The 57671-nt window shown below is 39.4% G+C and carries 41 protein-coding genes (1 of these 41 cut by a window edge); 22 read left to right on the top strand and 19 right to left on the bottom strand.

The window, feature by feature from the left end; translation table 11 throughout:
* From MTBBW1_RS07910 to MTBBW1_RS07840, 14 genes are all read right to left on the bottom strand, one after another.
* Positions 1 to 497, bottom strand: partial view of a gamma-glutamyl-gamma-aminobutyrate hydrolase family protein gene (locus MTBBW1_RS07910; protein WP_080801663.1) — the 5' portion only. It extends 223 nt beyond the left edge of the window; 497 of the gene's 720 nt are visible here — the first part of the coding sequence; its start codon is at positions 495 to 497; its stop codon lies beyond the left edge, outside the window.
* Entirely contained in the window at positions 494 to 1681 is a 1188-nt protein-coding gene (locus MTBBW1_RS07905; protein WP_245809300.1) for an ABC transporter ATP-binding protein, read from the bottom strand. The genes MTBBW1_RS07910 and MTBBW1_RS07905 overlap by 4 nt, the downstream gene beginning before the upstream one ends.
* Positions 1682 to 1729: 48 nt before the next feature.
* Positions 1730 to 2848, bottom strand: a complete 1119-nt coding sequence (locus tag MTBBW1_RS07900; RefSeq protein WP_080801661.1) for an ABC transporter ATP-binding protein — start codon at positions 2846 to 2848, stop codon at positions 1730 to 1732.
* Positions 2820 to 3848, bottom strand: a complete 1029-nt coding sequence (locus MTBBW1_RS07895; RefSeq protein ID WP_080801659.1) for an ABC transporter permease — start codon at positions 3846 to 3848, stop codon at positions 2820 to 2822. The genes MTBBW1_RS07900 and MTBBW1_RS07895 overlap by 29 nt, the downstream gene beginning before the upstream one ends.
* The gene (locus tag MTBBW1_RS07890) at positions 3841 to 4779 is read right to left on the bottom strand and encodes an ABC transporter permease (RefSeq protein WP_080801656.1); all 939 of its coding nucleotides are present in this window, start codon (positions 4777 to 4779) and stop codon (positions 3841 to 3843) included. Before MTBBW1_RS07890 ends, MTBBW1_RS07895 begins: the two co-directional genes overlap by 8 nt.
* 224 nt (positions 4780 to 5003) lie before the next feature.
* Positions 5004 to 6554 carry an ABC transporter substrate-binding protein gene (locus tag MTBBW1_RS07885; RefSeq protein WP_080801653.1) on the bottom strand — a complete coding sequence of 517 codons (1551 nt, stop codon included), beginning with the start codon at positions 6552 to 6554 and terminating at the stop codon, positions 5004 to 5006.
* Positions 6555 to 6633: 79 nt separating this feature from the next.
* The gene (locus tag MTBBW1_RS07880) at positions 6634 to 7428 is read right to left on the bottom strand and encodes a sporulation protein (protein ID WP_080801651.1); all 795 of its coding nucleotides are present in this window, start codon (positions 7426 to 7428) and stop codon (positions 6634 to 6636) included.
* 8 nt (positions 7429 to 7436) lie between these two features.
* Entirely contained in the window at positions 7437 to 7730 is a 294-nt protein-coding gene (locus tag MTBBW1_RS07875; protein ID WP_080802068.1) for a MoaD/ThiS family protein, read from the bottom strand.
* A 301-nt stretch (positions 7731 to 8031) separates the two neighbouring features.
* Positions 8032 to 9123 carry an elongator complex protein 3 gene (locus MTBBW1_RS07870; protein ID WP_080801648.1) on the bottom strand — a complete coding sequence of 364 codons (1092 nt, stop codon included), beginning with the start codon at positions 9121 to 9123 and terminating at the stop codon, positions 8032 to 8034.
* Entirely contained in the window at positions 9120 to 10844 is a 1725-nt protein-coding gene (rnc, locus tag MTBBW1_RS29450) for a ribonuclease III (protein WP_245809299.1), read from the bottom strand. Before rnc ends, MTBBW1_RS07870 begins: the two co-directional genes overlap by 4 nt.
* Before the next feature lie 419 nt (positions 10845 to 11263).
* On the bottom strand, positions 11264 to 11626 hold the full coding sequence (gene dksA / locus MTBBW1_RS07855) for an RNA polymerase-binding protein DksA (RefSeq protein ID WP_080801645.1): 363 nt from the start codon (positions 11624 to 11626) through the stop codon (positions 11264 to 11266).
* A 314-nt stretch (positions 11627 to 11940) separates the two neighbouring features.
* On the bottom strand, positions 11941 to 13293 hold the full coding sequence (gene hemA / locus MTBBW1_RS07850) for a glutamyl-tRNA reductase (RefSeq protein ID WP_080801642.1): 1353 nt from the start codon (positions 13291 to 13293) through the stop codon (positions 11941 to 11943).
* Between the two features lie 312 nt (positions 13294 to 13605).
* Positions 13606 to 13998 carry a cytochrome c biogenesis protein CcsA gene (ccsA, locus tag MTBBW1_RS29445; RefSeq protein ID WP_245809298.1) on the bottom strand — a complete coding sequence of 131 codons (393 nt, stop codon included), beginning with the start codon at positions 13996 to 13998 and terminating at the stop codon, positions 13606 to 13608.
* Between the two features lie 439 nt (positions 13999 to 14437).
* Entirely contained in the window at positions 14438 to 15166 is a 729-nt protein-coding gene (locus MTBBW1_RS07840; protein WP_080801640.1) for a precorrin-2 dehydrogenase/sirohydrochlorin ferrochelatase family protein, read from the bottom strand.
* A gap of 141 nt (positions 15167 to 15307) precedes the next feature.
* Here MTBBW1_RS07840 and MTBBW1_RS07835 point away from each other — a divergent pair, with 141 nt between their 5' ends.
* Positions 15308 to 16150: an amidohydrolase family protein gene (locus tag MTBBW1_RS07835; RefSeq protein ID WP_080802063.1), complete on the top strand. Its 843-nt coding sequence runs from the start codon at positions 15308 to 15310 to the stop codon at positions 16148 to 16150.
* 116 nt (positions 16151 to 16266) lie between these two features.
* On the opposite strand, the gene MTBBW1_RS07830 is transcribed toward MTBBW1_RS07835, so the two are convergent.
* Together MTBBW1_RS07830 and MTBBW1_RS28255 are read right to left on the bottom strand one after the other, a co-directional pair.
* Positions 16267 to 17535 (bottom strand): tRNA dihydrouridine synthase, encoded by a 1269-nt coding sequence (locus MTBBW1_RS07830; protein ID WP_080801636.1) that lies wholly within the window; start codon positions 17533 to 17535, stop codon positions 16267 to 16269.
* Between the two features lie 430 nt (positions 17536 to 17965).
* The gene (locus MTBBW1_RS28255) at positions 17966 to 18109 is read right to left on the bottom strand and encodes a hypothetical protein (protein WP_186441156.1); all 144 of its coding nucleotides are present in this window, start codon (positions 18107 to 18109) and stop codon (positions 17966 to 17968) included.
* Positions 18110 to 18618: 509 nt separating this feature from the next.
* Here MTBBW1_RS28255 and MTBBW1_RS07825 point away from each other — a divergent pair.
* Both MTBBW1_RS07825 and MTBBW1_RS07820 read left to right on the top strand, forming a co-directional pair.
* Complete coding sequence (locus tag MTBBW1_RS07825) at positions 18619 to 19119, top strand: SH3 domain-containing protein (RefSeq protein WP_245809297.1); 501 nt, start codon at positions 18619 to 18621, stop codon at positions 19117 to 19119.
* A 28-nt stretch (positions 19120 to 19147) separates the two neighbouring features.
* Positions 19148 to 19840: a tetratricopeptide repeat protein gene (locus MTBBW1_RS07820; RefSeq protein WP_080801628.1), complete on the top strand. Its 693-nt coding sequence runs from the start codon at positions 19148 to 19150 to the stop codon at positions 19838 to 19840.
* 466 nt (positions 19841 to 20306) lie between these two features.
* On the opposite strand, the gene MTBBW1_RS07815 is transcribed toward MTBBW1_RS07820, so the two are convergent.
* Positions 20307 to 21671, bottom strand: a complete 1365-nt coding sequence (locus MTBBW1_RS07815; RefSeq protein WP_080801625.1) for a sigma-54-dependent transcriptional regulator — start codon at positions 21669 to 21671, stop codon at positions 20307 to 20309.
* On the bottom strand, positions 21668 to 23104 hold the full coding sequence (locus tag MTBBW1_RS07810; RefSeq protein WP_080801622.1) for a two-component system sensor histidine kinase NtrB: 1437 nt from the start codon (positions 23102 to 23104) through the stop codon (positions 21668 to 21670). The genes MTBBW1_RS07815 and MTBBW1_RS07810 overlap by 4 nt, the downstream gene beginning before the upstream one ends.
* Positions 23105 to 23831: 727 nt before the next feature.
* Between MTBBW1_RS07810 and pilM the strand changes: the two genes are divergently transcribed.
* The 14 genes from pilM to MTBBW1_RS07735 all read left to right on the top strand — a co-directional run bounded on the left by pilM (position 23832) and on the right by MTBBW1_RS07735 (position 50845).
* Positions 23832 to 24890: a type IV pilus assembly protein PilM gene (gene pilM / locus MTBBW1_RS07805; RefSeq protein ID WP_080801619.1), complete on the top strand. Its 1059-nt coding sequence runs from the start codon at positions 23832 to 23834 to the stop codon at positions 24888 to 24890.
* A complete protein-coding gene (locus MTBBW1_RS07800) occupies positions 24887 to 25450 on the top strand; it encodes a PilN domain-containing protein (RefSeq protein ID WP_080801614.1) in 564 nt (187 codons plus the stop codon). The genes pilM and MTBBW1_RS07800 overlap by 4 nt, the downstream gene beginning before the upstream one ends.
* A 366-nt stretch (positions 25451 to 25816) precedes the next feature.
* Positions 25817 to 26491 carry a type IV pilus inner membrane component PilO gene (locus MTBBW1_RS07795; protein ID WP_080801611.1) on the top strand — a complete coding sequence of 225 codons (675 nt, stop codon included), beginning with the start codon at positions 25817 to 25819 and terminating at the stop codon, positions 26489 to 26491.
* Positions 26488 to 27351 carry a pilus assembly protein PilP gene (locus MTBBW1_RS07790; protein WP_080801608.1) on the top strand — a complete coding sequence of 288 codons (864 nt, stop codon included), beginning with the start codon at positions 26488 to 26490 and terminating at the stop codon, positions 27349 to 27351. The genes MTBBW1_RS07795 and MTBBW1_RS07790 overlap by 4 nt, the downstream gene beginning before the upstream one ends.
* 57 nt (positions 27352 to 27408) lie before the next feature.
* Positions 27409 to 30021 carry a type IV pilus secretin PilQ gene (locus MTBBW1_RS07785; RefSeq protein WP_186441155.1) on the top strand — a complete coding sequence of 871 codons (2613 nt, stop codon included), beginning with the start codon at positions 27409 to 27411 and terminating at the stop codon, positions 30019 to 30021.
* A 39-nt stretch (positions 30022 to 30060) separates the two neighbouring features.
* On the top strand, positions 30061 to 33177 hold the full coding sequence (locus MTBBW1_RS07780) for an Ig-like domain-containing protein (RefSeq protein WP_080801601.1): 3117 nt from the start codon (positions 30061 to 30063) through the stop codon (positions 33175 to 33177).
* A gap of 324 nt (positions 33178 to 33501) precedes the next feature.
* Entirely contained in the window at positions 33502 to 39192 is a 5691-nt protein-coding gene (locus MTBBW1_RS07775; protein WP_080801600.1) for an Ig-like domain-containing protein, read from the top strand.
* 1536 nt (positions 39193 to 40728) lie between these two features.
* Positions 40729 to 41298, top strand: coding sequence for a GspH/FimT family pseudopilin (locus tag MTBBW1_RS07770; protein ID WP_080801597.1), 570 nt, complete (start codon positions 40729 to 40731; stop codon positions 41296 to 41298).
* Between the two features lie 10 nt (positions 41299 to 41308).
* Positions 41309 to 42253, top strand: a complete 945-nt coding sequence (locus tag MTBBW1_RS07765; protein WP_080801595.1) for a PilW family protein — start codon at positions 41309 to 41311, stop codon at positions 42251 to 42253.
* Positions 42254 to 42317: 64 nt separating this feature from the next.
* Positions 42318 to 42749 carry a type IV pilus modification PilV family protein gene (locus MTBBW1_RS07760; RefSeq protein ID WP_080801592.1) on the top strand — a complete coding sequence of 144 codons (432 nt, stop codon included), beginning with the start codon at positions 42318 to 42320 and terminating at the stop codon, positions 42747 to 42749.
* Between the two features lie 5 nt (positions 42750 to 42754).
* Positions 42755 to 43444, top strand: coding sequence for a pilus assembly PilX family protein (locus MTBBW1_RS07755; protein WP_080801590.1), 690 nt, complete (start codon positions 42755 to 42757; stop codon positions 43442 to 43444).
* A gap of 97 nt (positions 43445 to 43541) precedes the next feature.
* Positions 43542 to 43928 carry a hypothetical protein gene (locus MTBBW1_RS07750; RefSeq protein WP_080801587.1) on the top strand — a complete coding sequence of 129 codons (387 nt, stop codon included), beginning with the start codon at positions 43542 to 43544 and terminating at the stop codon, positions 43926 to 43928.
* 13 nt (positions 43929 to 43941) lie between these two features.
* Positions 43942 to 49815 (top strand): PA14 domain-containing protein, encoded by a 5874-nt coding sequence (locus MTBBW1_RS07745; RefSeq protein WP_080801585.1) that lies wholly within the window; start codon positions 43942 to 43944, stop codon positions 49813 to 49815.
* A 505-nt stretch (positions 49816 to 50320) separates the two neighbouring features.
* On the top strand, positions 50321 to 50845 hold the full coding sequence (locus tag MTBBW1_RS07735) for a DUF4124 domain-containing protein (RefSeq protein ID WP_080801577.1): 525 nt from the start codon (positions 50321 to 50323) through the stop codon (positions 50843 to 50845).
* Positions 50846 to 51121: 276 nt separating this feature from the next.
* On the opposite strand, the gene MTBBW1_RS07730 is transcribed toward MTBBW1_RS07735, so the two are convergent.
* Positions 51122 to 53533: a fused MFS/spermidine synthase gene (locus MTBBW1_RS07730; protein ID WP_080801573.1), complete on the bottom strand. Its 2412-nt coding sequence runs from the start codon at positions 53531 to 53533 to the stop codon at positions 51122 to 51124.
* A 419-nt stretch (positions 53534 to 53952) separates the two neighbouring features.
* On the opposite strand from MTBBW1_RS07730, the gene MTBBW1_RS07725 reads away from it, so the two are divergent.
* The 5 genes from MTBBW1_RS07725 to MTBBW1_RS07700 all read left to right on the top strand — a co-directional run bounded on the left by MTBBW1_RS07725 (position 53953) and on the right by MTBBW1_RS07700 (position 57397).
* Positions 53953 to 54984 carry an IS91 family transposase gene (locus MTBBW1_RS07725; protein WP_139786699.1) on the top strand — a complete coding sequence of 344 codons (1032 nt, stop codon included), beginning with the start codon at positions 53953 to 53955 and terminating at the stop codon, positions 54982 to 54984.
* Between the two features lie 27 nt (positions 54985 to 55011).
* Positions 55012 to 55344 (top strand): 50S ribosome-binding protein YggL, encoded by a 333-nt coding sequence (locus MTBBW1_RS07720; RefSeq protein ID WP_186441154.1) that lies wholly within the window; start codon positions 55012 to 55014, stop codon positions 55342 to 55344.
* A gap of 399 nt (positions 55345 to 55743) precedes the next feature.
* On the top strand, positions 55744 to 56115 hold the full coding sequence (locus MTBBW1_RS07715; protein ID WP_222424010.1) for a hypothetical protein: 372 nt from the start codon (positions 55744 to 55746) through the stop codon (positions 56113 to 56115).
* On the top strand, positions 56093 to 56371 hold the full coding sequence (locus tag MTBBW1_RS07710) for a CopG family antitoxin (RefSeq protein ID WP_080801554.1): 279 nt from the start codon (positions 56093 to 56095) through the stop codon (positions 56369 to 56371). The genes MTBBW1_RS07715 and MTBBW1_RS07710 overlap by 23 nt, the downstream gene beginning before the upstream one ends.
* A 747-nt stretch (positions 56372 to 57118) precedes the next feature.
* Entirely contained in the window at positions 57119 to 57397 is a 279-nt protein-coding gene (locus tag MTBBW1_RS07700; protein ID WP_080801551.1) for an addiction module antidote protein, read from the top strand.
* Positions 57398 to 57671: the final 274 nt, after the last annotated feature.

Genomic DNA, 57671 nt, shown 5'->3' with positions numbered 1-57671 from the left:
TTGCCGAAAATATCAAAGAGTATGGAATCCTCTTTGATGCTTATTGTGTGGTAGAGAGTATCAACAGGAAGTCGTCTTGGCAGGTGCCCAAGGATATTTTTGCACTGGGTGAAGATATCCTGATATAAAGTCCCGCCAAGTGCTGTATTCATAACCTGAAGTCCCCTACATATTCCAAGTACCGGCATGTTCTGTTCAATTGCCGCAGCAAAAAGATTTATTTCAAAGCTGTCCCGCTGGGGGCAGAACATCTCAACCTCTTTTATGGGGTTCTCTCCATAGACCATTGTGCATACATCTTCTCCACCTGACAGAAGCAGTCCGTCAATAACAGAAAGGTATTCTGCTGCCATATCCTGATCTTCAACCACAGGGAGCATTACAGGAATCCCACCTGCCATTAAAATTGATTGAACATAACTGTTGCTGACAGCAGCATATATCTTTTGGGGGCGGCTGTTATCAAGATGGGTTGTAATACCGATTACAGGTTTCATGGAGCAATGTTTCCAGCTTTTTTGTCTATATTGAAGTGCAGATTGTCTATATTGAAGGGCAGAGATCGCCAGTTGTGGCATGCAACAAGATGGGTTAATTCAGAGGCTGGTATATTTCCCTGTAAATGTTTATTTCTGTTTGGCATGGTTGAAACTGAATTGTGTGATTGCACCGGTGGTAGGTTTGATGCTCCCAGTGGTGATTTTTGCGCGCTGGAGATTGAAGATGAGTTGATCGGTTCAAGTTCCGGTTTCACCTTTTCGCATATGGAAGTTTTATATTGACATCTTGTCTGGAATTTACAGCCCGGCGGAGCATTCATGGGAGAGGGAATTTCTCCTTGAAGAATAATCTCTTCGCGTTTTTGTCCAGGAGTCGAAGATGGTATGCTTGAAATCAGTGCCCTGGTGTAAGGGTGAACTGTTTTATTTTTAAGATCTTTTGAATTGAAAATTTCCACAATACTCCCAAGATACATAACAGCAATTTGATGGGAAATGTGCTTTACAACTGAAAGATCGTGGGTGATAAAAAGATATGAAAGATCAAGGCGTTGCTGAAGGTTCTTCATAAGATTCAACGCCTTTGCCTGAACAGAGACATCAAGGGCATAGACCGGTTCATCTGCAACCACAATAGAAGGCTCTGTTGCAAGTGCCCTTGCAATACCAATTCTTTGGCGCTGCCCGCCGGAGAATTCATGGGGATAACGCTTATAATACTCTCCCCTAAGTCCTGTGATCTCCATATAATTCAGTACCAGTTTTTCCGTATCTTCATCTGGTCTGTGAAATTTTACAGCTTCTCCTATAATATTGCCCACAGTCATTTTAGGATCAAGGGATGAGAACGGATCCTGAAATATCATCTGGATATGCTTTCTAAGCTCCCTGAGCTTTGACGGTTTAGCTGTTAATAGGTCTGTCCCCTTGCATATCACTTCACCTTCATGGGCATGGACAAGTTTTACAATTGCCTTGGCAACAGTTGTTTTGCCGCAGCCGGATTCGCCCACAAGCCCCAGAGTTTTTCCTCTGTAGATATCAAAAGAGACACCATCAACAGCTTTGACATGGCCGACTGTTTTTTTGAAGATTCCTTTTTTTACGGGAAAATAGACTTTAAGACCCCTTACAGAAAGTACTTTTTCAGTGTTATTTTGGGAGTTCATGTTTTTTGTCATTACTTTTCATTTATTGATGGTCTCTGACATTGCCAATTACAGCCTTTTTTATGCATGGAGCCAGCAGCAGGCATAATGTACATTGCCAAAGAAAAAGGGTTCAGGGCGCTGTTTTGTGCATATATCCATTTTTTCAGGGCATCTTGGTTCAAAGGGGCAACCTTCAGGAAGGTTAAGTGGATCTGGAATGTTGCCTTCAATTATGTAGAGATCATCTTCCTCATTATCAATATTAAGAACAGAGCGAAGAAGTCCCTTAAGATATGGATGTCTTGGGCTGAAAAAAATATCGTGGCTGGTTCCATACTCCACAATCCTGCCGCAGTACATGACTGCAACCATATCTGCTGTTTCAGCAACCACACCCATGTCATGGGTAATAAGGATGACTGCCATACCGAACTGTTTTTGCAGTTTTTTTATAAGACGCAGGATCTGTGCCTGTATTGTTACATCAAGTGCGCTTGTTGGTTCATCAGCAATAAGTAGATCCGGACGGCAGGCAAGGGCAATTGCTATCATCACCCTCTGGCGCATTCCACCGCTCAACTGGTGTGGATACTCCCCGGCACGGGTTTCCGGAGCCGGAATGCCAACAAGTGATAGAAGCTCAACAGCATTTGACATAGCCTCTTTTTTGTTAAAGCCCCGATGAAGAATGAGGCTTTCACTTATCTGTTCTCCGGCAGTCATGACAGGGTTAAGGGATGTCATTGGCTCCTGAAATATCATGGCAATTTCATTGCCTCTGATTTTGCGCATCTCATCAGGAGTAAAGGAGAGAAGATCATTTCCCTTGAAAAGTATTCTGCCACCTGCAATTTTACCTGGCGGATCGGGTATGAGTTTCAGTATTGACATGGCAGTAACTGATTTGCCGGAACCTGATTCTCCCACCACAGCAAGGGTCTGACCTTTTTTGACGCTGTAGCTTACACCATCACAACCGCGGATTAATCCGTCTTCTGTGTGGAAAAAGGTTTTAAGATTCTCTATCTGAAGCAGTAGATCATCATTATCTGTACATTTTGTTGGAAAATCTTTGTAAATCTTTGTTTTTAAAGGATTTTTAAGATTTGTTGTGTCAGCTGGTCTGACATGGCCGTTATTCGGAGCACCACTCTCATTTGTTATTTTTTTATGATTCAAGCCGACTGTCAAGGGCATCCCTTACTCCATCTCCAAAAAGGTTGAATGATAGCACGATAAGAAGAATGGTCACTCCTGGAACAATGGACATAAGAAGATTTTCATGGAGAAACTGCTGGCCGTTGGATAGCATTCCTCCAAGGCTTGGCATTGGTGGCTGAATCCCAAGCCCGAGAAAGGAAAGTCCTGCAATTACAAGAATGGTTTCTCCTATGCTGAGACTTGCAAGCACAAGTATGGGGGATATGCAGTTGGGAATTATATGGCGGATAATGATATGAAAATCCTTTATGCCGATTACTTTTGCGGCAGCAACATAGTCAAATTCCCGAACAGTCATCACCGATCCTCTTATGATTCTTGCAAATGCCATGAGGTTGGAGAGGCTTACAATCAGTATAAGTTTGCCGATTCCTGTTCCAAGGGCAGCCATGACTGCAATGGCAAGGAGGATAAATGGTATGGCATTCCATATCTCAAGCAGCCGCATGATCACATTATCGGTTTTACCGCCATAATAGCCTGCCAGAAGCCCGAGCAATGTGCCGATGAGTGTGTTCAGAACTACGGCAGTTACACCTATCCCCATTGCAACCCTGATTCCAAAGAGATTTCTTGCAAAGATATCGCGTCCCATATCATCTGTCCCAAGCCAGTGGCTTGATGATATGCCCTGTGAGAGTGCTCCCCAGTCAGTTTCAAGTGGATCATGGGGTGTTATGAATGGAGCAAGTATTGCAAGGAATGAAAGCAGAATGAGAATAATCATGGATGCTGTTGCTGTGCGGTTCTTTGCCAGGCGACGCCATACAAGTTCCCCTGTCCCTTTTATTATTGTGGTGGCATTGATCTTTTTGTGTCGGTAAATGGCAAGGGATATCAGGAGGATAATAAGCGTAAGAAGTGCAAAGATTCCATAGGATATATAGTCGATCTCTGCTTTTGGGGAAATTACTGCAAGCAAAAGTGCGGATATTATGAAAAGGTAAAATGTTTTTATTTTCAAGATATTATTCATATCGTATCCGGGGGTTTATGATTCCATAAAAGAGATCAACCATAAGATTTACAACCACATATATTACCGAGAGAATCAGAACACATCCGAAAACAAGTGGCTCATCCCTCCTGAAGATTGCATTGACAGCAAGTCGTCCGACACCTGGCCAGGCAAATACAGTTTCCGTTAAAACTGCACCTGCAAACAATCTTGCAATCTGGTTGCCCACATTGGTTGCAATTGGCATAAGAGCATTTTTAAAGGCGTGTTTTAAAATAACTTGGTTCTCTTTGACACCTTTAGCTCTTGCTGTTCTTATATAGTCTTCCTGAAGAAGATCAAGCATGGATGAACGGGTAATGCGGGTTGTGGATGCCATCATTGTAAAAGAGAGTACAAAAGCAGGCATGACAAGATGTCGCAATCCTTCAATTGTAAACATACTTCCACCATATCCGGATGCAGGCAGCACCTTAAGTTTTACTGCAAAGAGATAAATGAGCAAAATCCCTGTAAAAAATACAGGGATTGATATTCCAAAAAGTGCAGTTGTCATGGATGTATAATCAAAAATGGAATTTCTCTTCACAGATGAAATGATCCCTGCTGGAATGGAAACGGCGATTGCAAGCATCAATGCTGTTAATCCAAGTTCCAGTGTCGGGATCATTTTTTTAAGCACCACCATTATGACATTTTCTTTGTAATAGATGGATTTAAGCTCACCTGTGAAAAAGTTGCCCATCATTTTGACATACTGAACGTAAAAGGGGCTGTTTAATGCATATTTTTCCCTCGTAAGCTCCAGTGCCTCTTCAGTTGCTCTCTCTCCAAGAAGCACAACAGCCGGATCTCCGGGCGTCAGTTTTAAAATACCGAAAATCATGACTGAAATAAAAAACAGGAGCGGTATCAGCAGCAGAAGCCTCCTGATTGTGTAGTTCAGCATTGTCTCTCCATGAGCTTAGTGCATTGTCAAAGCTAAAAATTAGGGGGTGGTGTCCCAAATATGTTGATGAACTCTTCACAAACCTTGATTCAGTAGGGCTTTCACAAAAAGATATCAACACTTTTATGACACTACCAATTAGGGTTCGTTTAATTGTAGAGACAAGGCATGCCTTGTCTCTACGTTGCAGATAATCCTAAATTAAGTCTTGACAGTGCATTATTTTAATTTACAGTTACATTGCGTTTTTCGGTTACAAGGTGAAAATAATCCTGTGGAGACGGTGTGAATCCTTCAATATTTTTGCCAGTTACCACAGTAACGCTTTTAAATACCAGGGGAATATGGATGTAATCTTCTCCAAGTGCCTTTCTCATAACCTTTATGTACTGTTCACCCCTCTGTTTGCTGCTGACAAGGCTTCGTCCAAGGTCAAGTGCCTCATCTATTTCAGGCAGCTCATATTTTGAAAAATTCATTGTGGAGCCGCTGTGAAAAATTTTGTATGTCCAGCGATCAGGATCAGGTACAGATCCCCAGCCCATAATATAGCAGCCCGAGTCATTTTTGAGGATAGGAAACAGAGTTCCCCATTCCAGGGATTCCACCTTTGCTTTAAGGCCATATTTTCTAAGTTCAGTTGCAACGACTGTTGCTATTTTTACACGATGGGGATTCTGGGATGTATAGATAGAAAATTCAAATCCATCTTGTAAAATTCCCTCTTTTTTAAGCTCATTGAAATACTCTTCAGCCTTTTCCTTGTCATGGGGCAGTGCCCTTGATTTCATGTATTCAGTATCAAATGGGAAGACGCCATCTGGAATCCATGAGTAGCTTCGTTCTCCTACCCCCTTCCATATGCCTTTTATGGCAGCATCAAAAGGAACTGCATGATATACAGCCTTTCGGAAACGGGGATCTGAAAAGGGTGCCTTTTTATAGGAAAAGCCAAGGTATGAGTTGCCAAGGCCCGCAATGGTCATGACATTGAGGTTCCCCTCTTTTTCAAGGCGGCTGATATCCTGTGGCAAAAGATTCTGGGCAATGTCGATCCCGCCTGATTCAATTTCTGCTGCCATGACTTCAGGTTTTGGAATTGGCCGAAAAATGACCTTGTCAATGGCCGGTTCTGCAAGAAAATAGCCTGGGTTTTTTTTAAGAACAATTCGTTCATCAGGAAGCCACTCAACAAAGATAAAAGGGCCTGTTCCAACAGGGTGGCTGTCAAAAGCATCCATGCCGACTTGTTTTACATGATCTGCCGGCATAATGCCTGCTGTGTGGCTTCCCAGAGCCAGCATCAATGGGGCATATGGATTTTTAAGATGGAGCTTTATGATGAAATCACCATCTGTTTCAATGCGTTCCACAGGTTCAAAAAACTCTTTGCTTGGGGATGCATTGGCAGTATCCATGATGGCTTCAAGGGTGAACTTTACATCTTTTGCTGTTAATTTTTCGTTGTTGTGGAATTTTACATCTTCCCTTAAATGGAAAGTGTACTCTTTTCCATCTTCGGATATTTCCCATTTTGAAGCAAGCAGTGGAGTTGGCATTGAAGCATTTTCTTTGTAGGATACCAATGTGTCAAAAATATTGCCAGCCACAGCTTCTCCGTAAATCCCCGGGATAAAAACCGGATTGAGTTTTGCAGGCTCCTTTGCCATGCCGATTCTTAGAACTTTCTCTTTTGCCTCGGCACACGGGATATGGTGAATGATTCCCATGGACAGAAATATTGCAAGCCCTGCCACAATAAATACATTTTTCATAAAATTTAATTCTCCAATAGTGTTAAGGAATTTATATTTAGTAACTCACCCGTTTATAACTATGATTACATTGTTTGCTTTAGCAATGTTCTTCTATCAGATCATTTAATTTCAGGATTATAGTGTCAAGATCACTTTGGTGGAGAGTAAAGCGGAGCATACTTTCATCTGTGCCCATCATTTCGGAAAGGCTTCCTAAGAGACCTCTGGCTTTTCTGTCCACTTCCATGAATATTTCGACTCTATCTTTCTCTGGTCTGAAAACAAGTTCAATTTCGTCAAGTCTTGTTTTAAAATGACCCTCAACAGGCTTTAATTCAAATTCCTGTATAAATGGGAGCCTCATCTGCATGAATGGAGGGGCAGGCTCACAAACAACCTCTGATATTTCAAAACCCATATCCATGGTACTTGTGAGGACAGCGTCCACCATAGGGTGGGGAAGTACGTGTATATAATCCTTGTCTGAAGGATCAAGAGCCATTTTGATATCAAGTCCAGTTTCAACCCAGGTACGGGTTTTACCCACTGTGACCGGAGTATCTTCAGGAAGGATAAAATCAAGATCAAATGAAATAGACTCATTTTTACCAATAGTAAATGGCTCAGATATCTTATATTCAGCAACAAGGGCATTTCTTGTTATATTGATCTCGTTCTCTTCTCCATCCTCGTTCTCCACCTCAATCTCATCTTCAAATGTGCTTTTGATTTTTAGATAGATTGCATCAATCTGCTGTTCAACACTTCCTCCCTTAATGTTTATTATGCCCGTAAGCGACTCTCCGGGGGTATAGGATTCATTGAATAATTCTGTATTAACCGTTGCTGCTCCAATTCCTACGCTGGAGAGCATTTTTTTGAACAAAGACATTTGTGCTCCTATGAATATTCATTCTTTTTTTTTACAATTCCCAGCAAAACTCTGTAAGGACCTGGGGTTCCGGGTGGTACAAAACCTACCCTGTCTCCATCCTGAATTACAGTGTCAAAGGGAACAACAGAACCATTTACAAAAACACCTTCAACATCTTCCCTGAGAAGTTTTAACCTTGAAATAAGCTGTGTAACTGTTGTATTTTGAGGAATTTCCAGGGTGACATTAGAAAATGGTATATTGTGTCTGGATAGTTTTTTCTGCAAAAAGGAAAATGCGTTGAATGTTATTGTTATCATTCGATAATTTGCCTTATCTTTGCCTGATGGGCAATTCCACAGAGGATATGAAGAGATCATGTGGAATTTTTATATCATCCAGGACGTGTTTGTGTCTATGAGTTTATGGTCATTATGTAGTGTAATACCACTCTTTTTTAGCACTATTATTTATGGTGGTCAAACAGAAGATTTGGAAATGCCTTTGGAATATGCAAGGTAAGATGTTTGGGATTGGAAGATGTTAAGATGTTGCCTGGAATATTTTTAATCTGTTCAACTAAAAAATTGTAAAGCCGTAGATGAAACATGCCTTTAATGGTCAAAAAAAATTAACATTTATTCCGTGCCTGCTTCTATCAAGGGCTTTATCAGTTATTATCTGAAAGGTTGTTGAAGGAAACATTGTCTCTAATCTTTTTATATTCTCTTTTCTGTTTCCCTGAAGACGTGAAATTGAAGATGGGTGAACAGCTAATTTAAGGTGGGTTGCATCAGAAAAGCTGGTACTCAATTTTTTCTGGATTATTTCAACGACATGATCAAAAAATAGTTCAGAGTGGACAAGATGCCCGAATGCAGGATGCCAAGGCCCTGCAATCATCATACTTTCATCCTGCATGATATCTGAAGACTGAAGGCCCATTCGTATGACATCTATGTCATTTTGCTCAAATATGAGAAATATTTTTTTAACAAGGTTCACACTCTCTTTTAGTGACATGGGATAATACTTACCCTGACGAAACCATCTGGCAATCATGCTGCCCTCAAGTACTACTAATGGATAGATCCTTATGAAATCCGGCTCAAGACCAGCAATTCTTTCTGCTGTATTAATGGCTGTTGCATCATTGTCCCCGGGAAGCCCTACCATCATCTGCATTCCCATTGAGATATTAGGGGTATAGTCTTTTAAAAGCTCTGCTGCCCTGACTGTATTTTCAGAAGAGTGGCCACGTTGGGATTTTCTGAGAACATGGTTATCCATTGATTGAACCCCTATCTCAATTGTGGAGACAGGGTACCCTGTTATTAAATCAAGGGTTCTTTTTGTGATTGTGTCAGGCCTTGTGGAGAAGCGTATCCCATCTATTTTGCCTTCATTGAAAAGTTTTTGCCCTGTCTGCAGAATGGATTTAATTTCAGGTTCATTAAGGCCAAGAAAGTTCCCCCCGAAAAAAGCAAGTTCAACTTTTTGCCTTGACCCTCTATATGCAAGAAATTCTTTAACAGTTCTGTTAATATCTTCTGAACTGCATGTTGCAGTTATTCCGGAGTTTTGTGATTTGTTTGTAATTATAGACTGGTTGCAAAAAGCACATTGGTGGGGGCATCCTGCATGGGGAATAAAAAAAGGAATAATAAGCGGGGGTGAGGATTTGGACCCAGATGAATCAGGAGTAGAGGTCATTTGTCAATGGCAGTTTCATTGGTGTTGCTGTCATGTCTGAGGAGATCTATGGCCATTGCAGCCGCGCTCTGTTCTGCAGTTTTTTTATTTTTGCCTTGTCCCCGTGTCTCAATGCCACATACTTTGAGGGTTACCTCAAAGGTCTTATCATGATCAGGACCACTTTCTCCAGAAACAGAATAAAATGGTGTGAAATCACCCATCTCCTGAACAATTTCCTGAAGCATGCTTTTGTAATCCTCAGTTTCGTTGTTAAGTGAGAGCTGGACAATTTGGGGTTCAAAGTAGTTTTCAACAAGCTGATATGTGTTCTTGAATCCGGTTTCAAGATAGATGGCAGCAATTATTGCCTCAAATGTATCAGCAAGAATTGAGTTTTTTTCACCACCCCTTGAGAGACGCTCACCTTTGCCAAGGTATATAAATCGCCCCAGATCCATCTTTCTTGCCATGGATGCCAAGGCAGGTTCGCTTACAAGGGAAGCTCGAAGTTTTGATAGATCTCCCTCTTTCATATCTGGAAATTTCTCCATTAGAATATGACCGACAGCCAGTCCCAGAACTGCATCTCCAAGAAATTCAAGGCGCTGGTTATCAATAATATCAGGATTTTGCATCTCATTTACATAGGAGCTGTGGTAGAGGGCATTGTGAAACAGGGATTTTGACTTGAAAGTGTGATTAAGATTGATTTCAAGTTTTTCAGTTGCTGGGTTTTCCTGTTTTTGGCGATCAACCGAGATATAGAGGTTTCTGTAAAGCTCATGATCAATGTTAAGTGAACCGTTTCCTTTGCCCATGGATATTTCCGGTTTTATATCACCATGAAAATCAGAACCACCACTCATGACAAGTGCTTTTTTTGTTGCTATTTTTTCAAACATCTGTGTCTGTGCGGCAGTGTGGTCTGTATGATGTACTTCAATGCCTGCCAATCCCAGGGCTGAGAGGCGCGATATAAGGTTTTCTATGCGTGGTAGGCAATTTTGACGGCAGAGATCACTATTGTTCGGGGGTAATGAGCTGTCTCTTTTTCCAGGTTTATTATCTTGGGAAACGGGTTTGTCTCTTTTTTCAAAGGTATTATTCAGGGATAAAGTTTTGTCATTATGTTCCTGGTAATAATGTTCAATAATACCGGGGTGGGCAAGTACAGGAAGTCCACCAGCGCCAAGGATCAAATCAATGGCCTCTTTTGCCGACAGTCTGAATTTGTCAACATAAGCTGCTTTATCCTTGCCAAGGTAGAGATCAAATGCTTCGTCAAAAGTGGATACGTAACCTTTTTTCAGCATTGCCCTTGCAATGTGTGGACGTCCTATCTGGCCCGGCCCACAGATATTTTCCACCTCTTGAATTGAAAGGGAAAAGCCAAGATCGTTCAGCTTTTCAATTATCCGGGGATTTCGATGGAGACGTGCACTCTTCAGTTTCCGTAGGGTTTTTATCATATTGCGGTCATAAATGCTAAACCCGTAGCCAAGAATGTGAAGGGTTCCCATATCAGAATATTCTGCCGGAGGATGAGCACTTATCTCCACACCTGTAATAAATTCAAGCTGGTGAGGAATTCCATACTCAATGGCTTCTCTGACACCATCTGTGGTATCATGGTCTGTAATTGAAATGGCTGTCAGGCCAGATTTTACAGCCATCTGTAGAATTTCCGGTGGTGAATATGAGCCATCTGAAGCAGTTGAATGAATGTGCAGATCAATCACGCTGAAAGAGTTTCCTTAAAAAAATAATATGGAACCGCAAAGTTACGCAGTTAAGGGGTGAGCACGAAATAACTATTGCTTCTTCAAGTTTAAACTGTCGGGTGACTTTTAAGGCTTTTCAAAGGTTCAAGGCATTTTATACCCGACAATCAAACCTTGAAAGAACGCTATTTATATTTTGATTTAAACGAAGCGGGCTGGACGCCCGCATTCCAGGATTAAAAAGGGCCACGTTAATAAAAAAATTCTAAGTTTCCGTAACGGCCTGTTTTTAAAACGACTTCCTATATTGCCATTGCAGTGGGTATCCATTGTTGCCATTGCAGTGGATATCCATTGTTGCCATTGCAGGGGTATCCATTGTTGCCATTGCAGTGGGTATCCATTATTACCATTGCAGTGAGTATCCGCCATGGCTGTTATATGCCAAGAGCTTTTTCCATCATCTCTTCCCGTGTTTTGCATTCAATGCATTGGGTAGTGACAGGTCTTGCTTTCAGCCTTGGCGTGGAAATATCCTCACCACAGGTCTCGCATATTCCAAAGGTGTTGTTTTCAATACGCATCAAAGCCTGTTTTACTTTTTTGATCAACTTATGCTCCCTGTCCCTGATCCGCAGTTCAAAATTTCTTTCCGCTTCGTGGGAAGCTCTGTCCGTTGGATCTGCAAAATTATCTTTGGGAGCGGTCATGCCGGTCACAGTGGAATCCGCATGAGAAAGGAGATCGCTGAGTCTTTCAGTTAAGAGTGCTTTAAAAAAATCCAGATCTTTTTGTTCCATTTTTTTGTCCTTCACTTTAATTGACAGCCCATTGGTGTTGAGCCTGTTTGGAAAAAAATTTTCTGATTTTACACGTCGAAAGTGTAAATGTAAAGATTAAATTCGATTGTATGCCAAAAGTCTAAACCCTCATGGTTGATCCATTTGAATGCAGCAGGTATCCGTCATGTATGTTGTGTTTTAGAGTACACCAATTTTAGAGTAAACCAATTGATGAAATGTTTAAACGGGCATGATTGATTACGTATCAAGCACCCCCAAATATAAAAATGATAGTCATTTTCACGGTAAAGATAGGGTATCTATCATATATGTTATATTTCAGTTTTGGTTGTATCCGGAAGGGCAAGGCCATTGTCTAAGTTGAATAACTGCCTTGCTGCATTAATGTAAAATGAGTCATCCCGATGGCAGCCGGTGTTTTTCAGAAAACGTATGGGGTCATGCATTATTTTGCTGCTTACAGCCTGGAGCATCCGCTCAATGGCCTCCTTTTGCCAATCATTAAGGTCAAGGGAAGCAAGGGTTTTTTCTGCTTCTGATTTAGCAATCGTATCAATTTTGTTTTTTATGTCAACAATGGTGGGAACCACATCAAGGCTGTCAATCCATTTCTGAAATTTTATAACAGCCTCTTCAACCAGTCTTTCACCTTTGACAGCCTCCTTTTTTCTTTCATCCATATTGTCGTCAACAATATTTTGAAGATCATCAATATCATAAAGATAGACATTGTCTATTTTATTGATTCCGGGATCAATGTCCCTTGGTACTGCAATGTCAATCAAAAAAAGAGGACGATGTTTTCTAAGCTGCATGGCTTTTTTAAGATGTGCTTTTGTGAGAACATAGTCAGTTGCGCCGGTTGAGCTTACTATTATGTCAACATCCTTTAGTGCATCAAGACGCTCGTCAAAGGTTATTGCCTTTCCATTGAACTTTTCTGCAACAGCAACTCCATTTTTAAAAGTCCTGTTTGCTACAATTATGCTTTCGACTCCGTGGGAAATCAGATGTTCAATTGCAATTTCGGCCATCTCACCTGCACCAAGTAGCATGACAGAGCGCTGACTGAGATCACTGAAAATTTTGCTGGCAAGTTCAACTGCTGCATAACTTATGGAAACAGCGTTATCACCAATACCTGTCTCCCGTCTTATTTTTTTTGCAATGCTGAATGCCTTGTGCATAAGGCGGTTTATGATAACACCTGATGCATTGGCTTCAACAGTGTCTCGATATGCGGATTTGACCTGTCCAAGTATCTGAGGTTCACCGACAATCATGGAGTCCAGACTTGATGCGACCCTGAAAATGTGTTTTACAGCCTCACTGTTGCTGTAAATATAAAGTGAACTCCTGAATTTTTCTGGTGATATCTTTTTGGTCTCACCAAGAAAACTTATCATTGAGTCTGTATCAGTTATGCTTCTGGCATCTCTGTCACTATCCATATTGCATGAGCATTCTGGATTGCAGGATTGTTCCGGAATAAACAGTATTTCCATGCGGTTGCATGTGGAAAAAATCAGTGCCTCTTTTACTCTGTTGTTCTGTTTGAGTGTTTGCAAGGTTGCAATGATCTCTTCCCTTGTAAATGCAAGGGCTTCCCGAAGCTCTACTGACGCTGTGTTGTGGTTAATTCCAATAAGTATTATGTTAGACATTGTTAGCCATTAATGCTGAATATTGATTTTTTTTGTATGCTCAAGAGGTTACAGGTGTCGATTCAATAAAAAATTACGGCATCCTTCATATGAACCCAAAAGTACTTTACACTTTGTTGTGAGAGATTCCCACCACTAACATCTTTCTCTCAGAAAAGTGTAAACTGGTAAATTAAGCATGTAATCGGACATGGCTGTGACTCAGCCACCCCCGAATATGAAAATTTGTATCCGTTTTCACGGTAAACCGTCATGACCGGAGTCCGGCCACCCCCGACTATGGAAACAATGTATCTATTTCCACGGTAAAAATTACCTTGTAAAATTCTGATGATGGCCGCCAATGAGCATGTTGACACCAAAAAAAGTGAAAAGCATAACAGCAAAGCCAATAATTGTCATCATTGCAGATTTTTTCCCTCTCCATCCGGATGTAAGGCGTCCGTGGAGCAGTGCTGCATAGACAAGCCATGTGACCGCTGACCATATCTCCTTGGGATCCCAGCGCCAGAATGTTCCCCATACTGTTTTTGCATAGATAAGTCCTGTGATAAGACCCATTGTAAGCATTGTAAATCCTGTAATAACGCTTGTGTAGCTTGTGTTGTCAAGAAGATCAAGGGAAGGAAGCCTCTTGTAAAAAAAGCCCCTCTTTTTTCTTTTATGGCTTTTTCCTGTACAAGGTATAGAATCCCTGCACCACATGCAAGGGCAAGGGCTGCCTCTCCTGCAAAAATCAATACTATGTGAGCAACAAGCCAGAATCCCTTTAAAAATGATTCCTGGGCAGGTGGTGTGTCAGGCAGAAGCATAGCCCATATCATCATTAAAAGTATCAAAGGAGAAGCAAAAAGCCCTAATATTTTCAGGTTAAATTTTTGTTTAAGAAGAATAAAAACCCATGACAGAGCAAGGGATGCTGTGTAAAGGGTCTGTTGAAGATTGTGGGAAGGCAGGGTTCCCATGCTGAAAGCAGTGGAGGCAATTGCCATAAAGTGAAGCAGTGAACCAATGCATAGCATAATATACGCATGGCTCTCCAGTTTGTTCTGTTGTTTTAAAAAAAATAACAGATATGCTGTCATTGAAGCAGCATACAGTAAAGTTGCTCCGGAAAAGAGCAGTGTGGTGCTTTGTTCCAGTGTCATGAGCAATCCTCCGAAAATGAAAATATGTTTCCAGAGTCAGGATTAAGGTATATTTCCTCTGGAAACCCATTTAATATCTCTTTAAGAATAGTGTAAACAGCAGATTCATCATTCTCAGCAATTCTGTTCAGAATATCGGAATTTACAAGCTTTCTGAAAATTGCTGCATGCTGTTTCTGGGTAAGCTCAGATTGCATGCCCTCTTTTGTTTTTGAAAAATTCAAAAGCCTTTTTCTTATTAATCCCATCAAATCCAGAAAAAATTCGTACTCTTTTCCAAATTTTTGTTCCAGTTCATTTTTGATCTTTTTGGCAAAAGCTGGACTGCTGCCGGATGTTGATACTGTTATCATAAGATCTCCTCTGTTTATTATGGCAGGGAGGATAAAGTGACTTGATTCAGGATTGTCAGCAATATTGCAAAGGATACCTTTTGTATTTGCATCAGCAGTAACTTTGATGTTGGTGCTTTCATGATTTGTGGCACAAATCACAAGGAACATTGTATCTAAATCCGAGGTTTGATAGCTTCTTTCAATTTTTTTTATGTTGCCATAGCTGTTAAGCGGATGTCTGTAAAATGAGTTTGAGAAGTCAGGACTTACAACTGTCACAACTCCACCTGCTTCTGCAAGTGTGGCAGCTTTTCTTGCCCCTACTTTTCCCCCACCCACTACAAGGCAGTTTTTCATGTTGATGTCAAGCAGAACAGGATAATATTTCATATTTGGCCTGGATAAATTTAAAACTTGAGAATGAAGTGTTCCAAAAAATATATGACAATCTTCTTGTTTAACAAAATCATATATTATAAAATAAAAAATTGGATTTTTTCAATGTTTTATTTGTTTTCCGGAGATTCAATTATGATTGTAGATTTTCACACACACATTTTTCCTGACAAGATAAAAAAGGATCGGGAAAATTTTTTTGACAATGAACCAGCTTTTAAAATGCTTTACAGTTCACCCAATGCCAGAATATCGGGGGTTGATGAGCTTATCAGCACAATGGATGAAAATGAAGTTGCGTTTTCCATGGTATTTGGATTTCCATGGAAAAACGGAGAGACTGCTAAGAGAAACAATGATTATATAATGGCGTCAGTTGCAAAATTTCCAGGCCGCCTTAAGGGTTTTGCCTGTTTTGACATGGAGTGGTCTGGAGCACCATATGAGGTGGAGCGCTGCATTGCAGGCGGGCTGTGCGGTGTTGGAGAGCTTGCCTTTTATCTTTCAGGTATTGACGATGAGGCTCTCTTAAAGCTTGCACCTGTGATGGAGGTATGTTTTGGGGCAGGAAACCTTCCGGTTATGATACATACCAATGAGCCTGTTGGTCACATATATCCTGGTAAGACACCTAATACTTTGGAGCAGATTTATAAACTTGCAGCAACTTTTCCTGACAACAGAATAGTTCTTGCGCATTGGGGAGGGGGGATTCTGTTTTATAATCTTCTTAAAAAAGAGGCAGGCGATGTGCTTAAAAATGTATGGTACGATACAGCAGCATCACCTTTTCTTTACAGATCTTCAATCTACAGGGTGGCATATGAGGCAGGTGTGATTGACAAGGTGCTGTTCGGAAGTGACTATCCTCTTCTTAAACCCTCAAGATACTATAAAGATTTGAATGAGTCTAATGTGTCAAAGGAGAACAAGCGGAAAATTCTTGGGGAAAATGCATGTTTGCTTATGGATTTGTGATTCATGATGAAACTGTAAAAAAAGTCCGATTGCAGGATTGTTTCAGTTGTGGATAGCTGAAATTATTTATATTGTTTTTGCCCTTTTCGACATTTTGCAAGACTATCAATCCAGTATCACGAAAAAAGGTTAAGGTTGGGTCTTGAAATTGTTTCTGGAAGGGGAATAAAAAGAGAGTCAATATTTTGACGAATCTCGTCAGTATTCTCACATTTAAGCAATTTTTGAGAGAGTTTGTGGCCAAATTTAAATCCTGCTGCAAAATAAGGTACAAACTTTTTAAAAAATTTGATAGATGTTTTTTCATCATGATGTTTCAGAAGCAGTGTAATAAATCTTGATAGCGTGTAGTGGTAAATATTGGGGCTGTCTATGTTGGGGGCTTGAAAAGCTGTGAAATTTTCAGGTTGGTGAGAAATTGCTATATTATTGTTTGTCTTGAAAACAGTCATATCATTTTCATGGTCAGAGAGAGCCGGAGTCCGGCTATGAAGGTTTAGATGTGCAAATATCCATGGTTTTGCAACAGCCATTCTGCCAATTGATACGCCATCGCATCCGCTTATGTGCAGCATTTTTTTACAATCATTTTCATCAAAAATATTTCCGTTCCCAAATACAGGTATGGAAACAGCATTCTTGATATATTTTATGTGCTCCCATTTCGGGGGGCGTGCTCTTCTGTCAGGGGCAACACGAGGGTGAAACACAAGTGCATCTGCTCCACTTTTCTGGAACATTGCAGCCATTTGGGCTGACTGGTCAGGGTTGTTTTCCCAACCTGTCCTGAATTTTACAAAAAGCGGAATTGAAACTGCATCCCTGACTCTGGATACTATTTCCATTGATAGTGTCTGGTTTCTGAGCAGGGCTGCTCCGCTGCCTTTTTTGCATATTGCTGCTGCACAGCATCCAAAATTGAGATCAACTCCAAAAAAACCTTCCCTCTGGATTCTTTTTGCAGCATTGACCATGCTTTTGGGTTCTGAACCAAATAATTGACAGACAAGCCATGGAAGCTCCTCTTCTCTCCATTTAAAAACAGTGGAGTGGTCAGGATTTTCGGTTGGAACTGCCTTTGCACTGCACATACCGGTAAAAAGGAGCCCGAAACCTCCGAATTCTGCCAAAAGCTCCCTGAATGCCACATGGCCAAGTCCTGCCATGGGGGCAAGAAACATTCTGTTGTTAACGTGTTTACCGCCTATGATGATGCTATTATGTAGTTTTGTATTGGCATCACAGGCTTGGTTTGAATAATCAATATTTTTTTTAGTATCTGGAAAGTTTTTTGGATCTGTATTCTTTTTTTCAATATATGAGTTCTGTTTTTCAATATATGAAAATCTTTTTGGGTGGGTGTCTTGTATTGCTCTTGAATCCATTATTTCTGCCTCTTAAAAAAGTTTACTTTTTTTGGCATGTTTCATTTGTAGGGTTATGCTTTTTTTAACCATGATTTTATAGATTAAGGGATTTGCCTGATTTTTTACCGTGGAAATGACTATCATTTTTATATTTGGGGGTGATTGATACGCAATCATGCCCGTTTACTCAAAAACGATATCTTATTGCTTTTTCAGAAGTTATTGCAGTTGTCTGAACCAGGATAACCAGGATGTATAGGATGCTCAGGATAGATAATCCTGCCTTATCTTGTTAATCTTGGGAATCCTGATTCAGACAGTGTTGACAATGCTTAAAAGATCATAGTAGTCAACAAGGCTTTTACAAGATCATAGTAGTCAACAAGGCTTTTACAAGATCATAGTAGTCAACAAGGCTTTTACAAGATCATAGTAGTCAACAAGGCTTTTACAAGATCATAGTAGTCAACAAGGCTTTTACAAGATCATAGTAGTCAACAAGGCTTACAAGATCATAGTAGTCAACTTTGAGTTTTTTACCGTGAAAATGGATACAAATTTTCATATTCGGGGGTGGCTGAGTCGCAGCCATGTCCGTTTATCATGTTAATCCTTAAATTCCTTAACATGGTTCAAAATTTTCAAAAAAGTGTAAACTACTTTTAGTTTGATATGAAAGATGCCAAAGATTTCAGGATTTTTATCAGATTCCTGGTAAAATGAAAATGTATATTTTGGGGATTGCCACAGAGCTTTCATATGCTTTGGCTATATTGCTTTTATTGACATTGTTTTCTGTCTGTAATAGGTTATCATAAAATTGACTTGATGGGGTGGAAATAGTGATATTTCAACATTAGCCGTGATATCTCAAATCCTTGATGTCTCAATAACGTACATGGCGGATGCCCCTCATCATTGAGGGTATGAAAGTCTTCATAAAAACAAGAGCTTATAGATACTTTTTTTATGTAGTGTGCATGGTTAATGACCGCCACAATTGAAGAGATGAAAGTCCTAAAGAACCCTAAAACACAGGGGCTTTCGCATAAACCATTAACAAATGTTTTAACAAGGAGGAATATAGGAAGAATGTGCTTTGTGAATTTAAACAGATCAGGATGTGAAGGTAAATGTGAACTGTCAGGCATATTCTTCAGGGTGCACTTTTTAAAAATCCTTGGGTTGCTTTTGCTTGCATTTATTTTTTTTCAGACCCCAGCATTTTGTGAAGAACGCCTCTCTGTAACATCAAAGCTTGCCAATGTGAGATCAGGGCCGGCACTTGACAATGATGTCCTTTGGCAGGTCGAAAAGTACCATCCCATTTTGGTGCTGGAAAAAAAGTCTGGATGGATTAAATTTAAGGATTTTGAAAATGATGTTGCATGGATACACTCATCTCTGGCGGACAAGACCAATTCTGTAATAAGTATTAAGGATAACTGTAATGTCCGAAAAGGACCTGGTACTGATTATGATGTTGCCTTTACTGTGGAGAGGGGAGTACCTTTCAAAGTTCTTGAAAAAAAAGGCAGATGGCTTAATATTGAGCATGGAGACGGGGATGTCGGCTGGATTTATGACTCCCTTGTCTGGTGAACGATGGATAGTTTTAAGGAACAGTTAAATGAATAAAGTACAAATATCAAAAGATCGTAGAAAAGAACTTGAACAGCCTGACCCCTTCCTTGAGTCATTATATAGGGGGATGGATGTTATGAAAAACTATAAAAAGCAACTGCTAATAGCCTCTGCTATTGTGGCATCAATCATATGTGTTGCATCTGTAACTCTCTACTCAATACACTCTTCAGATATAAAGGCATCTGAACTTCTGGCAAGTTCCATTGAGAGTTATGAAGCAGTTGAACCTTCAGAAGGGTATGATGCTGTAAGTGAAAATTTCATGATGCTTCTTGATGAGTATCCCAATACATCTTCCGGCAGGATTGGAAGGGTTATTTTTGCAGATATCTGCTATAATGCAGGGCTGTATGACAAGGCATTTGATCTTTATAAAACTGCCCTTGAGGATTTCAGTAAAGGTACTGTTCATGATGTTATTTTGCTGGGTCTTGGACATACTTGCCAGGCTCAGAAAAAAAGCGCTGATGCAGAAAAATATTTTGCTGCTCTTGCAGAACAGGAATCATCATTAATGAAAGAAGATGCTCTTTTTCATCTTGGCATGATTGCCATAAATAGTGGGGAACAATCAAAGGGTGTTGAGTTCATGAAAAAAATTGCAGGGGAAGAGCAATCCATGTATAAGGAGATGGCAGAGACCATTGTGGCATCCACAGACTCTGCGGATATATAGGCTTTTACTGCATCCTCCATTTTTACGTTTACATTTTCCGAAACACCATCTTGCTTGTTTGGAAATCTCAATTAGGGAAGTGTAAAATACTACTATACTCAAAATCGACATTTTATTGCTTTTTCAGAAGTTATTGCAGTTGTCTGAACCAGGATAACCAGGATGGATAGGATGTTCAGGATAGATAATCCTGCCTTATCTTTGTTAATCTTGGGAATCCTGATTCAGACAGTGTTGACAAGGGTTGCAATATCATAGGTATCGACTTTGAAAATTTATAAGAAAGTCCCCGTCTTTTAAGGTTCTAAGGACTTTCATGCTTCTTTGTGGCAGGTGTGTCTGCCATGGCCGTTATATAGCATTCCAGATTAATATATTTCCCGGTATGAATGTTAGGAGTACGGCGCTCCTTGACCTTACAAGAAAGTTATTTATCTGGAAATCTATAGGTAGATATGAAGGACGTCTAAAGTCCATATTTTTTCAATTTCTGGTTTAATCCGCTTTTGCCTATTCCGAGTATTTCAGCAGCTTTTGTCTGCACATTATCCGACATGGACATTGCCCTCTGAATCATGCGTTTTTCAACCGCTGCAAGTGTTTCATAAAGCCCTGCGTTATCGGGAATCCCATCTAACTGAAGCTGGTTTACGTTATGTTTTCTCATTTTAAGGGGAAGGTCAGAGGGCATAATTTGGCTCCCTGTGGATAGAATGACACTTCTTTCAATTACATTTTCAAGCTCCCTGACATTTCCAGGCCACGGATAATCAAATAGAAGGCGTGCTGCATCCGGACTTATCTCTTTATGGTTGCTTTTTCCGTCTATTTCCCCAGCATATTTTTCTATAAAGTGGTTGATGAGAAGGGGAATATCCTCCTGCCTTTCCCTTAAAGGCGGCATAACTGTTCTTACCACATTTAACCTGTAATAAAGATCTTCTCGGAAATTACCCCTCTTTACCTCATCTTCAAGGTTACGATTGGTGGCCGCAATTAAACGGAAATCAACCTTGACAGGTGTTGTACCTCCGACTCTCTCAATGGTCTTCTCCTGGAGAACTCTCAATAGTTTTACCTGCATGCTCATGGGAAGTTCTCCTACTTCATCAAGGAAAAGGCTTCCGTTATGGGCAATTTCAAATCTTCCTTTTTTCAAAGAAACAGCTCCTGTAAATGCCCCCTTTTCGTGTCCAAAAAGCTCGCTTTCAAGAAGGCTTTCTGAAAGTGCTGTGCAATTGACGGATATTAAAGGCTCATTTTTCCTAAGGCTGTTGTAGTGGATGGATTTTGCAACAAGCTCTTTTCCTGTTCCGCTTTCTCCTTCAATAAGAATGGTTGCATTGGTTGGAGCAGCTTTTCTTATTATGCTGTATAGCTCTTGCATTGGCTGGCTTTTTCCGATAATATTGCAAAAATTATATTGAGATGTAATGGCTTCCCGAAGAATGCAGTTCTCTTTTACAATGTCATGTATGGAGATGGCTTTGCCGATATGTGCTATAAGGGTGTCGTTGTCAAATGGTTTCAGTATATAGGTGTATGCACCTTTCTGCATTGCCTCTACTGCTTTTTCAACGCTGCCGTGGGCTGTCATTACAAGCACCGGAAGGTCAGGGCTCTCTTTTTTGATCTCCTCCATAAGTTCAATGCCGTTCATACCCGGCATCATTACATCTGTAAGGATAAGATCCACGCTTTCTGACCTGAATGTTTCTATTGCCTCAAGGGCGCTTGAGGCAGTTATGGCTAGGAAACCTTCTTCTTTGATCACCTCTGCCAGGATTCTTGGGTAGTTTTTTTCATCATCAACAATGAGGATGGTTTTCATGTCTGTTGCATCTCCCTGGATGGTAGCGTGATTTCTACTTTTGCACCGGCATTCTTACTGCTGGAAATTTGAATCTCTCCATGGTGCGACTCAATGATGTTTTTGACAATACCAAGTCCAAGACCTGTACCTTTTTCCTTGGTTGTAAAAAATGGATTCCATATTTTTTTTATGGTTTCTTCGGGAATACCTGAACCATTGTCTTCAAAAATAATTGTTACAAACGTGTGTTGGTCAGTTTTTTTTAAATAAACAGATACAGTTATTGTTCCGCCGTTTTGCATTGCCTGGCATGAATTTAGCATAATATTCAGGAATGCCTGATATATTTTTTCAGGGTCCAACATAATTTCTGGAATTTCATCTGTTATTATCTTTTTTATGATGATATTGTTGTCATTAAGCTGTTGGGATATATAGTGGGTGTTTTTGTCAATTATAGCTTCAATACTACAGGGTTTTAGCACAAGATTCATTGGTTTTGCAAAGTCAAGGAAATCGGTGATGATGTTATTTAAACGGACAGACTCTTCTACTATTATGTCAACAATGTTTGTGGGTTGATTCAGACGCCCCATTTTCTTTTTGAGAAGTTCTGCAGAGCTTTTGATAATCCCAAGGGGGTTGCGTATTTCATGTGAAACGCCGGCTGTCATCTCTCCAATTGCAGAAAGATGTTCTGCCTGCTGGAGTTTCTCTTCAAGTTTGAGTCTCTCCTCTGCCCTTGCTTCAATAATGCGTTCACCCTGTCGTACCACAAAAATAAGAATAGCGAACAGAATTCCCATAACAAGAAAACATGTAATGATGGTCAGAAGTTGCAGTTGGAATATTTTAAGGTAATCTTCAGAAATGTCTTGAACTATCTCCACTACACCAAGAACAGGTCCGGAGATAGAAGAAAGTGGCTTTTCTGCTCTGAGTGGAGCGAACGTAGCGATTTTTGTTGTGTGTGGAAAACCCATAAGGATCTCAAAAGGGTTTCCTTTTTGAATCAGCCTGCTTGTTGACACGTTTTGAATCGCCTGGGCATATCCCTTGCTGTTTTCGTCTTTGCTTCCGATTTTATCTTTATCAAAGCTGTATGAAATTGTGTTTTTCATGTCGTAAATATTTACCATCTCAACATTAAAGCTGTGAAGGGTGGTTCTTACAACACGCTCCATTCTTTCATATTGCTGCTGTTCCCTTAATTTGATTTTACCGTATTTCAGGACTGTTGGTATTATAAACTGCAAAAATACCTGATGATTGAGATTTTCAACTAACAGATGTGCATACTCTTCACTTTTTTGCTGTAAAATGCTTTTGACCCAGTGAGCATTCATTGCAGACATTACAATGGTTGCTGCAAACATTACTATTAAACTTGAAAATGTAAAAAATTTTACAAATCTAAAGGGTTTTTTTTCCCCAATTGATTGATTTGTCATACTTTTGTATTCCATTTGTGTTTTTGTTGTAATATATTAATTTTTTTATATAACGGCCATTGTGAAAGAGGTATTTGCAATGGGGTTGTATTAAACAGTCTGTCAAAGTGAATTTTTTTTGCTTAATTGTATTAAAATACTTGACTTGATGACGATAACAGTACTTATATAAGCATGCTGTCAGTATAGTTATAACGGGTTTGCATGGCAATGAAAATGCAGAATGTTTTTTTACCGTGGAAATGGATACAAATTTCCATATTCGGGGGTGGCTGGATGGCAGTCATGACCGTTTACCGTGAAAATAGGGCATCCTTCATATGAACCCAACAGTACTTTACACTTTTTTGTGAGAGATCCCCACCACTCAGAGCTTTCTCTCAGGAAAGTGTAAACTGGAAAATGAAGCATGCCGAAAATAGATACAAATTTCCATATCCGTGGGTGGCTGAATGTCGACCATGACCGTTTATTTGGAAAAGGATACAGATTTTCATCTTTGGGTGTGACTGCATCGCAGCTATCTCCGTCTATCTTTTGATTGTACATAATACTTGATGGTATGGTAAATAGCCCCATATCTGTAGGTTTTGTGTTAATAATTCGAGCTTTTATGCTTTGAAAAAATTGAATTTGAAGATTCATCAATATGTGGTGCCATTTTTAGAGGGCTTATTACTGGCGACTCCTTAAAATCTCTGTTAAAAGGAAGGTATCGTAAATAGCTATGTTACTCAGCAAAAAAGGTCACCTTGTGGGACTGGACATCGGTTCATCTGTGATTAAGGTGGCAGAACTCAAAACAAGCGGCAAGGATATTTCTCTGGTTAAGTTCGGAATGACTCCCATACCGCCTGGCCTGATTGAAGATGGCGAGATTATTGAGATTGAACAACTGGCCGGGATCATAAAAAACCTTTTTAAAACCCATAAAATAAAGACAAAGAATGTTGCTATAGCCACAGGTGGCTCGTCGGTTGTTGTTAAAACTATTACCGTTCCCGCTGTTTCTGAAAGTGCTCTTGTGGATTCAATACGCTTTGAGGCTGAACAGTACATTCCATATGATATTGATGATATGAATATTGATTTTCAGATCATGGATGATAGTGATGTTGCTGCAGATCAAATGAATGTCCTTCTTGTTGCTGCCAAAAAAGACCTTGTGGCAGAATACATTGATCTGATTGATCTTGCCGGCCTGAATCCAAGCATTATTGATGTTGACAGCTTTGCATTTCAGAATATTTATGAGGTTTTCTGCAGGAAAAAAACTGACACCCTTGACATGATCATTGATGTGGGAGTCACCAAGACAACCATGAATATAGTCAAAGGATTTAACTCTCTGATGATGAGAGACTCTTCTTCAGGAATCGGTCAGGTAAGGGAGATGATCTCTTCCGAACAGGAGTGTACCCTTGAGGAAGCAGAAAGAATTATGTCAAAAATTGATACTGCATCAATGAGTGCTGCTGATTTAAAAGAGATCTCCGAAGGTTTTTCCCAGAGATGGAGTGTGGAAATCCAGAATGTTGTTAAAACATTTCAGGCCAAATCAGTACATGGTAATGTTCAGAACATTTACCTTGGTGGTGGCGGTTCACTGATGGATGGTTTTACTGAAAAACTCTCCACTGATCTTGGAATTCCTGTTTCAATATTGAATCCATTTGATGTGATAAAGGTTAATCCTAAGGATTTTTCTGACGCTTTTATTCAGCGGGCAGTGCCATTTGCATCAATTGCTCTTGGACTGGCATTAAGGAGGGTTGACGACAAATGATAAGAATCAATTTACTCCCCTTCAGGGCAGCCCGAGCAAAAGAAAATATTCGAAGGCAGGTCTCAATTTTTTCTTTGATGGCTCTTTTATTGTTATTTGTTTTTTGGTATGTGATTCTCCATTATGATGATAAGATCAAAGAGCATGAAAGTAAGATTGCAAGTGTAAAGCAGGAGATATCAATATATAAGGCAAAAGCAGACAGGGTTACTAAAATTGAGAAAGAGCTTGCTCTCCTTCAGCAGAAACTTGATGCCATCGATTCTCTCAATAACATTCGAAAAGAACCTGTGGTGCTTATGGATAACCTTACACAGCTTGTTATTCCAGAGAGGATGTGGATAACCTACCTTAAGTCAGCAGGCAACTCAGTAACATTAAAAGGAGTTGCTTTTGATCAGCAGACCGTGGCTGATTTTATGACAAATGTGAAAAGTTCTGAGTTGTTTAATTCTGAAGGAGTTGATTTGAAAACAATTCAGTTAAAAAGCATTAAAGATGCCAAGGTCAGGGAATTTGAGCTTGTTTGCGCAAAGTCAAATGTTGCACCTAAAAAGTGATGAACTTTTTTGATTTGTAGTTTTATATGAAAGTCTCCGTAACAGCCTGTTTTAAAAACGACTTTCATCCCTTCGATTGTGGCGGTAATCCGCCATGTACGTTATATCAAAAAGTTTGCATTTGCTTGAGAGATTGATTTGAAAATTTTCAATGGTGCCCAAAAAAAATTTAGAGCGTTGTAGATGCTTACAATCAGGCTTCTGACTCTTTTTAAGAGCTTATAAGTCGGTGGACTTAAATTTTTTCCATTATCCACTAAGGTTTAACCGGAAGAAATATTAGTCTAACTACTTAAAATTATAGATTGTTTTAAGAGAGTTTGTATGTGATTTGTTACTGACAATGCAACAGCCGGATGATATAAAATGAGCAAAGAAAAAAAGCAAGTTAAGTCAATCGTCAGTCAATTCAAGGAAAAGACAGCCCCTTTTTTTGAAAAAGTGGGAAAGTTGTCCAGGAAACAGCGACTGCTTATATGTGTTGCAACCCTGGCTGTCATGGGAGGTGGCTTTTACTATTTTTTCCTTGCCCCCCGTCTTGAAAAAATTGTCAGCCTTGAAAATGAGTATGCTTCATTGAACTCTCAGCTATCAACGTACAAAATTAAAGCAGCTAAACTTGAAAAGGTTGAGACAGAGCTTAAAGAAAAAGAGGATGACTTTCATACTGCCCTTCTTGCTCTTCCTGATAAAAAAGAGATAAATTCTCTTTTGACAGCAGTTTCAAAGTCAGGTAATGATGCTGGGCTTGAATTTGTTTTATTTAAGCCCGAAGCTGTAGTGAAAAAAGATTTTTACGCAGAAGTCCCTGTCTCAATTAAAGTAGAAGGAGGGTACCATCAGCTTGCAGAGTTTTTTGACAGGGTTTCGCAATTGTCGCGGCTTGTAAATATAAGAGATATTGTTATGAGCTATGCTAAGGCGGGAGATGAAGCTCTTGAAGTATCATGTACGGCTGTAACATATACATTTATAGAACAAAAGGATGCGGAAGCAGAGCAGCCAAAGCCTACAAAAGACAAAAGAAGGCGGGGTAAATGATAAATTTCAGAAATAAAGTGTTGTTATCTATTGTCTCAACTTTTTTAGCAATATATCTAACTGCCTGTGAACAGAGAAAAGAAATCCCAGAACAGGTGGTACAGGAGGTTGTATCAATTAAGATTCCTCCTGCTGGCGATCTTAAAAATATCGAATCAGAGGAGACCGACTCTGAATCTACCCCGGCAGAATCCACGGATGTGCATCAGGTATCTGGAAATGTTAAAAAGGAAATTAGCGATTCAGACCTATTGGCATCTGGCGGCACAGCAGTTGATGGAGGCATAGAAGATGAAAGTGCGGTTAAGGTCGCATCTGTAGATGATCAGAAAAATGATCTTGCTTTGACCGACATTCCGTTGAAAAATCCGCTGACAGATACTATAGATGTTGACCTTGAAGGAAATTATTTAGACTCACCATCAGATTCTGGTTTGGGAGATATTACATACCAGAGTCTTATAGAAATCGGTGAGGATGGCAAATATTATTCAGGTGAAGGAAAGATAGATCCTTTTGAACCACTTCTTAAAGATACTCCGGCTGTTGCCGAAGAGAAGGTTGATATTGAGGAAGAGGTACCCAGAAGGATTTTAACTCCCCTTGAAAAGCTTGATTTCAGTCAGATAAAGCTTGTGGCTGTTATCAGCAAGGCTTCAGGTGACGTTGCAATGGTTGAGGAGAGCAGTGGCAAGGGATACCTTGTAAATATAGGAACCTACATTGGTCGAAACTCCGGTCAGGTTGTGAGAATTGAAAGGGATAAAGTAGTCATACAGGAGCAGGTAAAGGATTATAAAGGAAACGTTATTGATCGTTTCCAGGAAATGAAACTCAACAAGCTGGATGATAAGGGTTGATATATGTCTCATTTATTTTTTATTGAATTTAAAGCGGCCTGTCGATGGATGAGTGGTTTGTTATTTGTTTTGTGTTTCTCAGGATGTCTCTCTCCTGCCTGGCAAGGGAATTCCCTGCATTCAGGGAACAGTTCCGGGCAAAGAGTGCTTGAAAGCCTCTCCTTTGAAAGCCACCCTGATTCAGTGGATGTTCTGCTTAAGGGAAATGCTGAGATGAAATACTCTTCTGTCAAGCAGGATTTTCCTCTTGGGGTAATGGTTTATCTCCATTCAACTTCCCTTTCTGAAAATTTAACTCCACCTGTGATTCCCCCAGAGGCTGCAATTGCTTCAATTTTACCATCCTATGTTGATGATGAAAAACAGACAGCAGGCGTCAATATCCTCTTAAAGAGTGATCTTGATTATCGTGTTGAGGAAGAAGGTGATCTCCTAAGACTTGTTTTTTATAAAAAATCAGGACAATCCACTGTCTCTTCTCAGGATATAGATTCTCAAAGTACTACTTTAAATAACATAGATGAAAATCCCTTATTGCAACAATCTGGATCTGATAAGGCTGACATTGGCTCTGATACTCTTTTTGCGGGTGACGCATCTTCTTCTCAGGAAGATAGAGCTTTAAGTAATGATATTTTTTCTTCAGATGTTGCTGAAGATGAGCATCAAATTGCTGTTAATGCAGAGACCTCTTCTAACGGGGCAAAAAATCTCTCATCTGCTGCTTCAATTGAAAAAAATACTGAGCCTTTATCACAAGAGGAAATTTTTGAAGCTACTGACTTTCAGGCAACGGCAAAGCTGAAAAAAATTGACTTTCAAAGCAGTGCTGATGGCAAAACTTCCATTGTTGTTCAGACATCATCTCCGGTAAGGTACAAAATTAAAAACAGCAGATTGAATCAAATGGAGCTTCAGCTTAATCTTTTTAATACTGATATTCCAGAAGAGAGCCAGATGCGTCTTGTAACAACACATTTTGATTCTGCTGTTAATGAAATGCTTCCTGTTAACAGACTTGATGCTTCAGAACCATCACGAATTGTTTTTCAGTTAAGAGAAAGAGTTCCATATCATGTCGAGCAGCAAGGAAGCATGATTAAGCTTTTTCTTGAGCCACCGCTGAACCATGGTAGTGTTGCAAACGGCCAGCCTTCATCGATTTCAATTCCATATCAACAGCCTGTTAATCCTCAAAAAGCCTCATCTTCTGCCCCTTTAAAATATGATTCAGATAATTTATCTTTTTCTTCTTCTATGCCTTCTGTTGCTTCACAGCCAAATGCATCTTCTGATGAGGTTAACTTTGCAGCATCTGCGGGCAGTGTTGAATTTCCAGAAAATGAGATTGAGTACAATTATGAAAATGAAAATATGCCCATTGAGGCAGTTCCTGTCACAGCAGATACTCTTTACGATGAAACTCCTGTCTATACTGGAGAAAAGATAAGCCTTGATTTTTATGAGACCGATATAAAAAATGTTTTCAGAATACTTCGAACAGTAAGTGGCGATAATTTTGCCATAGACAAGGATGTCACAGGGAATGTCACCCTGACACTTGACAAGCCTGTACCGTGGGATCAGATTCTTGATCTTGTGCTAAAAATGAATGGCCTTGGTAAAGTAAAAGAGGGATCAATTATCAGGATTGCCACCCAGGAGACATTGCAAAAAGAGGCAGCCCAGAAGCAGGCGAGGCTTGAAGCTCGTAAAAAGGAGCTGGAGCAACAGAAAGAACTGGAACCCCTGGTAACAGCATACCTGCGTGTTAACTATGCTGATCCCGACACAGACATAAAACCTCACCTTGAGGAGATAAAGACAGAAAGAGGCAAGATAAGTGTAGATAAGAGAAGTCGGCTGATTATCATGACTGATGTACAGAATAGTCTCGATATGGCAAAGGATTTGATTTTTAAACTTGACAAGGTTACTCCCCAGGTTCTGATTTCTGCAAAGGTTGTTGAGGCAAGTCGTGACTTTGCAAAGGAGATTGGCGTGGCATGGGGTGGAGAGAGCCAAAATGTTTATCGTGATGATCTTGGAGGCTTATATGGGTTTGATGCTGCATTCAACTACCCTGCTGCATCAAGTTCAAGCATAGGTTACACCTTCAGCCGCCTTGCCGGAACCCCATTCCTTCTGGATGCAAGGCTTACGGCCTCTGAAACTAAAGGAAGTTCCAAGATTATCTCTTCTCCCAAAATAATGACCCTTGATAATAAACAGGCAAAAATAAATCAGGGTATTGAGGTTCCTTATGATACTGTATCCGGTTCGGGAGGAAATTCAACAGTCACGACATCGTTTAAAAAGATAGACTTGATGCTTGAGGTTGAACCAAGTGTAACACCAGATAAGCGGATAAACATGAAGATCAAAATTACTAAAAATGACCTTGTTGGTATGGCAGCAGATGGAGTTCCCACCATATCAACCAATGAAGCAGAGACAGAACTTCTGGTTAATAATGGAGAAACAATAGTAATAGGTGGTGTTGTTAAAAATTCCATACTGGAAGGCAGAACTGCTTTTCCGTTTTTGTCAGATATCCCCTATCTTGGTCATCTTTTCAGAACTGATTCAGAGAGCAGCGTAAGGAATGAGTTGCTTATTTTTATTACTCCTACGATCATTGAGCTTGCTCAAAAGGATAATCTCTTTTAGTTTTCACTGAAGAAAATTTTATATTTCCGGAGGTTTTGAATGAAATTGAAGCATACGGTATTTGTGGCTTTGGTAACATTATTTTGTGGAACATTTTTTTTGATCGCAGGTTGTGGATCTTCCGGAGGCCTTGATGATACGGCATCCATAAATCTTTCTTCTGACTCTGTTGCCATAAGTGCTGATGGTGCAAGTTCCGTTTCCATTACGGCATCTGTAACCGATGTCTCTGGTACTCCGGTGAGGTCATATACTGATGTTCTTTTTAAGACCACCAATGGACGATTTAAAAATGGTTCCCAGACATATCAGGTATCTACACTTGATGAGTCAGGAAGCGTTACTGTCTCTTTGATTGCTTCAACTTCTCCTGGTATTGCAGAAATTACATGCTCATCCAGTGGTGTTACACAATCAATCAGAATTGATTTTCTGCACCATGACAATACAGGTCTTCCGGTTGGAGAAGAGTTTGGCCTCTCTGTACAGTATCATAATATCTCAGGCCTTTGGCTTGCAGGACTTCAGGATACTGTCAATGCCCATCTTGGTGATGAGTACGGAAATGCTGTTGAAGATGGAATTCCTGTAGCGTTTAAAACCTACAATACCGGAGGCTTTTTTGATCCCGATGTTGCAGTGACAGCAGGTATGATTGATGACACCACCATGTATGGTCCTGGGACAGCTTCAAGTACTCTCTATACATCTCCAAATCCCACCCCAGCCCAGGGAATGGTTTCCGTAACAGCGGAAACAGATGGCGGGGCAACCACACATGTTACTTCAATTGCAGTGACTCCTCTATATGATACACACATAATGTATGCAGGAACAAATGGAGGCGGTGTCTATAAATCAACTGATAGCGGGCGCCACTGGGAAAATGTCAGCCGTTCAACCCTGAATCCTAGATCCGGACAGAACTGGATTGACCCTTATATAAAAGGTAATAGCGCCATTGCCATTGATCCTGATGATCATAACACTGTTTATGTTGGCACAGGATATCTTGGTCAGGGTAATCTTTTTCGTTCCCTTGACGGCGGCATGAACTGGAACAGTAATGATGTTGAAGAGTGGAACGGCCTTTACAGTACAAATACTGCTGTTCTTACAGTGCTTTGTGATGATAATAGAAGCGATTATGTCTGGATGGGAACAGAAGGGCAGGGGATTTTATATTCGACTGATGGAGAGAATTTTCAGCCCTCCGGCGGAACTGCAGATGTTTCAACTCCTTCAGGCAGGGGCAATATTGATGAAGATGGTATAATTGTAGGTTACAGCGCAAAATCGGAAATATGGACACTCACATGCTTTGTACCAACTGCCACTGTTAATGCCCAATCAATTTTTACTGATCTTGATCCTGTAACCATTGATGATAACCCCTATGCTCCTGCACCAGAGCTGATTTCATCAAATCCTGATACAGATGGACGAATCGGAGGTTTTAGAACTTCATCTACAACTAAAACTGAAACCTGGACTGTAAAATATATCCTTCAGGGCATAGAATCTCTAAATATTGAATCAGAAGAGGGTAAAGGTACCGTTGTTGATATTGAAGCCTTTGAAAGTGCCACATTGGAACACTGGACTTTAACCTGTATCTATGTGGATACAGAAGCTGTTCCTCTTTTAGGTGAGTCTGCGGCAATTTTTACTGTGGAAAGCTCAGTTGTTGGCCGCCAGAAAGATGCTGAACTCAATACTCCCTATAGCTCCGAAAGAATTAGTTTTGAAATTATTGCGGGACAGATTCCTTTTCTTGTTGGTGATGTAATTGAATTTGATACTGTCCAGAACTCCTATTGGCAGGTAAAAGGAACCATTTCTGGTCAACAGGCTAACGTCGCTGATACAGGTGTTGGCTATACTTCCGATAATGGGGAAATTGGTTTCAGGATTTCAGAAGGCGAGATACCATTTAGTCATGGGGACATCTTTACTTTCCAGACCTATGAAGCACGTCCGGCATACTGGACAGTTTCAGGAAGCGTATCAGGAATGCAGTCCGGCATTGCCCAGACAGGCCAGGTCTTTAGATCTGATAATGATGAGATTGTCTTTACCATTGATGAGAGGGGTTCTTCATTTCAGGATGGAGATGTAATAAAAATCACTGTTGATGCAAACAAGGTAGGTCATGGATGGACAGTTTGGGATATTGTCAAGGTTCCCGGGACAAATGGAAGCATTGCTCATCTTTATGCTGCAACAGCTACAGGTCTTTACAAAAGCCTTAATGGCGGCAAAACATGGAACTCAACCGGCAGGTTTACAGGCGATTATATCACCTGCCTTGAACTTTATCATCCATCTACAGGTTCTGATATAATCTATGCAGGCACCCAAAATGGTGCTGTCTGGGTAAGTGAAGACAGCGGCGTGACCTGGAAACAGTATGCCGACGGCATGGAAAAAGGTACCAATATAAAGGATATCCTGCTGGACAGATATAATCATACCCTTTATTCTGTGGCTTGGTACTCTTCAGGCAGTGGCAATACGGGCAAGGTTTTTTCTTATCCAGTTAGCTCTGATTTCACAATGGTTCCCTCAACCTCATGGTCTGAGGCCAATGAAGGACTTTCCGGCGATGCCCTTTATGCAATTGCCATTGATAACACAGATCTTACGTCCGAGCTCTATGTTGGTGGAGACGGCATTGCGTTAAACAGGGCAGTGACAGGCCTTACAAATGGTCAACCTTTATGGGAAGATAGCAGTGATGGATTGTCAAACCTTATCATGGCAAGAATACCGGTACTTTTTTCAGGTCTGACATTTATAGAGTACAAATATATCCAGTATGAGGAGCTTGTTTTCCTAAGTATATACCTTCACGATATCAATGGAAATCCACCAATTGCCGGCTCAACTTTCAAGGTTGAGTATCACAGTGAAGCGGCAAGTGAGGACTACACATGGATAGATATTGAATACCCAGACACATATACCTACACAGGCACATTCAGGGATCCCGGAAATGGTTATACCAATAATCCCTATAATTACAGGCTTCTTGTAGGGTCAGGTGATACCATTACAATTACATATATGCTGCAGTGCAATGATGGTGAAGGAGAAGATAGAGAGGCTGGTTGTTCAGGAGGTGGAGTTGAGGTTACTGAGACAATTAATTTCTAAATTAAGTTATCTTCTTTGTCTCTGTTGAGATTCTCAAACCATCAACATTGTGAATATTTAATGTAGTGCTGAACTGGGCTTGGTCTTTCTTCTATTTTACTGAAAAAGAGGGATTAAAGCCCAGTTTGCTAATGTTCTTATGCATATTGCAAAAAAACACCTCAATTTAAGGGTATGTTTTTTGCAGTTCCTGAATCAGACATGATTGACAAGGCTCAGGAGCTTATATGTGTCGATTTTGAGTTATAAAAATTAAATTTTTATTTTTACATAATTTATATTTGTGTTGATTCGAAAACTACTGTGTTGCATTAGGGGGAAATTATGAAACAACCGTTAAGGGTATTCTTTTATTGCCTGATATTATTTGCTGTCGCACTGTCAGGGGCAAATGTGTACAGTGCATCAAAATATGAGAGCGAACCAAATGAAACCAAAGAGACTGCCACATCGGTTACTTTTGGAGACAAGATTGTGGGCAGCATGTGGCATGCTCTTGATTATGACTGGTATTCAGTAAAAATACCTGGTTCAGGTCTTGTCAGTTTGACAGCCTATTATGAATTTCCTGATGGCTCGGTAGTAAAAAATCAGGCTTTATACATTGAATTAAGAAATGGGGCAAATACAGTAATTTCTGACTTTTATGTTGATTTTGAAGATCAAACTCCACCTTATATAAGAGATATAAATATTCCAGGTTCCGGTACCTATTATATTGTAGTGCATTGTCCAAATACGGATAATTTTAGACGAGACAGGTACTACATTACGATGTCCCAGGGTGGTGGAGAAAATGCAGGTGTTAAAATCCTTAATGAGGAAGATTCTGTAAAGATTGCAGCAGATGAGGAATCTACTGCAACCATAACTGCACTTGTTCTTGATGAGGATGGAGACCCTGTTTATGGTGCTCCAGTTATATTTAGTGTTATTGAAGGAGATTTGACTGCGACAGATTCAGATACTGGTTCTGATATTACTACAAGTTATAGTAAAACCTTTACAGGTAATGGACAGGATACAACCCAGGTTTTTGAAATTACAAGTGGTATCAAAGAATTTGTTTATACTTATAAGGGAGAACTTTATCTTGATGTCTATCTTGTTAATATGGAGACGCAAGATAAAGATCTTATTTATTGGACATATGATCCTGTTGAAGGTGAAAAAAGTATCGAAACTTTTGATGTTTCATCGGATTATTTTTTAGAAATTAATGGTGGAGATCAAGCATCCTGGACAATAACTATACAAGACAAAGGCTCTGATACAACCTCAGATACAACAACTTCGGATACTACCAATACGCCTAAAGTTTTAAAAACCATTACTACTGATGAGGATGGTAAAGCACAACTTTCGTATAAAAGCAGTGAAAAAAAAGGTGAATTCACAATTATAGCATCTTTTGGAAATGATTATGATACTTTTCTAATTGAACAAACTGCTGGCGCACCTGCAAAAATTGATATTCGTGAATTGGTAGAAGACCCTGAAAATGATCTTCTATATATAAATAGGGAATATCAAATTAATGTCATGGTAACAGATAAGAATAATAATTCCGTTGAGGACGGTACTGTAATAAATTTGGTATCAAGCAAGGATAGTGTCACCAATACTACTTTAAAGCTAAATGATTTTACTGCTGAAACAAAAAATGGTACGGCCAAATTTACTGTTTCAGCTTCAAGGGATGTTGAATATACACTTACGGCAAGTGTTTCAGGCGATAGTGATGTCAATGATACATTGACCCTGAAATTCAATAATATTACTCTAAGCAATATTATGGCTCAACCTGCATATGTTTTGGCAGATGGTAAAACCGTTTCTACCATAAGTGTTCGTTTAAGCGACAGTGATGGAATGGCAATTGGTGGAGAACCTATAGAATTCCAGACAACCTGTGGTTTTCTTCAAACTAATATTGTGAATACTGCTGAGGAAACTGCTGAAGAAACTGAAGAGAAGCCTGCTTCTATTAAAGGAGTGGCTAAAGTAGATTTGGTTGCACCTTTTGAACCAGGAAGATGCATGGTAACAGCAAGCTATGGAACTGTTGAACTTGAAACCCCTGTTGAGTTCTATGGAGATGGAACAGGAAGCACAACAGCTTCAATACTTTTTGAATCAGAGAGCAATACCATTCCTGCTAATGGCACAAGTTCCATAATATTGACTGCAACCCTTACAGACAGTGCCGGAAAATTTGTAGCTGCCGGAACCCCTGTCAAATTTGAGATTCTGCCGGATGATCAGGGTATTGTTAGGGGCTTTTTCCCAAATGCAACAAGGAAATTCAACGGAAGCATGCCAGCAGGTGGTACTGTAAAACTTGCTCTTGTTTCAGAGATTGGAAAGACCGGCAGGACAACTATTACCTGTTCATCAGGTGGGCTTGTTCAGTCTCTTCAGATTGTATTTACAGAAGTAAATGCTGACGGTACTGCAGTTGAAGATAATACTGCCTTCATAAACTTGTCTGCTGCGCCTGCATCAATTCCGGCAGATGGCAAAAGTTCATTGATGGTTTCGGCAGAGCTTCTTACCAGTGCAAATACACCTGTACCTCAGGGAACAGAAGTTATTTTTTATGCATCAAGCGGAAAGTTCTCAAATGGCCTTCTTGAATTTGCAGCAGCAACAACAGATGATTCAGGAAAGGTCTATGCAGCTCTTATCTCTTCAACAACAGCAGGCACAGTTGAAGTCTGGTGTTATTCAGATGGCATATTTCAATTAACTAATGTTGCCTTTGAAAGCACTGATGTGGACACAATAATAGGAACTGTAACTCTTTCCGCTGATCCGGAGTCAATTCCGGCTGATGGTTCAAGCTCTACATCCATAACAGCAGAGATTAAAGATACTGCCGGAAATCCGGTACCTTCAGGTACTTCCATAACCTTTACAACAAGTGCCGGTAAATTTTCCAATGGAACCAAAACCATTACCCTCACAACATCAGGAGAGGCTGGTAGAATTACAGTACCCTTGATATCTGCAACATCGGCAGGTTATGCAAGAATCGTTGCCAATTCAAGTGGTGCAACCCAGACAATTCTAATTATTTTTGAAGGAGACTATCAGGAGAGTGAGACAGCTTATATAGAGCTTTCCGCATCTCCCGAACAGATTCCTGCTGATGGAAAGAGTTCACTGATAATTAAGGCAACACTTTATGACAGTACAGGAAAGGTGATGCCAAATGGAACCGAGGCAACCTTTAGAACAAGTAGTGGTATATTTTTAAACGGATCCACATCATATACCCTTTCAACTTTAGATGATTCGGGAGTACTGTATGTTTCGCTGATTTCCTCTACTGCATCTGGAAGTGCTGATATTTCATGTACGTCCAACAATGTAAGTCAATTGACCACAGTATTTTTTACAGGTTCAGATACCGGCATTGGCTCCACGACGTCAATAAGCCTTTCAGCATCCCCTACATCTATTCCTGCTGATGGCCAAAGTTCCTCGACAATCACGGTTACCTTGACAGACAGTACAGGTCAACCGGTGTTACAGGGAACTTCTATGACGTTGACGACGACCCTTGGTTCTCTTTCATCTACTAATGTTGCTACTGTAGATGATACCGGTGTTGTCTCCGTGGCCTTGATATCAGGTACGGAAGCCGGCACTGCAAGGGTTGTCTGTACCTCTAACGGCATTACCCAGGCGACTACGGTTGTTTTCACCGGTGGCTCTTCCGACAATCAGACCCCGGCATATCTAACCCTTGCTCTATCTCAAATTTCTGTCAAAACGGATAATTCAGACAGTACCACGATTACTGCAACTGTTCTTGATGCCGACTATGCTGTAATGGAGGGAATTCCTGTCTCTTTTACTGCAGATGGGGGGCAGTTGAGTTCTTCCCTTGTTGAAACCGATGAGAATGGTGAGGCCGCAGTCACATTTTCCTCCGGAACGTTTGATAAATCAAACCGAATAGTTACTGTTACAGCGGATGTTTCCCAGCTTGATCCCAGAACGATTCCTGTTCAGGTCGTTGGCTCCACAATATCTCTTGCTGATAATGGTACAGATTTGATATTGGACGATGAAACTACGGATGCTGATGAATCAAATAGTTCAGAGTTAACGATTACTGTAAAAGATGCTGGAGGAAATCCTATTTATGATGCATCTCTTTCCATAACACTTCCTCCAAGCCAGACTGGTTCAGTTACATGGACTCCTTTGGGGCCATATACAACGGATATAAATGGTCAGTTAAAATTAACTGTACAAGGTGAAAGGGCAGGTTCCGCTCAAATTATAGTTGAGGGGGTTGGGGTAATTGCTACCAAAACCTATTCTATTGCTGTCCTTGCAGATTCCTTTGGAATAGTAACGCCATCAGAAGATTTGACAAGCTGGTCAACAGACGAAAGTGTTACTGTTTTGGTTCGGGCACCCAATCAATCTCAGGTAAAATTTGCTACATCCATAGGTGGACTGGATGGTGGTGATTTGCAGGTGTTAGTAAAAAATGTTGTTGAAGGCTATGTTTCTGTTCAGCTTACTTCAGATCTTGCTGGTCTTGCTACTGTTGAGGTCTCTGATAATGATAATCCTGACACTGTTGATCGTGTATTAATAGTATTTACAAGGCCTGATTACGATGCAGCCACAATACTGTTACAGTCCAATACTTCTGTTATAGCACCAACTGTTGGGGATAATGAATCTGTGGCTGAACTCACTGCTTATGTAAAAACCAGTGGAGACACAGGAAATCAGGCAGTTGCAGGTGTTCCTGTTGTCTTTTCAATTACGGATTCTACCGGAAGCGGAGAAAGGGTTTCTCCTGTCATTGTATATACCAATGAAGCAGGAGAGGCAAAAACCACTTTTACGGCAGGGTCTCTTGGATCTGATGCAGAAGGTGTTACAATTAATGCAAGGGTGGCTGATTCGGGAACTACTGGCAACATGACAAATATTTCTTTTGTCGAGCCTAATATTATTCAAAGATCAAGTGGATCTTTCCTTGCAGACGGATTTCAAAATAATCAACAGATTAAGGTTCAAGGCTCTATTTACAATGATGGTTATTTTTTTGTAGAAAATGTTACTGCAAATACTCTTACATTGGATTCGGATAATGATGTTTTTGCAGAAGGAGCTGGTGCTGATGTGGTCATAACCGCACTTCTTCACTCAACTACTATTGTAATAGGTGGCACTTCAGGTTCGGTAGTCATAGGACGTGGGGCAGGTGATTCAATTCAGATATTAAATCCCACTACATACTCATTATATATGTCAGTGCTTGTTTCTGATTTGAACGGAAATCCTGTTCCAGGAGCAAAGGTTTCTCTTAATCTATGGCCTGAATTTTACAATACAGGAGTCTGGTACGATTATAATGACAGAGTTAGTGATCATTATGTACCTTATTTTACAGGGACATTTTATAATGAGGATGAAAATGAAAACACTTTTCTTGACCCTGGGGAAGATACTAATAGTGATTCCATATTGACACCTCCCAATTCTGCTGCAGGAAATATTCCTACTATATTAACAACTGATTCTGGCGGATTGGCGGAATTTGATCTTGTCTATCTCAAATCGAGCGCAATGTGGATTTATGTAAGGATTATTGCAACAACCATGGTCTTTGGAACTGAAACAAAATCGATTATGCGCTTTACATTGCCTGCTGAAAAGGCAGAGGCAGAGGCGGGCTATCTGCCTGATTCGGCTTACCCGTATGTGTTGCACTGTCCTTCAGGGGGAAATGTATCTTTTAGATTGCCTTCGTTTGGCAGTGCTGCATCTGACGATACTTTTATCCCAATAGTTGGCATTGTCTCTGTGGTTCCTGGATCGGAGGGTCCTGATACTGATGGAGATGGAGATCCTGATTATAGGGCATACAACTATCAGTTTAATGATGTCGGTTCTGTTTCTGGAACTATATACTATGATTATGTGAGTGTTTCAGATGCATTAGGCAACACAACATTTCCATTGAAAATTATTATTCAATAGATATTCCATTTAGTATGTATTTGTTTTTTATGTGTGTATATAAGAAAGGTCAGATTATGGATGGCTATCTGCATTTTCTTTAGCCGTCAAAAAAATGGCATTGATCATCGGTTGATCCAAACTATAAGGGCGGATTCCATATCCGCCCCTACCCAAAATATGGTCGAAATGATTATAAATGCCCAAAAATGTTATTGTGAATTTTGATGCTCTATTAAAAAGCCGGATTTCACAAGTTGTTAATCTCCATTCGATCATTTCACAAAAAACTTCATCTTTGTAAGGGCATCACAAAGATGCATGAAAGTCTTTATAATAAAGTGTTTATAATTTTTTAGTCGATTAAAAATAAAAGTATCTTACTTTTACTTTATGAAGAATTTTCTTTGGCAGCACGACAACAGTTTGAATGAACTAATTGCAATATTGTCTGCTGTATTATTTGTAAGAGTAAGATTAATTTTAGAAAATGCGTTCAGTATTGATTCTCTCTGCAGAAGGCTTTGTTGTGGTTTTCTAGGGGTTTCAGGATGCATATCAGAAAGTTCCGCATTTTTTCTTTTAATGAGCGCTTAACAACAAATTCTATAAGAGCTATAACCCTGACACATAGGGTAAGTAGGTATGTCATTTCTTAAATCTGGTCATCCTTTTTGACAAACAATGGAGCTATGTTGAGCCGGCCTTTTAGCCTGCTGAAAATACGTTCTACCCGGTTTCATTTCGATATGACAAAATAGCATCATGAAAAGAAAGCTTCTCCAGGTCACGATTTGTTATAATTGTTGTCCAGCCGAATCGATTTTTTTTTCATCTGTAAATTTTTATTCCTCTTTTTCAACAGAAATAATTTGGTAACGGATTTTTTCCACAACTGTTTTGTCACGGTTAGCTGCTCCTCGGTGCACTCCCGCCACCACTTTGATCCTATTTTGCTTGATTTAAAGTAGTATATACTCAAACAAGGGTCTTTAACTGATATTGAGCAGTATATTGATTCGAAATTCAGTAACAAAAAGCATTTCAATAAAGCTATTTATCGTTCGTTAGTTTTGATTCATATCAACATCCAATTTATAATCAAAGTAGTCGCTGAAGAACAACATAATTTCTTTACCGTGAAAATGGATACAAATTTTCATATTCGGGGGTGGCTGAATCACAGCCATGTCCATTTACCATGGAAATGGATAACAATTCTCATCTTTGAGGGCTACATCTCAGGCATGGCCGTTTAGTGCTGTTGATAAATAACCAAAATGATTATTGGTAGCTAAAATACAGTGATTTTTAAACATTCATTTTGTATCTATTGTTTGTTCAGATCAAGGTTTTTATTTGCAAATAATTGACTCTCATATACAGTTTTAATGATGAGGGATGCCAGACAATGAAGCCTATAAAACTTGAAGTTGCTGTTGTGGATATGGAAATATAATAATTGATTCAAGTAAAAAGCTCTGAGAATTGAACTATTGATGCTTCCAAAATGGGGCATGAAAGTTGCTTATTTTAGTTCTAAAAGGAATAAAATTTATGAAAGATCAAAACAGTGCTTTTACACTCATTGAAGTAATGGTTGTAGTGGCAATAATAAGTATTGTAACTGCCATGGCAGTCCCCAATATTATTGATTGGTTACCAGATCACCGCTTAAAAGTTGCGGTGAGAGAGCTTTACAGCAATATGCAGTTTGCAAAATTAAGTGCAGTAAAAGAGAATAAAACATGGAAGATTTTTTTTGATGCCGGTGGCTATGAGATTTGCTCTGACCCTGGACCAGATGGCCTTTGGGGAGATAGTACTCCAGCGGATAGAGTGGATAACATTGTTGCAAGGTCAGTTATTTTTGAGCATGGTATAAAGTATGGAAAGGGGAGTTCCACTAAAAACGTTTCTGGTTCTGCCTGGTCGTCAAGCCCGCCGCCATTAGCTGAGCTTGTAAGTTATACCCCCAATCCAGTTCTGACACTTAATTCACGAGGGACTTCTAATAGTGGTTATATCTATCTTGACAATGCTAAAAATGATCGTAGCTACTGTGCAGGAACATTTTCTACGGGAATGATTATCATGAAAAAATGGAACGGAACGGACTGGGATTGAGGTTAAACCTATGGATTCAAACATAAAAAAAAGTGCTATTGCTGGTTTTACATTAATCGAGATTCTAATATCCCTGGCAATTTCCGGTATTTTGATGTCAGGTGTTTATGTATCCTATCTTTCTCAAAACAAATCCTATGAGACCCAGCAAAGAGTTATTGAGATGCAGCAGAATCTTAGAAATGCAATGTATCACATAACACGGGACATCAGGATGGCAGGCTTTAATCCTACAGGTAGTGCTGCTGTTGCAGGTATAACCTATGTTGATTTTGAAGATCTGGATGGTAATCTTGATGATACTGATGGATATGCCTATGATGATTTAACCGCTTTTTCCACTCTCACGTTTATCCGTGATGATAGTGAAGATGGAATCGTTGACTCCGGAGAAACCATAATTTATGGTCTGTATGACTATCCTGTCTCTTCACCAAACACCATTGTTGATCTTTATAAAGATGAGGGCGCAGGACGACAGTTACTGGCTCAAGGAATTGAAGCCATAGGATTTGCCTATGCCTTTGATTCAGACCCTGTTGATACAGATGGCGATGGCGCTACGGATACATATGGTAATGGAAGCATTGATATGGATGCCTCTAATAACATCATATGGGCAATTGATTCTGATAATGATCAGTTTCTGGACAAGGCTCTGGATACAGATGCGGATGGTGATATCGATATGTCCGACACCCCCGGAGGCATTGCAATAAATTCGGTTACAACATACGACCTTACAGAGATCGGTAACAAGGTAGATATTAAGAGGATTATGGCCGTTAAAATATGGATTCTTGCCAAAGCAATAAAAAAAACAGAAGGGTATTCTTGCTCAGGCCAGACTTATGTCGTGGGTAACAAACGGGTTGCTCCGGTTCCGCCGGATGACGATGAGTATATGCGTCGCCTGATGGTAAATACTGTGATGTGCAGGAATGCGGCGTTGTGATTTCTATTTTGCAGCCTAAATCAAAAAATTTATGTAAATTAAAAAACAACGTGAGGAATTCTTTATGATATCTGCAAACTTGAATTCAAAAGGTTTTACAATACTGGAGGTAATGATTGCCCTTGCAATTTTGACCTTTGGTATTCTTGCTGTAGCCAATATGCAGTTGATGTCCACAGGTGAAAACAGAAATTCCAGACTCATAACTGAATCTGCTACTTTTGGTGCTGAGAAAATTGAACAGCTACTGGGCTTAAGCTACAGGGATTCTCTTTTGGATGATGGGACGGATGTTACTGAAGTATTTCATGATCACTCATCTTCAGAAGAATATACCATTAACTGGAAAGTGTCGGATGCAGTAAACAATACTGATCCAAATCTTGTCACATTGAAGAATACAAAACAGATAGATGTTCTGGTTACCTGGGATAATAAAGGAAAAACGTCAAAATTTGAATCTACTTATTATAAAACATATAAGCTCAAGAGGTGATCCGGATGAAAGAAAAGATGGCGTATTATAATAAGAAGTTAAAAAATAATGATGGCTCCACCATACTTGCGGTTATGTTGATTCTGGTGATTCTGACCGTAATCGGCATATCTGCAATGAATAATTCAACCACTGAATATCAGATTGCAGTTAATGACAGGCAGTACAAGACTGCCTTCTATACTGCGGACAGCGGCACCGAGCTTGGCAGGGAGCTTATTGAGCAAAATATTGCATGTCCACAGGGTTTTACCCAACTGACATTTGGAGGCTTGACAGTTGTCAGGCCAAGGTTTGCCATGGATGGCATAAATCCTGGAATTGAAGACGCTAACGGCAATAATGCTCTTGATTCCGGAGAGGATCAAGATGGAGATGGGATTCTTGATAAGACACCCAGTGAATCCACATCCGTTGTTGACGGCTTAACTCAAAGGGATATTCATTTTCCACCAAGCGATACCGGTCCCCATACAAACATCACGGCTGAAGAAAAAACGGTCAAGTTTATTGCCGGAAACTCAATGTTAATGGCCGAAGGCTATTCTGGTATGGGCAAAGGCTCAGGTTCTGGCGGTGCTCAGAAAATATATGATATTCATTCCCAGTTTGAGCATAGAAGCAGAAGAAGCTGTGCCAATATAATTATTGAATATCGTCATATTATCGGGACACAAGGTGATTGTGAATATTAATTTTTTCCGTGGGAATAGATGAAAATGATTCTCCAAAAAGTGTAAACTGAAAATAAATAATTCCTTCTTTTGGGGATTTATAAACAGGAGAAAAATAATGAATAACAATATAAAAATTAACCGTCAAGGCCATCATCAGCCGTCCCGAAGCATAAAAATGAGTCGTGATTTTTTTATGGTAAAAATAGTTTTGATTGCCTTTTTTCTGTTTTTTATCTCTTTGCCTCTTTTTTCTTCAGGCCCTTCAGCAGTATGGTCTGAAGGAACTGTTACAGGAACTCCAGAGATGATTAATTCAGTCTATTTTATTCAAATTGATGGTACTCTATATAGAATAATGCCTGATACACCAATTTATTACAGACATGAAATAGCTTCAGGTATATATAATGAAGATCTTGTTTCTATTTATGCAATCATGAAACACCAGAAAATTCTGATAAAAGCCTGGCAGCAAGATATATATCAGATCATTTTATTATAAAGGGGGATGCAGTATGTATAATAAAACAAAAATAATTAAATGGAGCATCATTTTTGTAATTGGTATTACTGTTGCTTCCTTGTTTAGTTTGAGAGAACAAAAGGTTTTTGCTGCAAACTCAACTGATTATACATCGTCTCCACCATTTGTCACAGCAGGAGTACCGCCGCTTGTAATGCTTGTTATGGGTAAAAACCACAAGCTTTACTATGAAGCATATAATGACGCATCTGATCTCAATGAAGATGGTGTGCTGGATGTTGGCTATAATCCTGCTATAGAGTATTATGGATACTTTGATTCTTATAAATATTATACGTATTCCAGTACCAACTCACGATTTGAACCAGCGGGTGTCGCAGCAGACAAAAAAGCCCCTGCCGGAGCTTACTGGAGTGGAGATTTTCTCAACTATCTCACCATGAGTCGAATGGATTGCCTTAGAAAGGTTTTGTACGGAGGATTTCGATCAACTGACACTGCAACTGAGACTGTTCTTAAAAGGGCATATATTCCGCAGGATGCCCATTCATGGGGCAAAGAATATGAAAGCGTAGCAGTAAATGGCTTTAATATTGAAGATTATACACCGTTGTCACTTCCTGTTTCCGGTACCCGACATCTTTTTGCCTGCACAACCCTTTCAGACAATGGAGACCCACTTCTCAGAGTATTGCCGAACAACACCCACAGAATTTGGGAGTGGGTAGCCAAAGAGAGGCCTGTCTGTGACAGCTCTCTGGTCTCGTCAGGAACTGTATATTCTTCCCATCCTGCAAACCATCTGGAATTCACAAACATGGTAGATATGTTTGCCAATGCTGATCATTTTCAGGGAACAACGTCTAATAATGTTATTGATACAGATAATGATAATTTAAGTGATACCAACCCTTTTGATAGCAATAATGACAACTATTTGACTATTTTTACGGGTACAATTAATGTGTTAAGTGACGATACCTACAAGTTTGCAGTTGATGGTGACGATGCAGTGGAAGTTATCATTGATGGAACGGTTGTTGCCGGATGGTATGGAGGTCATGGAAAATGCACCTGTAATACCCACCAGGGCAGTATAGATCTGACTGCCGGAGATCATACGATTGTATTCAGACACGAAGAGATGACAGGGGGAGATAACTATTATCTTCGATGGAATCAGGGCAACAGCATAGATACGTGGGAGTCTGTTCCTGCTGCAAGATTTCCTTCCGGCTTGACACAAAATTTTTACGGCCTTGAAACATCCGCAAGTACCATTACTGATTATAAGGTCTATGTTAAGGTGTGTGATCCTTTAGTTGGTCTGGAATCCAATTCACAGCTATATTCAGAGTCAGATGGCTCAAATCCTGTTTTTAAACCTGTTGGCATACTTCAGAAATATGGTGAAACAGATCGTATGTATTTTGGGCTTATTTCTGGATCATATAAAAAGAATACATCCGGCGGTGTTCTACGTAAGAATATTCGCTCAATAAGGGATGAAATTAATCCGGATACCGGTGAGTTCATCTATAAAGACAGTGCCACAAATGAGGGTATAATAAAAACAATAGACCTTTTCAGGATTGTGGATTTCACTTATAGTAACCATCAGTACAATTCTAATTGTGGATGGATAGCCACCCGTCCCGTTAACGAAGGTGAGTGTCGTATGTGGGGCAATCCCACAGCAGAAATGATGTATGAAGCAATGCGTTATTTTTCTGGGTCAGCTGCACCGACACCTGAATTCACTTATGGGACAGACTCAAGCTATGATGACAATGAGCTTGGCTTGCCGAAACCGGCATGGATTGATCCTTATTTGATGGAGGATATTGATGCAGACGGAGTACTGGATTCCGGAGAGGATCTTAATAGCAATGGCCTGCTGGACGGTTTTGATTACTGTGCAAAACCCTTTGTTCTTGTACTGAGTGATATCAACCCCACCTTTGACTCAAATCAACTTCCAGGATCTGCTTTTGGAACTGTCACTACTTCCCTTGGTACAATGAATGTGACAACTCTTGGTGATCTTATCTCAACCCAGGAGGGGGGGATAGGGTCTCATTTTATTGGTCAGTCCTCTACATTTGACGGGGCATGTACCCCTAAAACAGTTGCCGGTTTTGGCAGTATCCGTGGACTTTGCCCTGAAGAACCCACAAAACAGGGTAGCTACTACTCTGCTGCTGTAGCGTATTATGGAAACAAGGAAGATCTTCATTCCGTAACAAATGAACAGAAAGTTTCTACTTACTGCGTAGGTTTGGCATCTCCACTTCCAACTATTGATATCAAAGTCGGTACCGGCACCATAACCCTGGTTCCCTTTGCCAAATCAGTTGGAGGTTATAGTATTTCCGCAAGTCAGGGCAGTTTCCAGCCAACTAATACAATTGTTGATTTTTTTGTGGAGAGTGTTGGAAAAACTTCAGGAAAATTCAGGATTAACTATGAAGACGTGGAGCAAGGTGCCGATCATGATATGGATGCTATTGTAGAATACACATATCAGGTATATGATGCAAACGGTGACCCTCTTCCGGTTGATGGAGATCCTGCCAATGGCGTTGAAGTTCGTGTCTCACTGAACTCAGCTTATGCCGCTGGTAGTATTATACAGCATATGGGCTACATTGTTTCAGGCTCAACCCAGGACGGGACATATCTTGAAGTGAGAGATGAGGATACAGGTGCAAGTTCTGATCCAGATTACTTCCTTGACACCCCTCCGGGTGTTTTACCAGGTGGAAGTTGGAATGACGGAACAGCTCTTCCCCTGACTGCATCAAGGACTTTTTATCCTGGGACTTCCGCATCTGCTACATTTTTAAAGAATCCTCTCTGGTATGCAGCAAAATGGGGTGGTTTCCAGGATTATAATGATAATGATCTTCCAGATCAACAGGATGAATGGGATGATGATGGAGACGGGAAACCAGATACCTATTTTTATGTTCAAAATGCATTGAAGCTGGAACAGCAGCTAAATCAATCTTTTTCGGATATTTTAAGAAGAACCGCTTCAGGTACGGCTGCATCTGTTATTTCCCAGTCAAGATCAGGAGAAGGAGCTGTCTATCAGGCTGTTTTTTATCCTGAATACAAAGATCGCCTTGCAAATACAGTAAGTTGGGTTGGGTCTGTCCATGCATTGTTTGTTGACAGTTACGGAAATATGCGTGAAGATTCAAATTCAAACGATACCCTTGATATTACAGCCCCTGATAGTGCTCCTGATTTGGCATCTGCTCCAGATACGGATAGGGTTATCGTTTTTGATGGTACCGTTGTTAAAAAGTTCAAGCACCAAGGGGAAGGGATGGTTGATCTTACCGGAATCCCTGAATTTACCGGAACCATTGATGATGTAAAATTTTTGTGGAAGGCCACTGAGTGGCTCAACGAATTGACGCCTGCACAGGCTATTACACAGAGACTTTATAACCAGCCCACAAGCAATCGTTATATTTTTACATTTATAGATAACAACCCAGATACAACCGATGATAATACAGATATTGACATGGTTGCGGAAAGTGGAGAAAAAGTTGCATTTGAATGTGATACGGTATCGGATTCTGACTTGACAGACGTTACAAAAATATTTCCTTATTTAAACCTATTTCCAACATTTGAAGATGAGCCTCTGATCGCTTATGATGGAAGTTTTATATCCATTGATTCATTCAGGGCAGAGACCAGTGATTTTAATGATTTTTTGAAACATCAGTCAGAAAGACTTGTAAATTACATAAGAGGGGCAGATCAGGGAGAATATATTTCAACCGGGACTTCTGCCACATATATTCTACCCTCTTTCAGGAGCAGGCAGGCGGATTATGATGAAGATGGTGATATTAATACCTGGCGTTTGGGTGATATTGTCTATTCCACTCCTACCGTTGTTGGAAGACCGGCAGAAAATTACCATCTTCTTTATGGTGATGAGTCTTATGCATTTTTTCTTTCCAAGTTTCTAAAAAGGCGTCAGGTTGTATATGCTGGCTCCAATGATGGATTGTTCCATGCATTTAACGCTGGCTTTTATGACAGCACTCTGAAAAAGTTTGACACTAAGGAGGATCTGAATGGTGATGGAGTCGATGATGCCATTGAGTTTGCTCTTGGTTCAGAACTTTGGGCATATGTTCCATATAATCTTCTCCCGCATCTCTACTGGCTCACTGAAGATGATTATCCCCATGTATATTATAATGATCTTCAGCCCAAGATATTTGATGCTAAAATACTACCTGATGGTACTCATTATACTGATACTGATGGACAGCCCAACTGGGGGACATTTCTTGTAGGTGGTATGCGCCTTGGTGGAGGCAGAATCATAGCTGATATGAATAAAACCGATGGTGCTTTGCCCAAAAGCGAGGACCTGAATGCCAATGGTGTTCTGGATGCAGGTGAAGATACCAATGGAAACGGTAAGCTTGATGGAGATCGGGTCATGACTTCGGCATATTATATTTTTGATATAACCGACCCTGAAACAGAACCTGTTCTTATTGCAGAAATTTCGCTGAACCAGATGGGCTATACTCTTTGTAATCCAACAATTGTACCCATTAAATCAGTGGACTCAGAGACTCCCAATGACTGGTACCTGGTATTTGGTTCGGGTCCAGCAGACAGTTCAGGTTATGCCGCAGCAGGAACATCGGGTTCCAAGGCATTAACACATGCTGTCAGTGAACAGACCGGAAAGTTGTTTGTTGTAGATCTTAAAGCACTTGTTCATGACGGAGAGCTGAAAGTTCTTGACGGAAATGGAATTTTACAGGGAGTCAGTGCTGCATCCGGAACGCATTATTATCAGGAACTTGACGATGATGCTATGATTTCTGATCCTGTTACTGTGGACTATGATCTTGATTACAGTGCAGATGTTGTCTATTTCGGCACAGTGGAGGGTGATCACACATCCGGTTGGGGTGGTAAACTCAGAAGACTTGTAATTGACAATGACAGTGATACTGCAAACTGGGATGGAGACAGCATTCTTTTTGACACAAGTACCAGAACTGCATTGACAGAGGGACAACCTATTACTTCAGAGGCCAATGCAACAATTGATGACCGAGGTAGAATGTGGGTTTACTTCGGAACTGGCAGATACTACGTAAAAAGTGATGAAGCCATCAGTACCCAACAGACGTTTTACGGAATTGTTGAGCCATTTGATGACCTGGAAACTGATGAAGATGAACCCGGATTTCAGTATAAAACAACAGATGAAACCTTTAACTGGGATGAAGTTGTTGATACATTGCTGATAGATGTCTCTTCCGCTGAAATATTGGATGACAAAACAGTAAACAATATTACAGGTATTACGAGTTGGGATTGGACAGACACAGATGAAGGTGAAGTTGGTTTGATTGACGAAGTCAACAAATTTACGGATGAGGGTGGTGGCTGGCTAATGGATTTTAGAACCGCTGCTTCTAATTTTGTTGATATTTCAGAAAAAGAGCGCAGTTTGTCCCAGCCTGCCCTATTTGGTGAAATTTTGACATTTTCTTCATATACTCCATCTGGAGAGATGTGTTCTTTTGAGGGAACCAGTAACCTTTATGCTCTTTATTATAAAACAGGGACACCATATTTTGAATCGGTTGTGGGTTTTGACAATGAAGATGAGAATAGTGGTAATGATGATGGGGTTATTGACATTGGTGAACGCAAAATGAAAAAAATGCTTCCTCTTGGTAAAGGGCTTGCTGGAACTCCTAACATTCACTCTGGCGAAGATGACGGTACCAAAGCATATATTCAAACCAGTACAGGAGATATTATTACGATTAAGCAGATTAATCCCGGAGTTATTTATTCAGGTGTAGTTACCTGGAAAGAGGGTGGTGAGGAGTGCCCATGATGTGGCTCAATTTTTTTTAGTTTTGTTGGAAAGTCACCATAAAAAAGTATTGTAATTCAAATGTTTTTATGCATGGTTGTGATCAGCAGGTCATCATGACGGTTTGTTAGAAAGTCTCCATAAAATACTGATATGTCATGGCTTTCATGCATCGTTGTGATGCCCTCGCTATCATGATGGTTTATTAGAAAATTTTCATAATTGCTTTTTTTAAAAATTTTTTTATATTTTGTTGTGTAAATATTCGGTCCCATATTGCTACACAATATCTTCTGTTTTAATACAACAAAAAGATAAACATCTCTCAATATACTGTATGACAAACGGAGTAATCCGAATATTTATCTTCGATTGAAAAGGCAGGTGATAAAAACATGTTTTCAATTCATATTATTAAATTGCAGAGCCTTACAAAAGAAGCGAAAAAAAGGGTATATGGTGTCAATTCAAATAATTTATATTGTCGCAATAAGTATTTATAATAACATGGATGTCAAGGAGCAATATGCGATTTATAGTTAATATTTTGGTAGTGATTTGTTTATTGATCACTACCTTTGCTGGTTTTGTGTCTGCTGAGTATTTTCGTTATGTAGATGAGAACGGGAATGTTCTGTTTACAGATGATCTTTCCAAAATACCGAGAGATAAATATGACGATTTGCAAATAACAAAAGGAATTGAAACTCAAACCAACAAAAACAAAACAGAGAATTTAGATGAAGAGCCTGATAATATTAATAACAAGCATTTGAATGAAAACAAAAAATCACTTGATGAAAAAGCAGAAGAACTTCAAAAAATGAAAGAACAGTTTGATAAGGAATATCAAGAACTTACTGTTGAAGCTTCAGAACTTGCAGGTCAAAAGATAAACAGAAATAACAGAAAGGCTGTGGAAGAATATAATAAAAAAATAACAGAGATTAACCAGAGAATACAAGCTTTTCAGCTCAAAAGAGAGTCATATACGCAGAAAATTGAAGAATATAACTCAAAGACAAATAAAAACAATATCTCTCAACCTTGATTTAAAATCAGTGGTTTGTCAGCATCAGCACTAAATTTTAAGGTTAGCTTTGTTCATGGTAGGATATAACGGCCATGGCATGCCTATCTGCCACAACGAAGGATGAAAGCCCTCAAGAACCTTAAAAAACGGGGTTTTTTTAAAAAACGGCCATGCCCACGGCCACAACGAATAACGAAACGTAGGCTCTACCCCCCTACAGTTTAATATACAAGTACAATCCATGATCAAAACAGGCTTGAAGCATGGAGGTGTCCGGGGGTGAGGTAGTTTGTTTTATAATTCTGCTTTTTTTATAATTTCTTTAATTTGGTCAATTTTATTTATGTCAGAAATGTTTGGAAAAGTCAGATAGGGAATTATGGATTCTTCATATTGTTTTACTATCTTATAATTATTTTCTGGCCATTCACTGTATTGCTCTTCAAATGTCCCATCAAATGGAAAAAATAGATGCACAGGGCTGTTGTCTGATATGATTTTGCCATTTTTCACCATTTTATCTATCTGCTTTGATGCCATTGAAAAGGATGTTAGCATTTTAATAGGGTTATCAAGCCCGGTTGCTATTAATTGGTTCCTATTTTGTTGTAATATATTGAAAAGGTGAATAAAATCAATCTCAAAAGGGGATGGGGTTGAGAGCAGTATTACATAACCATTATCTATTCTCCATAATGATGTTTCTTTAAAAACAGATTTAAATGTTTTAATGATTGATAGAAATTGTGCTTCATTGATTCCGTGGAACGGTAGCCACTGACAAAAAATCCCCTCCTTGTCCAATCTCGTTTTTACAAGTTGATAAAATTCTTTGGTATATAGTACCCATGAATCATAGGATCTTGGATGGGTTGCATCTGATATGATAAACGAATATTGCTTATCGTTTGACAATAGATAGTGCCTTGCATCATCAACATGAAATGATATATTGTTTTTTTCTATGATGTTATCATTTTCAAAAGAAAAAAATTTAGATATGGGTTTTGTATGCTTGACAAGATCGACACAATCTACTCTGTCTGCAAATAGAGTTGCAGCATTAGCAGTAATGCCAGCTCCAAATGTTATGATAAGGGCATTTTGATTGTTTCTTGACAGTGCTCCTGAAATTACTCCAAGGAGTTTTAATGTCTGGACCGAAAGAAAAGTCGTATCAACTTCTGGAATTCCATTGATATAAAGAACGCGGTGTTTGTCAGGACGTTGAAAAATTGTGATTGTGGAAGCAGTTTCTTCTTTATAATATATTAGTTGGCTTTGAGGTTCCAGGTTGGAGTATTTTTTTTCAAAAAAATTGTCAGGAGGAATAAAAAGCATAGTTATGATAATTAGGATAAATATAAAGACATGGGCAGTTTTATAGTATTTTTTATTGGTCGTTAAAAAGATTATAAGATAACCTGCTGAAAAGTTTGAAATATAAAGGGCTGTCAATGAATTTTTTATTCCTAACATTGGAATAAGGCAAAATGTTGATAGTAAAATTCCTGTTACAGATCCAATTGTATTAATACCAAATATTTTTCCTACTGCATCTCCTGCTTTATTTTTTGAAAGGCAGTTATATAAATTCATGGCAACAGGAACTGCCATTCCCATAAAAATCGTTGGTATTATGATAAATAGGGGAATGGTGCTGATTAAAAAATACCAGTATGTTGTTGTGCCAGGGATGGATTTTATATTAATAAAAAATGGTACACAAAATGAAGATATCGCAATGGATATATTAATCCATCCAAATACCATGAGGGTTTTATCTGGTTTTATATTAGGTAATGATATCAAAAAACTTCCCAAAGAGATTCCTACAAGAAAAATAGCTAATATCATCGTGAATGAATAAACTGAATTGTCTATGACTAAGATAAGAAGGCGTGTCCATATGATTTGATAGGAGAGGCTGCATAAACCAGATATGAATATGACGTAGAATATGGGATATTTATATTTGACCGGGATATTGATAGACTGGTTTTTGTTTTGTTCTTTTGTATTGATTACTGTTTTTGTGGTTGTCTTTGATTGTTGATGTTTTTTTGTTTTCCAGATAGCAAATGCAACCATTCCAATAATAATATTTATTGAAGCTGCTAAATATATTGTATTTAAATGTCCCAATGATTTTATTAAAAAAAAGCCTGTGAATAAAGCTCCAGTGACAGCGCCTATGGTATTTATTCCATAAAGGAGAGCCGCTTTACGGGCAAATTGTGTGGAATTTTGAATAATGGCATGACTTAATATTGCAAAAGTTCCTCCCATCATGAAGGTCGGAATAATAATTAATGAAGTGCTTGTTAGGTATCTAATGAATAGTTGTGTATGTGAAGATTTTGATGTAAATTGAGTAAGCATATTTTCTAAAGATGGGAATAGATAGAATATTAGTGGAAACAGAAGTCCATATAGACCTGTTGATATTTCTAATATTGCGAAATATTTAATTGCATGTAAAGGTTTGTGTCTTCTTATTTTATATCCCCAATATATGCTTCCAAGTGCCAGACCTGTCATAAAGGATGCAAGGATTGTGCTTGTGGAAAATATGGTATTTCCCATGACTAACACAAACATTCTGCTCCATATAATTTCATATACCAGACTACAAAATCCAGAACAGAAAAAAAGTATATATAGAGATATATTTTGGTATGATGGAGCGTGGGTTTTTTTGATCATAATAGTTCTCTTTCTTCTGCCTGGCAGGTCATTTTAAACTGATATCCAGCAAGGAGAATATATTTTTCAGGAATCTCAGTCCATCAAAGGCATCTCCGCGGCCTTCTCTTTATGTGTAGATATGGAGATGTACCCTTGCATTCCTTTGTAGTATCTCGCCACATATATAATATTTTGTAAAGCATCAGGCCTTGAGGTATTAGACACTATGAAGTATATCGTATTGACTATGTAAGTATTTTATTAAAGTTTAGCCAAAGTCAAGAGCATTTGTATTTTTTAATCGACTTACACAAAAAGCAGAGATGTTTTATTTAGCCAATCCAAACACAAAATTGACAACATAGGAAAATCGTTTTTTTTGGGGTAAATATTCGGAGTACTCTGTTTTTCATACATAACCCTTTTTGTGAGGCACCTTGCCACATGGTACCCCAGAGAGATCATGCTATGACGTTTTAAACAGTATAAACCTCCCCCATATGGATTCTGTTCTGACTCCTCGTGTGGAGCTTCCCCTTTCAAAGAAGAAGACGCTGGAAGAGACTCTCAGCAGTCTGCCGGGTGAGCTGATATGTAAAGATTCTCCGCCGGGTAATAAATATGGAGAGTGTGAGCTTGCGGACATTTTGAGGCTCTACTGGAGTGATTATCAACGAGACAACAGTGTTACCCCGAGGCAGCACAAGGTTCTTTCTGATACTCTGCACTGCCGCACCGGAGATTTTGGCTACAGCGTCAATATGTGTGACACATGCGGTCATACGGAGTTGTTTCCCAATTCATGCAGCAACAGCCATTGCCCGAAATGCCGGAGCCGAAAACGTCATAAGTGGGTGGATGTCCGCATGGATGAGCTTCTTCCTGTGCCGTACTTTCATTGTGTGTTTACACTTCCCAACCGGATTTTTTCTTTTTGTCTTTTCAATCAGAAGGTGGTGTACGATCATTTGTTCAGAAGCTTTGCAGACACGCTGCTGGCATTTGGACATGATCCTAAATGGGCCGGAGGAAAAACCGGTTTTTTCATGGTACTGCACACCTGGGGTCAGCAACTTCCTGTTCATCCCCATGTTCATTGCGTAATCCCCGGCGGAGCGTATGATGAAGCCACCGGAGAGTGGACAAATAAACAAGAAGAATTGATTACTCCAACAGTTCAAGACGAAAGAAATGAAAAAAATACATCTTTTAAAGAAGCTGATGACGAATCGAGAAAGGTTGAAACTGAATTTCTTAAAGAATTTGTCCTCAATGCACTTGAGCAATCAACTGATGATTCTGGATGGGCACAACTTGGAACTTTTGGAAGTTATTTGACTAAAATAGAGCCTGACTTTGATTCCAGACACTACGGTTTTAAAAAACTATCTGATCTTGTTAGAGCAAAAAATGATTTGTTTCTGACAGAAGAACGAGAAATAGAAAATTCTAATCACAAAGTATTGTAACTTCATGCAAAGTGAGAAAGGATCAAAGTGAAAAAACGCCTTCGTAAAAAGAAACACACTGGAGAGTATAAAGAGTTTGGAGTATCATTTGCAATAAAAAGAAATACCAAAGATAAATTTGACACCTTTCTTGATGATTTTCTTGAGCAGGCAGTTGAAGCAAATAATTGCTATTGCGGTGGTGGTGGAAAAGAGGAAAAATTCGAGGGGTTTATTGAGTTGGGTAGGCTGAGCAGCCAACCGGAAAATGCTTTGAAGCGAATTATTCATTGGTTAGGCTACCGCTCAGATGTTGAGAAGTATATTTTTGGTGAAATTGTGGATGCTTGGTATGGGCCACATGATGATATTGATCTGTAAACCGCGTGAACGGGTGGCTCGGAGGATATACTCAATCTGATTGAGACAATGCAAGACAAGAAGGTTACAATTCTGGTTGTGACTATTGCTCAAACGGATCATCAAATCCCGCCACTATATTACCTGAATTGAATTTGCATATCCCTCTTCTTCAATATCAAAGCCCATTTTGTGCTATGGATTTATGGGTAAATTTTGAATTTGCAAGCTAAAGTAACGGTGATATGCTTTGGAAACTATCAGGCTTTGGGCAGAAATAATGGCTTAAGCATAATCTATAGCATGATTTTCTGATAAAAGGATTCTCGCGATTTTTTATCATGTTAATCCTTAAGAAAGATGCTCATGTATAATAATTTTTTTTAAGATTTGGTAGATGGAAATTCAGCAACTGCTTGAATGGGAATTGATGCAGGTGCTTTTGTTTTTGATATTAACATTAAGCACATGCTATGCTTGATTATAAATTATGAATTATATTATAAATTGAATTATGATAAAAATAAAAAACTTAAGATAGATCGTAATCTTTGTTTTGAACAGGTTGTTATGCATATTGAAAGAGGGGATTTGCTTGATGTTGTTAGTCATCCAAAGCAGTCAAAATACCCAAACCAGCAAATACTTGTTGTCGAGATGAATGATTATGTTTACCTTGTACCGTTCATTGAGGATAACAATGGTAAATTTTTAAAGACAATAATCCCAAGCCGTAAAGCAACGAGAGATTATTTGGGAGGCAGAAATAATGACCAGGAATTTAAAACTTGACAGAGATGAGCAGGATTATCTTGAAACCTTTGAGAAGGGAGAATGGCAATCTGTTCAAGACGTGAAGGCAAAGATAAACGAACATCAGCAATTTGCAAGTAACACACTTAGAAACGATAAAAGAGTAAATATTAAAATATCATCGAAAGTTTTGGAAGAAATTCAAGTCCTTGCTGCTCAAAATGGAATCCCATATCACTCCTTTATCTCCAGTGTTCTTCATAGTTATGTTGCAGGTTCTCTCATAGAGAGGTAGTGCATTGTCAAAACTAATATACTTGCAAGGGGCTCGATGCTTATCATTCTCCGGATTGTTTTCATGTAATTCAGTGAATCGGAAAAGCCACTTCAGCAGCATTGGCTTCAAAAATAAAAAAAGGGTTGCTTCTAATATCGGCCATTTGTCTGAATCAGGATAAACAGGATACAAAAGATATTTAGGATGCTTGCCTTATCCTGTTAATCCTGGGTATCCTGATTCAGACAGCCTCACAAAAATTAACATTGGCCGAAATTAAAACCAACCCCGAAAATGCATATCCAAATGCGTTATAATCCTGCCTTATCCTGTTAATCCTGGGTATTCTGATTCAGACAGTATTAACAAGGCTCAAAAGATCATATGTTTCGATTTTAAGTATCTATCAGAGCAGTATCATATCTTGTATTGACATATTGTTTCCTGTGAAATACAATTTTGCCATGAAATATGAATTGAAAAGTACCAAAAATTTCAATAAATGGTTCAGCAAGTTAAGAGACGTTGTTGCTAAAAGAAAGATGCTGGCACGCTTTGCTCTCATGGAAAATGGTCATTTTGGCGACTTTAAGCAACTTGGCAGCAATCTATATGAACTTAGGTACTTCTTAGGCTGTGGCTTCGTGTCTATTATACCATCTGTAATCAACAGATTGTCCTTTTACTGGTTGGCGGAGACAAATCGAGCCAGCAAAATGACATAAAAAAAAGCAAAAGTCTTCTGGATGAATTGGAGTAAATATTATGCCGATTGAAACTTTCCATTTTGATATTGCCGAACATCTGAAAACAGATGAGGACATCCGTGAGTTCCTTAAGGAAACCGCAATTACTGGTGATGCATCTTATTTTATTCACGCCTTGAATATTGCTACGAGAGCCAAGGGAATGACTGAAATAGCAAAGCAAACAGGCGTGAGTCGAGCCAGTTTATACAAATCCTTGTCAGACAGCGGTAATCCTAGGTTTGATACCATCATCAAAATAGTCAATGCTTTGGGTTGTAAGATTGCTATTGCCTGAATTATACAGGCACTGAGAGGAAGCCATTTCTGCACAGTTTAATGTTGGAGATATTTTCTGCTGCTTTGATGTTGCAAATTTATTTATTCCGAAATTTATGTGGGAATTCAGGTATCCTGATCTTTATACTTTGGAACAGGATGAAGCCAGAGCATAGATTATGGCTATAATGGCAAATCCCTTGCTGGCAGATGAAAAGGATATCTCCGATTACCTTGAATATCTTCATCAATTACTAAGTCATTAAATCAAGCAGGAAAAAACAAATATGATT

It is taken from the genome of Desulfamplus magnetovallimortis, assembly GCF_900170035.1.
Taxonomy (GTDB): Bacteria; Desulfobacterota; Desulfobacteria; order Desulfobacterales; family Desulfobacteraceae; genus Desulfamplus; species Desulfamplus magnetovallimortis.
Note: the sequence above shows the minus strand (reverse complement) of the source record. Positions and strands in the feature narration are given on the sequence as shown.

Coding starts and splice junctions, on each gene's coding strand:
- MTBBW1_RS07905 (WP_245809300.1), bottom strand. CDS start 1,681: ATGACAAAAAACATGAACTCCCAAAATAACACTGAAAAAGTACTTTCT.
- MTBBW1_RS07900 (WP_080801661.1), bottom strand. CDS start 2,848: ATGCCCTTGACAGTCGGCTTGAATCATAAAAAAATAACAAATGAGAGT.
- MTBBW1_RS07895 (WP_080801659.1), bottom strand. CDS start 3,848: ATGAATAATATCTTGAAAATAAAAACATTTTACCTTTTCATAATATCC.
- MTBBW1_RS07890 (WP_080801656.1), bottom strand. CDS start 4,779: ATGCTGAACTACACAATCAGGAGGCTTCTGCTGCTGATACCGCTCCTG.
- MTBBW1_RS07885 (WP_080801653.1), bottom strand. CDS start 6,554: ATGAAAAATGTATTTATTGTGGCAGGGCTTGCAATATTTCTGTCCATG.
- MTBBW1_RS07880 (WP_080801651.1), bottom strand. CDS start 7,428: ATGTCTTTGTTCAAAAAAATGCTCTCCAGCGTAGGAATTGGAGCAGCA.
- MTBBW1_RS07875 (WP_080802068.1), bottom strand. CDS start 7,730: ATGATAACAATAACATTCAACGCATTTTCCTTTTTGCAGAAAAAACTA.
- MTBBW1_RS07870 (WP_080801648.1), bottom strand. CDS start 9,123: ATGACCTCTACTCCTGATTCATCTGGGTCCAAATCCTCACCCCCGCTT.
- dksA (WP_080801645.1), bottom strand. CDS start 11,626: ATGGAACAAAAAGATCTGGATTTTTTTAAAGCACTCTTAACTGAAAGA.
- hemA (WP_080801642.1), bottom strand. CDS start 13,293: ATGTCTAACATAATACTTATTGGAATTAACCACAACACAGCGTCAGTA.
- ccsA (WP_245809298.1), bottom strand. CDS start 13,998: ATGTGGTGCAGGGATTCTATACCTTGTACAGGAAAAAGCCATAAAAGA.
- MTBBW1_RS07840 (WP_080801640.1), bottom strand. CDS start 15,166: ATGAAATATTATCCTGTTCTGCTTGACATCAACATGAAAAACTGCCTT.
- MTBBW1_RS07835 (WP_080802063.1), top strand. CDS start 15,308: ATGATTGTAGATTTTCACACACACATTTTTCCTGACAAGATAAAAAAG.
- MTBBW1_RS07830 (WP_080801636.1), bottom strand. CDS start 17,535: ATGGATTCAAGAGCAATACAAGACACCCACCCAAAAAGATTTTCATAT.
- MTBBW1_RS28255 (WP_186441156.1), bottom strand. CDS start 18,109: ATGGCTGCGACTCAGCCACCCCCGAATATGAAAATTTGTATCCATTTT.
- MTBBW1_RS07820 (WP_080801628.1), top strand. CDS start 19,148: ATGAATAAAGTACAAATATCAAAAGATCGTAGAAAAGAACTTGAACAG.
- MTBBW1_RS07815 (WP_080801625.1), bottom strand. CDS start 21,671: ATGAAAACCATCCTCATTGTTGATGATGAAAAAAACTACCCAAGAATC.
- MTBBW1_RS07810 (WP_080801622.1), bottom strand. CDS start 23,104: ATGACAAATCAATCAATTGGGGAAAAAAAACCCTTTAGATTTGTAAAA.
- pilM (WP_080801619.1), top strand. CDS start 23,832: ATGTTACTCAGCAAAAAAGGTCACCTTGTGGGACTGGACATCGGTTCA.
- MTBBW1_RS07800 (WP_080801614.1), top strand. CDS start 24,887: ATGATAAGAATCAATTTACTCCCCTTCAGGGCAGCCCGAGCAAAAGAA.
- MTBBW1_RS07795 (WP_080801611.1), top strand. CDS start 25,817: ATGAGCAAAGAAAAAAAGCAAGTTAAGTCAATCGTCAGTCAATTCAAG.
- MTBBW1_RS07790 (WP_080801608.1), top strand. CDS start 26,488: ATGATAAATTTCAGAAATAAAGTGTTGTTATCTATTGTCTCAACTTTT.
- MTBBW1_RS07780 (WP_080801601.1), top strand. CDS start 30,061: ATGAAATTGAAGCATACGGTATTTGTGGCTTTGGTAACATTATTTTGT.
- MTBBW1_RS07775 (WP_080801600.1), top strand. CDS start 33,502: ATGAAACAACCGTTAAGGGTATTCTTTTATTGCCTGATATTATTTGCT.
- MTBBW1_RS07770 (WP_080801597.1), top strand. CDS start 40,729: ATGAAAGATCAAAACAGTGCTTTTACACTCATTGAAGTAATGGTTGTA.
- MTBBW1_RS07765 (WP_080801595.1), top strand. CDS start 41,309: ATGGATTCAAACATAAAAAAAAGTGCTATTGCTGGTTTTACATTAATC.
- MTBBW1_RS07760 (WP_080801592.1), top strand. CDS start 42,318: ATGATATCTGCAAACTTGAATTCAAAAGGTTTTACAATACTGGAGGTA.
- MTBBW1_RS07755 (WP_080801590.1), top strand. CDS start 42,755: ATGAAAGAAAAGATGGCGTATTATAATAAGAAGTTAAAAAATAATGAT.
- MTBBW1_RS07750 (WP_080801587.1), top strand. CDS start 43,542: ATGAATAACAATATAAAAATTAACCGTCAAGGCCATCATCAGCCGTCC.
- MTBBW1_RS07745 (WP_080801585.1), top strand. CDS start 43,942: ATGTATAATAAAACAAAAATAATTAAATGGAGCATCATTTTTGTAATT.
- MTBBW1_RS07735 (WP_080801577.1), top strand. CDS start 50,321: ATGCGATTTATAGTTAATATTTTGGTAGTGATTTGTTTATTGATCACT.
- MTBBW1_RS07730 (WP_080801573.1), bottom strand. CDS start 53,533: ATGATCAAAAAAACCCACGCTCCATCATACCAAAATATATCTCTATAT.
- MTBBW1_RS07715 (WP_222424010.1), top strand. CDS start 55,744: ATGGGAATTGATGCAGGTGCTTTTGTTTTTGATATTAACATTAAGCAC.
- MTBBW1_RS07710 (WP_080801554.1), top strand. CDS start 56,093: ATGACCAGGAATTTAAAACTTGACAGAGATGAGCAGGATTATCTTGAA.
- MTBBW1_RS07700 (WP_080801551.1), top strand. CDS start 57,119: ATGCCGATTGAAACTTTCCATTTTGATATTGCCGAACATCTGAAAACA.